At 63.9% G+C, this 40,631-nt stretch carries 37 protein-coding genes, 3 tRNA genes and 1 pseudogene; 22 read left to right on the top strand and 19 right to left on the bottom strand.

Features of this window, described 5'->3' with window-relative positions:
- Positions 1-46: 46 nt before the first annotated feature.
- Positions 47-520, bottom strand: a complete 474-nt coding sequence (locus VN047_RS11270) for an Lrp/AsnC family transcriptional regulator (protein ID WP_325542696.1) — start codon at positions 518-520, stop codon at positions 47-49.
- Positions 521-872: 352 nt separating this feature from the next.
- Between VN047_RS11270 and VN047_RS11265 the strand changes: the two genes are divergently transcribed.
- From VN047_RS11265 to VN047_RS11245, 5 genes are all read left to right on the top strand, one after another.
- The gene (locus tag VN047_RS11265) at positions 873-2,351 is read left to right on the top strand and encodes a sensor histidine kinase (protein WP_325542686.1); all 1,479 of its coding nucleotides are present in this window, start codon (positions 873-875) and stop codon (positions 2,349-2,351) included.
- A 21-nt stretch (positions 2,352-2,372) separates the two neighbouring features.
- On the top strand, positions 2,373-3,398 hold the full coding sequence (locus VN047_RS11260; RefSeq protein WP_325542684.1) for a polysaccharide deacetylase family protein: 1,026 nt from the start codon (positions 2,373-2,375) through the stop codon (positions 3,396-3,398).
- A 68-nt stretch (positions 3,399-3,466) separates the two neighbouring features.
- A tRNA-Ile gene (locus VN047_RS11255) sits at positions 3,467-3,542 on the top strand.
- 83 nt (positions 3,543-3,625) lie between these two features.
- Positions 3,626-5,101: a M20 family peptidase gene (locus VN047_RS11250; RefSeq protein WP_325542682.1), complete on the top strand. Its 1,476-nt coding sequence runs from the start codon at positions 3,626-3,628 to the stop codon at positions 5,099-5,101.
- Positions 5,102-5,137: 36 nt separating this feature from the next.
- Positions 5,138-5,214 (top strand) — tRNA-Pro (locus tag VN047_RS11245).
- A gap of 12 nt (positions 5,215-5,226) precedes the next feature.
- Here VN047_RS11245 and VN047_RS11240 read toward each other — a convergent pair.
- From VN047_RS11240 to VN047_RS11230, 3 genes are all read right to left on the bottom strand, one after another.
- Positions 5,227-6,453, bottom strand: a complete 1,227-nt coding sequence (locus tag VN047_RS11240) for a DUF2235 domain-containing protein (protein ID WP_325542681.1) — start codon at positions 6,451-6,453, stop codon at positions 5,227-5,229.
- A gap of 22 nt (positions 6,454-6,475) precedes the next feature.
- A complete protein-coding gene (locus VN047_RS11235) occupies positions 6,476-6,844 on the bottom strand; it encodes a hypothetical protein (RefSeq protein ID WP_325542679.1) in 369 nt (122 codons plus the stop codon).
- A 205-nt stretch (positions 6,845-7,049) separates the two neighbouring features.
- A complete protein-coding gene (locus tag VN047_RS11230; protein WP_325542677.1) occupies positions 7,050-8,441 on the bottom strand; it encodes a M20/M25/M40 family metallo-hydrolase in 1,392 nt (463 codons plus the stop codon).
- Between the two features lie 131 nt (positions 8,442-8,572).
- Between VN047_RS11230 and ettA the strand changes: the two genes are divergently transcribed.
- Genes ettA through VN047_RS11215 form a run of 3 tightly spaced genes read left to right on the top strand, consistent with a single transcriptional unit; the run spans position 8,573 to position 11,405 of the window.
- Positions 8,573-10,252: an energy-dependent translational throttle protein EttA gene (gene ettA, locus VN047_RS11225; protein WP_325542675.1), complete on the top strand. Its 1,680-nt coding sequence runs from the start codon at positions 8,573-8,575 to the stop codon at positions 10,250-10,252.
- A 50-nt stretch (positions 10,253-10,302) separates the two neighbouring features.
- A complete protein-coding gene (locus VN047_RS11220) occupies positions 10,303-10,707 on the top strand; it encodes a PaaI family thioesterase (RefSeq protein ID WP_325542673.1) in 405 nt (134 codons plus the stop codon).
- Between the two features lie 35 nt (positions 10,708-10,742).
- Entirely contained in the window at positions 10,743-11,405 is a 663-nt protein-coding gene (locus tag VN047_RS11215) for a hypothetical protein (RefSeq protein WP_325542671.1), read from the top strand.
- A gap of 33 nt (positions 11,406-11,438) precedes the next feature.
- Here VN047_RS11215 and VN047_RS11210 read toward each other — a convergent pair whose 3' ends face one another.
- From VN047_RS11210 to VN047_RS11200, 3 genes are all read right to left on the bottom strand, one after another.
- Entirely contained in the window at positions 11,439-12,140 is a 702-nt protein-coding gene (locus VN047_RS11210; RefSeq protein WP_325542669.1) for a DUF899 family protein, read from the bottom strand.
- 92 nt (positions 12,141-12,232) lie between these two features.
- Positions 12,233-12,811: a DUF2846 domain-containing protein gene (locus VN047_RS11205; protein WP_325542667.1), complete on the bottom strand. Its 579-nt coding sequence runs from the start codon at positions 12,809-12,811 to the stop codon at positions 12,233-12,235.
- A 12-nt stretch (positions 12,812-12,823) separates the two neighbouring features.
- A complete protein-coding gene (locus tag VN047_RS11200) occupies positions 12,824-13,462 on the bottom strand; it encodes a carbonic anhydrase (RefSeq protein ID WP_325542665.1) in 639 nt (212 codons plus the stop codon).
- 62 nt (positions 13,463-13,524) lie between these two features.
- Between VN047_RS11200 and lipA the strand changes: the two genes are divergently transcribed.
- Both lipA and VN047_RS11190 read left to right on the top strand, forming a co-directional pair.
- Positions 13,525-14,460 carry a lipoyl synthase gene (gene lipA, locus VN047_RS11195; RefSeq protein ID WP_325542663.1) on the top strand — a complete coding sequence of 312 codons (936 nt, stop codon included), beginning with the start codon at positions 13,525-13,527 and terminating at the stop codon, positions 14,458-14,460.
- Positions 14,461-14,467: 7 nt separating this feature from the next.
- Entirely contained in the window at positions 14,468-14,947 is a 480-nt protein-coding gene (locus tag VN047_RS11190) for a type II toxin-antitoxin system RatA family toxin (protein ID WP_325542661.1), read from the top strand.
- Here the strand turns inward: VN047_RS11190 and VN047_RS11185 are convergent.
- Together VN047_RS11185 and VN047_RS11180 are read right to left on the bottom strand one after the other, a co-directional pair.
- Positions 14,890-15,447, bottom strand: a complete 558-nt coding sequence (locus tag VN047_RS11185; protein ID WP_325542659.1) for a CinA family protein — start codon at positions 15,445-15,447, stop codon at positions 14,890-14,892. The two genes, VN047_RS11190 and VN047_RS11185, sit on opposite strands and share 58 nt — an antisense overlap.
- Before the next feature lie 3 nt (positions 15,448-15,450).
- On the bottom strand, positions 15,451-16,629 hold the full coding sequence (locus VN047_RS11180) for a bifunctional 2-C-methyl-D-erythritol 4-phosphate cytidylyltransferase/2-C-methyl-D-erythritol 2,4-cyclodiphosphate synthase (protein ID WP_325542657.1): 1,179 nt from the start codon (positions 16,627-16,629) through the stop codon (positions 15,451-15,453).
- Between the two features lie 96 nt (positions 16,630-16,725).
- Here VN047_RS11180 and dusB point away from each other — a divergent pair, with 96 nt between their 5' ends.
- The 7 genes from dusB to hflX all read left to right on the top strand — a co-directional run bounded on the left by dusB (position 16,726) and on the right by hflX (position 25,949).
- On the top strand, positions 16,726-17,724 hold the full coding sequence (gene dusB / locus VN047_RS11175; protein ID WP_325542655.1) for a tRNA dihydrouridine synthase DusB: 999 nt from the start codon (positions 16,726-16,728) through the stop codon (positions 17,722-17,724).
- Positions 17,721-18,812 carry a two-component system sensor histidine kinase NtrB gene (locus VN047_RS11170; protein ID WP_325542653.1) on the top strand — a complete coding sequence of 364 codons (1,092 nt, stop codon included), beginning with the start codon at positions 17,721-17,723 and terminating at the stop codon, positions 18,810-18,812. Before dusB ends, VN047_RS11170 begins: the two co-directional genes overlap by 4 nt.
- On the top strand, positions 18,809-20,227 hold the full coding sequence (gene ntrC, locus VN047_RS11165; RefSeq protein WP_325542651.1) for a nitrogen regulation protein NR(I): 1,419 nt from the start codon (positions 18,809-18,811) through the stop codon (positions 20,225-20,227). The genes VN047_RS11170 and ntrC overlap by 4 nt, the downstream gene beginning before the upstream one ends.
- A 93-nt stretch (positions 20,228-20,320) precedes the next feature.
- Positions 20,321-22,612 carry a sensor histidine kinase gene (locus VN047_RS11160; protein WP_325542649.1) on the top strand — a complete coding sequence of 764 codons (2,292 nt, stop codon included), beginning with the start codon at positions 20,321-20,323 and terminating at the stop codon, positions 22,610-22,612.
- Positions 22,602-23,981, top strand: coding sequence for a sigma-54 dependent transcriptional regulator (locus VN047_RS11155; protein WP_325542647.1), 1,380 nt, complete (start codon positions 22,602-22,604; stop codon positions 23,979-23,981). The genes VN047_RS11160 and VN047_RS11155 overlap by 11 nt, the downstream gene beginning before the upstream one ends.
- Positions 23,982-24,096: 115 nt before the next feature.
- Positions 24,097-24,600 (top strand): RNA chaperone Hfq, encoded by a 504-nt coding sequence (gene hfq / locus VN047_RS11150; protein ID WP_414712699.1) that lies wholly within the window; start codon positions 24,097-24,099, stop codon positions 24,598-24,600.
- Positions 24,597-25,949 (top strand): GTPase HflX, encoded by a 1,353-nt coding sequence (gene hflX, locus VN047_RS11145; RefSeq protein ID WP_325542692.1) that lies wholly within the window; start codon positions 24,597-24,599, stop codon positions 25,947-25,949. The genes hfq and hflX overlap by 4 nt, the downstream gene beginning before the upstream one ends.
- On the opposite strand, the gene mazG is transcribed toward hflX, so the two are convergent.
- The 10 genes from mazG to VN047_RS11095 form a co-directional block, all read right to left on the bottom strand.
- Positions 25,927-26,700 carry a nucleoside triphosphate pyrophosphohydrolase gene (gene mazG, locus VN047_RS11140; protein ID WP_325542645.1) on the bottom strand — a complete coding sequence of 258 codons (774 nt, stop codon included), beginning with the start codon at positions 26,698-26,700 and terminating at the stop codon, positions 25,927-25,929. The two genes, hflX and mazG, sit on opposite strands and share 23 nt — an antisense overlap.
- Positions 26,701-26,771: 71 nt before the next feature.
- A complete protein-coding gene (locus VN047_RS11135) occupies positions 26,772-26,948 on the bottom strand; it encodes a hypothetical protein (RefSeq protein WP_325542643.1) in 177 nt (58 codons plus the stop codon).
- The gene (locus tag VN047_RS11130) at positions 26,945-27,709 is read right to left on the bottom strand and encodes an MBL fold metallo-hydrolase (protein ID WP_325542641.1); all 765 of its coding nucleotides are present in this window, start codon (positions 27,707-27,709) and stop codon (positions 26,945-26,947) included. Before VN047_RS11130 ends, VN047_RS11135 begins: the two co-directional genes overlap by 4 nt.
- Complete coding sequence (locus tag VN047_RS11125; RefSeq protein ID WP_325542639.1) at positions 27,706-28,497, bottom strand: TatD family hydrolase; 792 nt, start codon at positions 28,495-28,497, stop codon at positions 27,706-27,708. Before VN047_RS11125 ends, VN047_RS11130 begins: the two co-directional genes overlap by 4 nt.
- Complete coding sequence (gene metG, locus VN047_RS11120) at positions 28,497-30,086, bottom strand: methionine--tRNA ligase (protein ID WP_325542637.1); 1,590 nt, start codon at positions 30,084-30,086, stop codon at positions 28,497-28,499. The genes VN047_RS11125 and metG overlap by 1 nt, the downstream gene beginning before the upstream one ends.
- 38 nt (positions 30,087-30,124) lie before the next feature.
- A complete protein-coding gene (locus VN047_RS11115) occupies positions 30,125-31,114 on the bottom strand; it encodes a DNA polymerase III subunit delta' (RefSeq protein WP_325542635.1) in 990 nt (329 codons plus the stop codon).
- Positions 31,105-31,725 (bottom strand): dTMP kinase, encoded by a 621-nt coding sequence (gene tmk, locus VN047_RS11110; RefSeq protein ID WP_325542690.1) that lies wholly within the window; start codon positions 31,723-31,725, stop codon positions 31,105-31,107. Before tmk ends, VN047_RS11115 begins: the two co-directional genes overlap by 10 nt.
- Positions 31,719-32,942 carry a D-alanyl-D-alanine carboxypeptidase family protein gene (locus VN047_RS11105; RefSeq protein ID WP_325542633.1) on the bottom strand — a complete coding sequence of 408 codons (1,224 nt, stop codon included), beginning with the start codon at positions 32,940-32,942 and terminating at the stop codon, positions 31,719-31,721. The genes tmk and VN047_RS11105 overlap by 7 nt, the downstream gene beginning before the upstream one ends.
- Before the next feature lie 11 nt (positions 32,943-32,953).
- On the bottom strand, positions 32,954-33,961 hold the full coding sequence (locus VN047_RS11100) for a septal ring lytic transglycosylase RlpA family protein (protein WP_325542631.1): 1,008 nt from the start codon (positions 33,959-33,961) through the stop codon (positions 32,954-32,956).
- Positions 33,945-35,006, bottom strand: coding sequence for a lytic murein transglycosylase (locus VN047_RS11095; RefSeq protein ID WP_414712698.1), 1,062 nt, complete (start codon positions 35,004-35,006; stop codon positions 33,945-33,947). The genes VN047_RS11100 and VN047_RS11095 overlap by 17 nt, the downstream gene beginning before the upstream one ends.
- Before the next feature lie 147 nt (positions 35,007-35,153).
- On the opposite strand from VN047_RS11095, the gene VN047_RS11090 reads away from it, so the two are divergent.
- The 5 genes and pseudogenes from VN047_RS11090 to VN047_RS11070 all read left to right on the top strand — a co-directional run.
- Positions 35,154-35,243: transfer RNA gene (locus VN047_RS11090), tRNA-Ser, on the top strand.
- A 181-nt stretch (positions 35,244-35,424) separates the two neighbouring features.
- On the top strand, positions 35,425-38,631 hold the full coding sequence (locus tag VN047_RS11085; RefSeq protein WP_325542629.1) for an autotransporter outer membrane beta-barrel domain-containing protein: 3,207 nt from the start codon (positions 35,425-35,427) through the stop codon (positions 38,629-38,631).
- Between the two features lie 88 nt (positions 38,632-38,719).
- Entirely contained in the window at positions 38,720-39,388 is a 669-nt protein-coding gene (locus VN047_RS11080) for an RNA polymerase sigma factor (protein WP_325542628.1), read from the top strand.
- Positions 39,378-40,310, top strand: a complete 933-nt coding sequence (locus VN047_RS11075) for a FecR family protein (protein WP_325542626.1) — start codon at positions 39,378-39,380, stop codon at positions 40,308-40,310. The genes VN047_RS11080 and VN047_RS11075 overlap by 11 nt, the downstream gene beginning before the upstream one ends.
- A gap of 2 nt (positions 40,311-40,312) precedes the next feature.
- A pseudogene (locus VN047_RS11070) lies at positions 40,313-40,631 on the top strand (STN domain-containing protein); the annotation flags it as partial.

Genomic DNA, 40,631 nt, shown 5'->3' with positions numbered 1-40,631 from the left:
GTTCCAGACCGGAACGGCGCCCTTTCTTTGGCGGATGCGGGGCGGTTCAGGGCTCGACCGGGATGCCAGCAAGCTGCTTGGCCGTGCGAATCGTCAGCGATGTCTTCACGCTGGTAACGTTGGGGGCCGAGGTGAGGTGTGCGGTCAGGAAGGACTGGAAGCTCTGCAGGTCGCGTGCGACAACCTTGAGCAGAAAGTCGATCTCGCCGTTGAGCATATAGCACTCGCGCACCTCGGCGAGTCCGCCGACATAGTCCTCGAACGCCTTCAGGTCGGATTCGGCCTGGCTGCGCAGGCTGACCATAGCAAAAACCGTGATCCCGTAACCGAGTTTCGCAGGGTCGAGGTCGGCATGATAGGACCGGATGACCCCCGTTTCCTCCAGCGCGCGAACGCGGCGGAGGCACGGCGGTGCCGTCAATCCCACCATCTGTGCCAGTTCGACATTCGTCATCCGCCCGTTTTTCTGCAGCTCGCCCAGTATCTGCAAATCAATCTGATCGAATTTCTGACTCGCCATCATTGAAACATCCGCTTTCCAAAACTGCGATGATCATAATATTATTTCAGGCGATTGCAATTGTCCCACAATGTGACGTGGAGAGTTAAGGCACTTTCATGACCGCATGATTCACGCTAGCCGGTAAGCATACGGTAACCAACGATACAGGGTGTGGGGCTGGCTTCGCGTGACTGCTGACTCGATGATCGCGACCATCTTGCGCCAAGCGCCTGCGGACCACCGCGCGAGTATTGCGGCGTGGCGGCAGCTCTCCGATATTCTGGCCCAGCGCGGTAATCAACTGGCCGAAGGCGATATTCGGCGCAGCTTGCATGCGCTTGCCGTATTGCGGCCACGGGTCCCCGAATCCGTGCGCCGCGACTGCGCCCGGGCGATCGCGCGGCACGGCCGATTTGCCCCGCTGGTGGCACTTTACGCCAATGATGTTCCGGCGGTTTCGGCGATCATGCTGCGCGATGCGCGACTGGCCGAGGCCGACTGGCTCGCGATGCTGCCGGCAACCAGTGCGATGGCGCGCTCGGTGCTAGCCGGGCGCACCGATCTGCCGCACGGCGTCTATCGCGCGCTGGCCAGTCTCGGCAGCGCGTCGGTCGCGCTTCCGCAGCCCCTGGTGGCTGTGACCGGGGAAACACCTGTGCCGGCGCCTGTCACCGACGTCGCGGCGCAGGCCGAGGCCGAGGCCGGGGCCGAGAACACGCCAAGCCAGATCAGCGAACTTGTCCGCCGCATCGACAAATATCAGTCGACACGCGGCCAACCGGCGGCGGCGCGCGCACCACGCGAGGCTTTCCAGTTCGAAACGGGCCCCGACGGGGTGATCCACTGGGTCGACGGCGTAACACGCGGTGCTGTGATCGGCCTGTCGATCGCCGAGGCAGCCTTTGGTGGTGAGCCGGGCACCGACGGCATCGCTGCCGGCGCCTTTCGTCAGCGCGCTGAAATCATCAATGCCCGAATGATCCTTGAAGGAGCGCCTGCAGAAGCTGGCGAATGGCGATTTTCCGCTCTGCCCTGGTTCGACCCGGCGACCGGCCAGTTCCGCGGTTACCGCGCGAACGCCCGCCGCCCGCTTCGCAACGAGACACCCTATGGCGGGCCCGCAGCCCAGGATTCGGGCGATTCGATCCGTCAGCTGATTCACGAACTGCGCAGTCCGCTCAACGCGATTTCGGGTTTCGCCCAGATCATCTCCGGGCAAATGTTCGGCCCGGTCAGCCATGGCTATCGTGCGATGGCCGAAAAGATCGTAGCCGATGCCGCGTCGGTGCAGGCGATCATCGACGACCTCGAAACGGCGGCACGAAGCGGCTCGACACCCATGGTGCAGCCGTCGGGTGAAGTCGCCGACATCGGTGCGGTGGTGACGCAGGTCGAAAGCGATCTGGCCGGACTTCTGGCCGATCAGCGCGTCGACCTCAGCATTTCGCGAGTCGGCGGGCCGTTCCTGGGGCTGGCGAGCGACGTCAATGCGCGGCGCATGGTCGGCCGCCTGCTCACCGCACTGATCGATGTATCCGAACCGGGGGCGATCCTGGTGGGACAACTGGTGACCGAATCGCAGCATGACGACATGTTGCAGTTGCGCATCGTCCGGCCCGCAACGATCCGCTTCGCCACCGCCGCGGACCTCCTCGATCCGGGGTTCAGCCCCGAGGGCGAGGCGCCCGGCGCGGCGGTGCTCAGTCTCGGTTTCTCGCTGAGGCTCGTCGACAGCCTTGCCCGCAGCGCCGGGGGACGGCTCGATATCGGTCATAACGCCTTGACCTTGCACCTGCCCTCCGCCACCTCGAAAGCCGAAGTCGAGCTGGAAGCCCAGCAGGGCGAGTAGCTCCGTCGGGGCAAGGGGGGCATGGTGCAGCCTGCGGGCAATTTCTTTGCATATCCGTCTGCATCGAACCTGATCACGCTGAAAGCGGGCGAGCGTCCGCATTTCTGGGTGACGATCGATACCGAGGAAGATTTCGACTGGACGGCGCCCTTCGCCCGCACCGGCTATCGTCTCGCATCGGTTCCCGCGCTTGCCGAATGCCAAGGCTATTTCGAACGCGCCGGAGTGTGCCCCGCTTATCTGGTAGACTGGCCGATCGTTGCCGATGATCGTGCGGTCGAAATTCTTGGCGCTGCCCAGGCGGCCGGGCGCTGCGAGGTCGGCGCGCAGCTGCATCCCTGGGTCACGCCGCCGCATGACGAGGAGGTCGGTGACCGGAACAGCTATACCGGAAACCTGCCCGCCGCCCTGCAGCTAGCCAAGATGACGGCGCTCCGCGATGCCATTCGCGACCGGTTCGGTATAGCGCCGACCGTATATCGCGCCGGACGCTATGGTCTGGGTGGTGAAACCGCCGCGATGCTCGCGGAACTGGGTTTTCGCTGCGACACGTCGGTTCGTGCGGGCTTCGATTATCGCGGAGGCCATGGCCCCGATTATCGCGACGCGCCGCTCAATCCCTGGTGGGTCGAGACGCCGCAGGGCGCGGTGGTGGAAATGCCGCTCACGACCGTTTTCGGTGGCTTGCTGGGCGGCGCGGGACGATCCGTCTATCACCGTATCGCGAGGACCGGCACGCACGCGGGGGCGGCGCTGGCCCGCTTTGGCCTTGTCGAGCGGATAGCATTGACGCCCGAGGGTATTCCGGCCGAGCGGGCATGCAAGGCGATCGATATCGCAATCGATTTGCGCCTTCCTGTGCTGAATTTCTCCTTTCATTCGCCCTCACTGCAGCCCGGCAACACACCCTATGTGCGCAGCACGGCTGACCTCGAGCGCTTTTATCGCTGGTGGGACGTGGTGCTCGATCATCTCGCGCGGCGCGGTATCGAGGCGACCACGGAGGCCGGAATATTGGCCATAGCCGAAGGGAAATCCGCCGCCTGAGCGTTGGCGCTTGCCAACGCGGCGCGCGCTCCGCTATCGCCCGCACACCCCCGCCGGGTTTCGAAGGGGGGCCTGTAGCTCAATGGTTAGAGCTGGCCGCTCATAACGGCTAGGTTGCGGGTTCGAGTCCTGCCGGGCCCACCATTTTTCCGATAATCTTCGCGAAGCATTTCCCTTGCAAATTGCAACCGATCACGGTCCAGTGCGCGCCGCAGAAGGAGAGGGAAATGGGGAAGCGGCGGACGATCTTGCTTGGCGGTCTTGCGATCGTCGCGGTAGTAGCAGGGGCGGTGGCGGTCCGCACCGCTACCTTTGCGCCGAAGGATATTGCCGATGGCAGCAACGTCCGGCTGGCGGCGGCGCCGGCTTATGATCTGGACGCCGCGGTCGGTCATCTGAGCGCAGCAGCGCAGATCAAAACGATATCGCATCAGGATCCGGCGGAGAACGAGATAGCCGAATGGGACCGGCTGCACGCCTGGCTTGCCGCGACCTATCCCGAAACGCATCGTGCCATGACGCGCACAATCCTGCCGAACCGGACGCTCATCTATCATTGGCCCGGCAGCGACGCCGCGCTCGCGCCGATCATCGTCATGGCGCACCAGGATGTCGTACCGGTAACCGAAGGTACCGAAGGCGACTGGAAATATCCGCCCTTTGCCGGAACGATCGCCGAAAAGGCGGTGTGGGGTCGCGGTACGGTTGACGACAAGGGCTCGCTCATCGGGCTGTTCGAGGCGATCGAGGCGCTGGCGAAGAATGGCTTCCGGCCGAAACGCGGCATCTATCTGGTGTCGGGGCACGACGAGGAAGCCGGTGGTTCGGGCGCGGTCGCGGCGGCGGCGAAACTGAAAGCCGAGGGTGTCCGCGCGCTGTTCACGCTCGACGAGGGCAGCGTCGTGCTGCGCGATACGCCGGTGATCAACGGTCCCGCAATTTTGATCGGTGTCGCCGAAAAGGGGTATGCGACGCTCAAGGTCACCGCAAACGCGCCTGGAGGCCACAGCTCGATGCCGCCTGCCGAGACCGGCGTGACGACGCTGGCACGCGCGGTACTCGCGATCACCGAAAATCCGTTCCCGATCGAGATGCGCGGCCCCGGCGCAGCGATGGTCGAAGCGCTGGCGGCGCATAAGGGCGGCGCAACCAAGATGGCGGTCGCGAACCAGTGGCTGCTCGGGCGTGTCCTCAAGGACCAGCTTTCGTCTTCGCCATCGTCGGCCGCGGCTTTTCACACGACCATCGCGCCGACGATGCTCCAGGGGAGCCCGAAAGAGAATGTGTTGCCGCAATCGGCCAGCGCCCTGATCAACTACCGCATCGCGCCGTGGAACCGTTCGGCTGACATCATGGCGCGCGCGAAAGCGGCGGTCGGCGACGCGCCCGTCGAACTCAGCTGGGTCAAACCACCGAACGAGCCCTCGCGCATATCCTCTTCGAATTCACGGGGGTGGAACTATGTCGTCGCCGCCGCGCGCGCCGACGCTCCCGACGCCGTCGTCGCGCCCTATCTGGTGGTTGCGGCGACCGACAGCCGAAGCATGGAACTCATTTCCGAGGATGTGTACCGTTTCATGCCGATGCATTTCACGCTGAAGGAAACGGCGATGATCCACGGGACCAACGAACATATGGCGATCGACAGCTTCAAACGCATGATCGATTTCTATGCGCGGCTGATCGCGACATCTGCGGGATAGACTTGGGCGCGCCGCCTGTCTAAGGCGCAGCAGCGTCGGGGAGTGGCGCAGCCCGGTAGCGCGCTTGCTTTGGGAGCAAGATGTCGCAGGTTCGAATCCTGTCTCCCCGACCATTTCCCGCTTGATCAGCCTTGCTTCTTCTCCGTTGCACGCCGCGGCATGTGGGGTGCGGGCGGCGCGATCACCGCGCCGCTCCTTGCGTCGACCGTCCCGCGCAGTTTGGCAGGGTCGACGCGAATCTCCGCCGCCCAACGCTCGAGATCGGGCGGACGGTAGCCGGGCAATTTGCGCCACCGGTCGAAAACGCTGGCGTCGATCGTTTCATTAGCGCTGAGCCATGTTCCCTTGCCACCCGGAGTGGCAGGTGCGGCAATGCGGCGATGAAAGCGCCGGCCCAGCTTGAAAACGCGATAGAAGCCCCTGAGGAAACTTCTGAAACTGTCGTGGAGTGGCGCTGCGATCTCATAACCGGTTGGTATCACCTTGCCGCGGAAGGCGACGCCAAGGTCTCCCGCCTTCGCCATCAGCCATGCGAGCGGCAACTGGGGCATGTCATCGCCCGCGATGCCGCCCCCGACATTGCCGTGGGCGCCCGCGAACCAGCGCTGCTCGACGATCGTCGGCCGGACGCGGCGCTTCCCCGGCGGGTCGGGGGTGTCGGGCGTGAAGTGCGTCCACAGCGACGGCGCGAATGCCGCGCGATGCTCGTCGAGCGCAAGCGCGTGATAGGCGTGTTCGTAAATTGCCGAGAGCCGGCTGTTATGGAACCCGAAACGCCGCCGGCTGACCCCCGGGATATTGCCGAACGGGACGCCGAGCGCGCCCACGGTGTCCCAAACGCCGATCATCTTGATCGGAACGCGCCGTGAATGGCGTAGCAGCCGCTTTTCTTGCGGTGGCAGGTCTTTCGTCTGGTGGAGTTCGACGAACGATGGTGCTTTGGCATCGAGGCGATAGCGTTCGTAGAGTTCCTCGACCGAAAGCGGCGATCCCGGGCGCAGCAGGCCGCAGCGCGCGATCATTCCGGCGGTGCTGCGCGCGGTAAAGGCGCCGCGGCTGAACCCGAAGAGGAATATCTGGTCGCCTTGGTCATAATGACCCATCAGCCAGCGATAGGCGCCGATGATGTCGCGATCGAGCCCGAACCCGAGCGCGCCGCCACGGATGCGCTCGCCGCGCGGCGTGCCGACGCCGGCGGTATAGTAGCAAAGCTGCGGGATGCCGGCTGCGTCCTGCGGTGCGACGAGCTGGCTGAGCCGCCAGACGCTCGTATTGTCTTCCGAGCTGTTCCACGTGCCATCGAGCAGGAGGATGAGCCGCTTGCCCGGGCTGGTGACAGTCGGTTTCCCCATCGCGCCGCGTTCTCCACTCTCGCTACCGACGGTCTCTCATATCTCCATGATCCCAGCAAGGCGGGCAGAAGGAATTGCGAGCGGCGCGCATAAAAAAAGACGGCCTTCCCGAAGGAAGACCGCCCTTTTTCGTTTCGGTCATTGCCCCGAAGGGCTGCGACTTACTTCTTTTCTTCAGCCGGAGCGGCCGGAGCAGCAGCGGCGTCGGCCGGAGCAGCAGCGGTCGGAGCAGCAGCAGCGTCGGCCGGAGCAGCAGCTTCGGCGCCGGCAGCAGCGGCGTCAGCACCAGCGGCAGCGGCTTCGGCGCCAGCAGCAGCGGCGTCAGCGCCTTCTTCAGCAACAGCTTCAGCGGCCGGAGCTTCGGTGGTAGCTTCTTCAGCAGCCTTTTCACCGCAAGCGGCGAGGGCGAACATGCTGGCAGCAACGGCGATAGCAGCAAACTTCTTCATGATGTGTGGGCTCCCTAAAATGCCTTAACGCGTCCGGGAAAACTTCCCGTACCGCGAGCGGCGGGATTTAGCCGTTCCGCATGAATCGTCAACAAAAATAATTGAGATGGTCGGCGTGCGCGGAAATCTGTCATTTCTCCGTAACAGTCAGGGTAACTCGGCGTCTTCACTGTTGGCAAGAATCGCCAAGGTGGCCGTCCAAACCACCACATTCTGCCGCAATTGCGCGGGATCGACCTTGTCGAGCGTGTCGTCGGGCGTGTGATGGATGTCGAAATATCGTGTCCCATCCTGTGCCAGGTCGACCGCCGGAACGCCGGCCTGAACAAGCGCGCCGATGTCGGCGCCGCCGTTCGCCGGCTGCTTCCCGCGCGTCACCCCGAACGGCATCACCGCAGCCGCAATCCGGTCGGCAAGCGCCTTGGCGCTGTCGGGCAGCTTGAAATCGATCCGCCAGACGCGGTCGGCGCCGAAATCGGATTCGAGCGCGACGGCATGCTTCTCTTTCCCGTGCGCATCGAAATAGGCCTTGCCGCCGAACACCCCGACTTCCTCGGCACCCGCCCACAATATGCGGATCGTGCGGCGTGGCTGGCCCGCGCTCATGACATGCTTCGCCGCCGCGGTGATGATCCCGCATCCCGCCGCATCGTCGATCGCGCCGGTACCGAGATCCCAGCTGTCGAGATGACAGGCGACGATGACCGGGCTCGCGGCGGGATCGCTGCCCGGCACTTCGGCGATGACATTGCCCGAACGCTGTTGCCCGAGGTTCTGCGGGGTCAGGAGCAACTTCATCCGCAGCGGTCCCGATGCGGTGCCCGCTGCCACGCGCTTCCACTGGCGGACGAGCTGGTCGGCGTCGGGGTTGGAGAGCGCGCCCGCGGGGATCGGCTTCACCCCGGCCTCGAAATTCGTGCCGCCGGTGTGCGGCGTACGATGGCCGTCGGTCCCGATCGAGCGGATCACTGTTGCAATCGCGCCCTTCCGGGCCGCGACATTGGGTCCGGTGAAGCGCGCGCGGCCATATTGGCCATAACCGCTACCGTCCTGCGCGGCCTTCATCTGATGATCGATGAACACAATCTTGCCCTTTACGAGCTGGTCGGGGGCTGCGACGAGCGCGTCATAGCTCGCGAAATAGACGATTTCGCCCTCCAGCCCCTTGGGGCCGGTCGAGGCACTGGTGCCGAGCGCCGTGATGTGCAGCTTTTGCGGCTCGAACGGACCGATCAGCGAGGCTTCTTCGGCTCCGCGTACCCAAGTCGGCATCATGAACGGCTCTTCGCGGACATTCCGGAAGCCCATGGCGGTCAGCCGTGCGACGGCCCAGCGGCGCGCTGCAGCTTCGGCTTCGGTGGCTGCCTGTCGCGGGCCGATTTCGGTCGTCAGCGCTTCGGTGATCGCCCAAGCGGGATCGTCGCCCTGTTGCGCGAGGTCGACCGCGCCCGGCGACGACGGGGTCGAGGCGGATGCGCTGGTGGCGAGGAGGAGGGCGGCGATGCCGGCAAGGCGGGTGGTAGGGCGGATGTTCTGCATGCGCGCTTTCCTAGCGGCGCGCTTTGCTTTCGGGCAAGCGTCGATTGCCAAGCGGGCGCCCATTCGCTAACCGGCGCGCAACATCTTTCCCGGCCGCATCGCGCGGCCCAGCCAGCATTCGGAGCATTTCCATGGCCGCCCAGTATAGTTTCGTGATGAAGGGTCTGACCAAGACCTACCCCGGCGCACAAAAGCCCACGCTCAAGGATCTGAGCCTGCAATTCTATCCCGACGCCAAGATCGGCATCGTCGGTCCGAACGGCACGGGTAAATCGACGCTGATGAAGATCATGGCGGGCATCGACACCGAATTCACCGGCGAAGCCTGGCCGGGCGAGGGGATCACCGTCGGCTATCTCGCGCAGGAGCCCGAGCTCGACCCGACCAAGACGGTCAAGGAAAATGTCATGGACGGCGTCCGGGGCGTCGCCGACATGATGGAGCGGTTCAACGAGATCAGCACGCTGATGGCCGACCCGCCCGAAGACGCCGATTTCGAAGCGCTCATGGAGGAAATGGGCACGCTGCAGGAAAAGATCGACGCGGTCGACGGCTGGACGCTCGACAACCAGCTCGAAATCGCGATGGAAGCGCTCCGCTGTCCGCCGGGCGACTGGAGCGTCGAAAACCTGTCGGGCGGCGAGCGCCGCCGCATCGCGCTCACCCGCTTGCTGCTCGAAAAGCCCTCCATCCTGCTCCTCGACGAACCGACCAACCATCTCGACGCAGAAAGCGTCGCCTGGCTCGAAAAACATCTCGTAGACTATCCGGGCAACGTCATCCTCGTCACCCACGATCGCTACTTCCTCGACAATGTCGTGAACTGGATCCTCGAACTCGATCGCGGACGCTACTTCGTCTACGAAGGCAATTATTCGACCTATCTCGAAAAGAAGGGCAAGCGCCTCGAACAGGAAGCGCGCGAGGACGCCGGTCGCCAGAAGGCGATCAAGGACGAGCTTGAATGGATCCGGCAGTCGCCCAAGGCACGTCAGGCCAAGTCGAAGGCGCGTATCAAGAGCTTCGACCAGCTTGTCGAGGCGCAGGAAAAGCGCATCCCGGGCAAGGCGCAGATCGTCATTCAGGTTCCCGAACGCCTCGGCGGCAAGGTGATCGAGGTCGAAGGCATCTCGAAGGCTTATGGCGACAAGCTGCTCTTCGAAGACCTGACCTTTTCGCTTCCCCCCGGCGGTATCGTCGGCGTGATCGGCCCCAACGGCGCCGGCAAATCGACGCTTTTCAAGCTGATCACAGGGCAGGAAACGCCCGATGCGGGCAAGATCACAATTGGCGACACGGTGCGGCTCGGCTTCGTCGACCAGAGCCGCGACGATCTGAAACCCGACAACAATGTCTGGCAGGAAATCTCGGGCGGGCACGAGCTGATGAACATCGGCAAGCACGAGATGCAGACGCGCGCCTATGTCGGCGCCTTCAACTTCAAGGGCGTCGATCAGCAGAAAAAGGTCGGCCAGCTGTCGGGCGGCGAACGCAACCGCGTCCATATGGCGAAGATGCTGAAGCAGGGCGGGAACGTGCTGCTGCTCGACGAACCGACCAACGATCTCGACACCGAAACGCTCGCGGCGCTTGAAGAGGCGCTCGAGAATTTCGCCGGCTGCGCGGTGGTGATCAGCCATGACCGCTTCTTCCTCGATCGCCTCGCGACGCATATCCTCGCGTTCGAGGGTGACAGCCATGTCGAATGGTTCGAAGGCAATTTCGAATCCTATGAAGAGGACAAGATCCGCCGCCTCGGCGACGATGCGACGCGCCCGCATGCGACGTCGTACAAGAAGCTGACGCGCTGATCCCGATGACGGGGGACGGGCAGCCGCCGATTTCGTCAAGCGCAATCCGCATGGATGCGGACGCGCTCAATGAATTTTTGGCGGCGGCTTTCCCGCAATCCGAACCGGGATCGCGCGGCCATGTTGTGTCTGTCGCACCGGGTCTTATCCAGGCGCGGATGGACCCGACCGACAAGGCGCTGCGTCCGGGCGGATTGATTTCCGGTCCGACACAGATGGGTTTCGCCGACATGGCGGCCTATGCGCTCGTTCTCGCGCATATCGGGCCCGTGGCAATGGCGGTAACGAGCGCGCTCCATTACCAGTTCCTGCGCCCCTGCCGCCCTGGGCCGCTGTTCGCCGACGCGCATATGCTGCGCCTTGGGAAACGGCTTGCGGTAATGGATATTCGAATCTGGACCGACGATGCCGACAAGCCGGTCGGACAGGCGAATGTGACCTACGCAATTCCCTGACGGAACGGGCCTGCCGATCTGGTATGGCACCGGGCATGAGCATGAAAATACATCGCGGCGCCACCGGCCCGCGCCAGTTTCTGGACCTCGACCGGCAGCAGGACTGGATTGAGGGCAGGATCGATTTACCCGACGCCGCTGCGCGTTCGGAATCGCTCGAACAGCGATGCAGATATGCCGCTCGCGTCGAAAAGCTGCTTCGTCGCCCACAAGCTCGGGATGTTGCGGAAATCCTCCGTCTCTACGGCCAAAGCTGCATTCCCGTGCCCCGTACGACCGAGCGGGAATATTGGTCGGTGTCGTGCCTGCCATCGACGTCCGACAAGCCGCTGGTTCGTGTCAACGCGAGCTGGATGGAACTGTTTACGCTCTATGCGGACGGTGACGATATCCGCTCGAGATTTCTGGTGCATCTTTCGGATTTCACGACTGACGGTTCACCGGAGCCGGAGCATGTGGATGAAATATTCCTGCAGGGCTGCGTTGTGACCCACGAAGATGCGGGGCATTTCTTCCCGCGGGGCGCGGATATGTTTGGCATCACTGTGCGGGGATCCGCATCGACCCGCAAATTCCTTGGGAACAGCCGGGTACTGCGCGCCATCCGAAGATTCAATCTGACGCATATGAACCGGGGCCGGAACGCCTATCAGGCGTCCCATTGTTATGGCGTAGCGGACTATTTGTTAGCCGAGTGAACGGTTTCGCTCGAATTGGCATTCCCGCGCTGCTCAATATTCCAGCGAAGGATACCAGTCGGTCCCGCGCCCGGAAGGCGTGAGGTCGAGGATATTCCAGAGTGCCGCGATGTCGGGCGCGTCGCGCGGATCCTGACCCGGGTCGGCCATCTCGGCGGTCATCTCGCTTTTCCAGAACAGGCGTACACCGTCCTTGCCGCGCTTGTAGACGACGATCGCGGCAAGCTCGCTTCCGTCAGGCATGAGCAGGCCGAAATCCTTTACATAGTCGTCGCCGATAACCTGCAGGAAATCGAGTGCCTGCCATCCGCGTTCCAGCGCGAACGCCTTTTGCCGTTCAACCGGGCTGCGTCCGAAGACCTTGAACGCGACGCGTTGCCTGATGTCGTTGGCGTTGCCATCGACCGATCCCAGCCAGTTGGTACACATCGGGCAAGGGCGCTCGCGCTCGGGGCCGTACATCCAGAAATAGCTGACCAGCGTATCGTGCCCGCCGAACAGATCGGCCAGCCCCAATTCGCTCCCGTTCGCGTCCTTGAACCGGTAATCCTTCATCAGGGGTCCGGGCGGCAGCTGGCGCCGCTGCTCTGCGATCCGCGTCATCTTGCGCCGCAGATCGATTTCTTCGGCCAGCAGCGATTTCCGGGCCTTGGTGTATGACTCGTCTTCGCCGGGAAAAGCACGTCTACGCGAAGCAAGCGCCGGCGCGGCCGACAGGGTTTGGCGAAGGGCCATCGATTTCTCCTTTTGGGGAGAACGTGCGGTTAACGCCGTTGTTGCAGCAGGGTTTCACCTTTGCCCGCAGATATGCTTCGCTTCGTCGCCGATCAGGCCGGGGCGACTTCCCACAGGATCAGCTTGGTCGCGTGGACATCGTCGCGCGCCTTGGCTGCGTCGGACCGTGTCAGCTTCACGCCGCCTTTCAGTGCCCCCATCTCGATCATCGCGTCGATGACGACCACGCCGCCGGCGCCGACTTCGATTTCCAGTTCGGCTGGCCTCGCGAGCTTTGCCTTGGCGGTCGACACATGGATATGGTGCACGCCCGGCGCCACGTCGGCCATCAGCATCTGGCCCGACTTGATCTGCCCCTTGGCTGAGCCGTCGAGCGTTACGTCCATGCCCTGCAAGGCGGCGACAAAGCCCCGGCGGGTGACATAGATGCGCGCCTTGCCCTCGGGCGCCCGCATTACACGCGCGTCGGCGATCGCGGCCGTATCGGCCTTTGCGCCGCCCTTGTTGCTCGACAGCGCCCACATGCAAAAGGCGATAATCCCGCCGAACAGGATTACGGTCAGAATGAGCAAGGTCCCGGGAGACATCGTCCGGGCCAGCGTCGGCCCCATCATGGCGCCAAAGATGGCCGCCACGAAAATAAGCGTCAGCCACATCGCATTCTTGCTCATATCGCCTCCTGTTCAAGCGGGAGAAAACTCTCCCGTCGCTTCGTCCATCAGATGCAGCACGCCGTCGGCGATCGCGAAAAACGCGCCGCGCAATTTCAACGTTCCACGCCGTTCCTTTTCCTGAATGCAGGGAAAAGTTCTGAGATTGTCAAGGCTTACACGCACAGCCGCCTGCTCCATCGCGCGTCCGGCATCGCGATTGTCGATGCTTTGATGCTCGCGGCGGACCTGTTCGCTGGCGTCGTCGAGCATCGCGATCCAGTCGGCGATGAAGCCGCCGCGCCCCGGTTCGGCGCCTTCCATCGATCGGTGGAGTGCGGCGTGGCAGCCGCCGCACAGGCCGTGGCCCATCACGACGATTTCCTCGACCTTCAGGAACTGGACGGCGAATTCGAGCGCCGCGGAGACGCCGTGACGTCCGGGCGTCGTCTCGAACGGTGGCACCAGCGCCGCAACATTGCGGACCACGAAAATTTCGCCCGGATTGGTGTCGAAAATCTGGGATGGTTCGGAGCGGCTGTCCGAGCAGGCGATCACCATCACCTTGGGCGATTGGCCCTCGGCAAGCTGTCCCCAGCGTTCGCGTTGCTGCGCCCAACCGCCGTTACGGAAACGCCGGTAACCCTCGATCATGTCTGCAAAGTGAGTCATGGACGCGCCTTAGCATAGGTAGAGAGGTTGAGAAGAGGCGCGTGCACGACTATGTGAGCCCCATGAACGCTCCAGCATCACCCGCATCGACTCCCAGCCAGCGCGCCCGCAAGCCCGACTGGATCCGCGTCAAGGCGCCGACCAGCCCCGGTTATGCCGAAACGCGCAAGCTGATGCGCGAGCTCAACCTGCATACGGTGTGCGAGGAAGCGGCGTGTCCGAACATCGGCGAATGCTGGACGAAGAAGCATGCGACGGTGATGATCCTTGGAGACACGTGCACACGCGCCTGCGCCTTCTGCAACGTCAAGACCGGCATGCCGCGGCCGGTTGACCTGCTCGAGCCCGAGCATACGGCGATCGCGGCGGCGAAGATGGGGCTCAGCCATATCGTTATAACCTCGGTCGACCGCGACGACCTGCCCGACGGCGGTGCGAGCCAGTTCGTGAAGGTCATTCAGGCGCTGCGCCGCGAAACGCCGCAGACGACGATCGAAATCCTGACGCCGGACTTCCGCAACAAACCCGAAAGCGCGGTTGCGGCGATCGTCGATGCGCGTCCCGACGTTTACAACCACAACCTTGAAACCGTCCCGCGGCTCTATCCGACGATCCGTCCGGGCGCGCGCTATTATGCGTCGCTGCGCCTGCTCGAAAGCGTCAAGCGCCGCGATCCGTCGATCTTCACCAAATCGGGCGTTATGCTCGGCCTTGGCGAGGAGCGGATGGAGGTCCATCAGGTAATGGACGATATGCGCAGCGCCGACATCGATTTCATGACGATGGGCCAATATCTGCAGCCAACGCCGAAACATGCCAAGGTCATCGACTTCGTGACCCCGCAGGCGTTCGACGCTTATGCGCAGATCGCGCGTGCCAAGGGCTTCCTGCAGGTTGCGGCCTCGCCGCTGACGCGCTCGAGTTATCACGCCGGCGACGATTTTGAACGGATGCGGGCCGCACGCGAGGCGCATTTGGCGCGCGTCAAGGCGGACTGACAGGCCGTTGCCACGGCATCACGAAACCCGGGTACTGCCGTATAGCGACGAGCAGATGTTCGCTCTCGTCACCGATATCGAGCGCTATCCCGAGTTCCTGCCCTGGGTGATCGCGTTACGGCTCCGGAGCGATAGCGAGCATGAGGCGGTTGCCGATATGATCGTGGGCTTCAAGGGGCTGCGCGAAAGCTTCTCGTGCCGCGTCCACAAGCAACGACCGCACGAAGTGATTGTCAGCTATATCGACGGACCGATGAAGCATCTCGGCAATGAATGGCATTTCAAGCCAGCCGAGGGCGGCGGATGCCGCGTCGACTTCATGGTCGACTTCTCGTTCCGCAGCCGTGTCTTCGAAGCGCTCGCCGGGCAGATGTTCGACAAAGCGCTGAGAAAGATGATCGCGGCGTTCGAAACTCGCGCCGACGAACTTTACGGCGCGGGAAGGGTGATGTCCTCCGAAGGTCGCAGTTCGTCCTTCCCGGGCTGAAGCAGATCGAGCGCGAACAGCGTTGCGGCCTGACGGATGGCGCCGCGATCGGTCGATTCAAACTGCACCCGCTGGGTGAAATAATCGTCCGGATTTTGACCGCGCAGCGCGCGTGCGAAGACGACCTGGCCCACCGGCTTTTTCTCCGATCCGCCGCCCGGACCCGCGATTCCGGTGATTGCGACCGCGACATCGGCATCGCTGTTGGCGAGCGCGCCCGCCGCCATCGCCCAGGCGGTCGCAAGCGACACTTCGCCGAAGGTTTCGATGATTTCGCTGCTGACGTCGAGCTGGCTCTGCTTCGCGTGTCCCGAATAGGTGATGAAACCCGCCGAGAAGACATCCGAACTGCCGGCGATATCGGTCAGCGCGGCGCTGACCATCCCGCCGGTGCAGCTTTCGGCAACGGCGATCTTGCGGCTCGCGGCGCGGTTATTGGCGAGGACACTCGTAGCGAGTTCGTCGCGTGCGGCGAGGCGCGCTTTTTCGACAGACTGCAAGGTTCAATTCTCCGGAAGTTTCAAGGTCGCGACGGCCTGAGTCGCTATCCCCTCGCGGCGGCCGGCAAAGCCCAACCGTTCTGTCGTTGTGGCCTTCACACTAATCCGTCCGAGCGGAATCGCAAGGATTTCGGCAATGCGCGCGCGGATGGCGTCCCGATGCGGGCCAATTTTCGGTGCTTCGGCGATGATCGTCAGGTCGACATGATCGATCCGCCCGCCGCGCGCCATGACGCGCTCGCCCGCGAAGCGGAGGAAGCGGTGCGATGCAGCGCCGCGCCACTGGGGATCGCTCGGCGGGAAGTGATCGCCGATATCGCCATCCGCGAGAGCCCCGAGGATAGCGTCGGTCAGCGCATGAAGCGCGACGTCGGCGTCGCTATGACCTTTAAGCCCATGACTATGCGCGATTTCTATCCCGCCGATCCACAGCGGTTTGCCGGCAACGAGGCGATGGACGTCATAACCCATGCCGACCGCGGTTCGCATCATGACGCCCGCTCCCAAAAGCGCCGAAAGGATTGCCATATCCTCGGCATAAGTCAGTTTATGCAGTCGTGCGTCACCGGGAACTGCCGCTACGGCAATGCCAAGGCGGCGAACGAGCTGGGCGTCGTCAGTCGCAGCGGCTTCGACCGCTTCGGCATGCGCGCGTCGCAAAATGCCCAAGCGAAAGGCCTGAGGTGTCTGGACGCGCGCCAGAACGCTCCGATCGACCACATCGCCAGCTTCGTCGTGCGCCTGTTCGACAAGCGTATCGGGCACGGGCAATGTCGGGATCGCGGCGTCAGAGGTTTGCAGGGCATCGAGCAAGCGGTCGATGACTTCGGGACTGACGCCCGGGCGCGCGGCATCGTGGACAAGCACGAATGCCTCATCATCCCATTCGGCGAGCGCAGCGAGTGCATTGCCGACCGATTGTTGCCGTTCAGCGCCGGGATCGGCCGAAATCCAGCGTTCCGGCAGCAGGCCGATTGCCGTCATGACGTCATTATTCGCCACGAGTACGCCGCCTGAAATGGCAGGATGCGCCGCGAAGCTGTCGAGGCTCCACCGCAGCACCGGTTTGCCGCCGAGCAATTCCAGCTGCTTTGGCTGATCGAAACCCGCACGTATTCCCTGACCGCCGGCGAGCAGCACGACCGCAACGCGTGGCAAAAGGGAAGGGGCGGACTCGGTCATCAGCCGCGCCGGTTAGCGCAGCCGCGCCTTGCGGGAAAGCGGCTTAGCGTGTAGGGGCTGCTCAAAATTTAGGCAATTTGACGAAAGCTCCCCGCCATGGCGCCGCTCAGGCCCATCCAGATCGGCAAAATCACCATCGCGGATCCCGTGATTCTCGCGCCGATGACCGGCGTCACCGACCTGCCGTTCCGCAAGCTTGTGCGCTATTACGGCTCGGGACTCAACGTCACCGAGATGATCGCGAGCCAGGCAGCGATCCGCGAAACACGCCAGTCGATCCAGAAAGCAGCATGGGACCCGGTTGAAGAGCCGGTCTCGATGCAGCTTGTCGGCTGTACGCCGTATGAAATGGGCGAAGCCGCCAAGCTCAACGAAGATCGCGGCGCGTCAATCATCGACATCAACATGGGTTGCCCGGTGCGCAAGGTCACCAACGGCGATGCCGGATCGGCGCTGATGCGTGACCTGAAACTGGCTGCAGCGCTGATCGAATCCTGCGTCAAGGCGGTGTCGGTGCCGGTGACCGTCAAGATGCGTATGGGCTGGTGCCACGACAGCCTTAACGCCCCCGAACTCGCGCATATCGCCGAGGATCTGGGTTCAAAGCTCGTCACCGTCCACGGTCGCACCCGCAATCAGATGTATCGCGGCGAGGCCGACTGGGGTTTCGTACGCAGCGTCAAGGACGCGGTTTCGATCCCGGTCATCGTCAACGGCGATATCTGTTCTGCCGCCGACGCGCGGACCGCGCTCGACCAGAGCGGCGCCGACGGGGTGATGATCGGTCGTGGCGCTTATGGCCGCCCGTGGCTGCTCGGCCAGGTCATGGCGGCGCTGCGCGGCGAGGCTGAACGGCCCGATCCGGGCATCGACGAACAATATGACGTCATTACATCGCATTACCGCGCCATGATTGACCATTATGGTGAGATCACAGGGGTCAACATGGCGCGCAAGCACCTCGGCTGGTACGTCAAGAGCCTGCATGGATCGGCCGAGTTCCGGAACAAGGTCAACCAGATCCCGAACAGCCGCGATGTCCTCGACGCGCTTGAACGCTTCTATACGCCGTTCCTGAGCAAGGCCGCCGCGTGACCGCACGCACGTCGAGCATCCCGAGCTTCGACCATGACGAGCTGATCCAGTCGCACCCCGTACCCACGCTATTGATCGACGGCAGCGGGGTTGTGCTCTTCGTCAACGCGGCCGCCGAGCAGCTTTGCAATGTCAGCCGTTCGGCGATGGTCGGGCGGGTCGTCTATGACGTCGTCGAGATGGACCGCAGCTACCGTCAGCGCATGAGTGACGCCACGACGTCGGCGCTCTTCGCGCATCGGACCGAGATTTCTGTGGGTGGCAGGCGATCATTCTTCGTCGACATGCAGATGGTCCCCTACGGGCACAGTGGCCACCGCATCCTCGCGCTGGTGCCGTCGCAAAGCGACGCCGAGCTGCTGGGCGGCGCAATCGGGCGTTCAGGCCGTGCCGCCGGGGCCGCGGCGTCGATGCTGGCGCACGAGATCAAGAACCCGCTCGCGGGCATCAAGGGCGCGGCGCAGCTGCTGGCGCGCAAGACCGATGGCGGCGGCGAACGTTTCACGACGCTGATCTGCGCCGAAGTTGACCGGATCGCGACGCTGATCGACCAGATGGAACATTTCTCGCGCGGCCAACCGATCGCGTGTGGCCCGATCAACCTCTATCAACCGATCCATCAGGCGACGGAAACGGTGCGCGCGCGGCAGTTTCCCGGAGTCCGGTTCGCGGAAGATTTCGACCCTTCGCTGCCGCTGGTACATGGTAACCATGACGCCATGGTTCAGATATTACTCAACCTTTTGACCAATGGGTGCGAGGCACTCGGAGGGCGCGATGACGGCGTGGTGCGGCTGACGACCGCTTACCGGCACGGGCTTTCGGTCGATAACGGCGACGGGCGCGGCCGCATCGCATTGCCGATCGAGGTCAGCGTCAGCGACAATGGCCCCGGGGTTCCGGTCGATATCCGTGGCGATTTGTTCGACCCGTTCGTGACGACGAAGCGTGAGGGGCGTGGGCTCGGCCTGGCGCTGGTCGCGAAGCTTGCGCGCGACATGGGCGGCACCGTCCAGCATGTCCGCGACGGCGAATGGACGCGTTTTCGCGTCCACCTTCCCGTCGCGCAAAAGGGGCGGTCCGCATGAGCAAGGACAAGACGATCCTGCTGGTCGAGGATGATCCGGCGATTGCGATGATCATCCGCGAGGCGCTGACGGGTGAATGCGGGCAGTTCGCCTCGGTGACCAGCCTGTCCGAACGCAACGCGTGGCTCGCCGAAAACCGCCCCGATCTCATTATCACCGATGTCGTCCTGCCTGATGGCGACGGGATCGATTCGCTGTCGCGGACGACGGTCGAGGCCTCGACGCCGGTGATCGTGCTGTCGGCGCAGAACACCCTCGACACCGCGGTTCGCGCGACGGGCATCGGCAGCTATGACTATCTGCCCAAGCCTTTCGATCTCGACGAGTTGATCGCGAGCGTTCGCGCCGCACTGGAACGACGCGCCGAGCCGGCGGCGAGGGATATGCCCGACGACGCCGACAGTCACGGCCTCGTCGGCCGGGCACCGGCGATGCAGGCGGTTTATCGAACCATCGCCCGCCTTGCTTCGAACGACCTTGCCGTCCTGATCCTCGGCGAATCGGGCACCGGCAAGGAAGTCGTCGCGCGCGCGATTCACGCGACAGGGCTGCGCCGGAACGGGCCGTTCGTCGCGATCAACATGGCGGCCATTCCGCGCGAGCTGATCGAGGCCGAACTGTTCGGCCACGAAAAGGGCGCATTCACCGGCGCGCACAGCCGCAACGCCGGCCGGTTCGAGCAGGCGGCGGGCGGCACGCTGTTCCTCGACGAGATTGGCGACATGCCGCTCGAGGCGCAGACGCGGCTGCTGCGTGTCCTTCAGAGCAACGAATATTCGACCGTCGGCGGGAATCAGGCGCTGCGCGCCGACGTTCGTGTCATCGCGGCGACGCACCGCGATATGCGCACGCTGGTGGCCGACGGCCGCTTCCGCGAAGATCTTTTCTATCGCCTCAACGTCATTCCCGTGACCCTGCCGCCGCTGCGCGACCGGCGCAGCGATGTTGCTGCGCTCGTCCGTCATTTTGTCGAGGCCGGCCGCAGCTTCGGATTGCCCGACCGCCAGTTCGCGCCTGCAGCGATGCAATGGCTCGAACGTCATGACTGGCCCGGCAATGTTCGCGAACTGGGCAATGTCGTCCAGCGCCTCGCCGTCCTCTCGCGAGACACGGTCGTCACCGCGCGCGACGTGGAAAAGATACTGCATGAAAATGGCGAGGGCGGAGGCGCTGCGGAGCCCGCCGACCTCATCGCTCGCGCGGTCGACGATTGGGCGCGCGAGCAGATGGCGAACGAAAAATGCGAAGGCGATATTCACGGTCAGCTCGAGGCGATCGTCGAGGCGGCACTTTTCCGCCGGGTCCTTCGCGATGTGCGCGGCAACCAGCTGGAGGCGGCGCGACGACTTGGGATCAATCGCAACACATTACGCAAACGGCTGGGGCAACTCGATATCGATCCGGCGCATCCCTGATCGACGGAAACCGTCGCGAAATCGCGTCGATTGGGCGGCGCTGGCGCAATTTGTGTGTTTTCTATGCAACAGGATTGTCGTAACGCAGCAACAATGACGCAGTCGTCCTCTCTGACTTTCGATATGGATTCGGACAGTCAGGACGTGCGCTCGGGCTTCTGGCGTTTTGGTGCTCCCGAATATTACACGCTTGCCGTTATCGTCAGCGTTGCGATCGCGACATATATTTTTGTCACCGGTGACGCGCAGAGCGAGCGACTGCTCACGCCTGCGCTGGTGGCCGCAATCATGGTCGTCAATCTGGTGCCCGCAATGGCACTGATCGTGCTCATCGGCAGCCGCGTTGCGCGTGGCCGGGCGGGAAGCTCGATAGCGGGTAGCAGCGGGCGGTTACATGTTCGTCTCGTGGCGCTGTTTTCGTTGATTGCAGCCGCGCCAACGCTGCTTGTCGTCATCTTCGCGTCACTCCTCTTCCAGTTCGGCGTCAATTTCTGGTACTCCGACCGGTCGCGCGGCATGTTCGAAAACGCCGCGAGCATGGCGCAGGCGTTCTACGAAGACAGCCAGAAATCGGTGAGCGCGAACACCACGACCATGGCGAAGGACCTCAGCGATTATCTGACGCGCTATCCGATTGACAGCGAGACGTTCCAGAACGCTTACGGGCAGCAGGTCGTGCTTCGCGAACTGAACGAGTCGGCGATTATCGAAATCGGCGCTGACGGCATCGCGCGCACGCCCGTGATGGTCGACCCGGATAATCGGGCGGCGGAGGCAAGAATTTCACCGGAGACGGTCGCAAGACTCAATCGGGGCGAAGAGGTCGTTGTCTTGCAGAAATCAGACCGGATCGAGGCGGCGACGCGCCTTCCGGGAAGGTCGAACGCCTATGTTTATGCCTCGCGCGATGCGAACATACTTGGCCTCGAACAGTTCGATCGCGCGCGCAGCGTGCTGGCCGACTATAATGCGTTGTTCGGAAGGTCCCAGCAATTGCAGCTCCAGTTCAACGGCGCGCTCTATCTGGGCTCGCTGCTGCTGCTCGCGCTCGCGGTCTTCGCCGCGATAGTTGTCGCCGACCGGATTGTTCGTCCGCTTGGAACACTGATCGGCGCGACGCGGACAGCCGCCGACGGCGATCTTTCGGTTCGCGTGACGCCACCGGTCCGCGATGACGAGATTGCCGTGCTGACCCGCGCTTTCAACCGAATGACCGAACAGCTCGAAAGGCAAACCGGCGCACTCGTCAGCGTTAACGAACAGCTCGAGGCGCGGCGCAGTTTTATCGAGGCGGTGCTCAGCGGGGTGTCTTCGGCGGTGGTGTCGGTCGACGCCGATCATCGCATCCTGCTGGCTAACGCCGCAGCGGAGCGCCTGATTTGCCAATCGGCCGAATGCCTGACCGGGCGGCCGCTCGCCGATGTCGCCCCCGAACTCGCGCGCCTGCTGACCAGCGGCGAACGCGAAGGCGTGGTCCAGCTCGCGCGTAGCGACGCCGAACCCGCGACACTGGCCGCCAAGACGGTTGCGCAGGGCGACGGTTTCGTCCTGAGTTTCGAGGATATCACGCAGCAGCTGCTCGACCAGCGGCGTGCCGCCTGGTCCGATGTCGCACGGCGCATCGCGCACGAGATCAAGAATCCGCTCACGCCGATCCAGCTTGCCGCCGAGCGGCTCCAGCGGCGTTTCGGCGACAAGGTCGAGGGCGATGCCGTAACCTTCCGCAAGCTCACCGACACCGTGATTCGGCAAGTCCATGACATGCGGCGCATGGTCGACGAGTTTTCGAGTTTCGCTCGCATGCCGAAGCCGACGTTCGGGGTCGAGGATATTCGCGATATCCTGCGTCAGGCGGTCTTTCTGTTCGAGGTCGCGAAGCCCGATATCGTTTTTACCGTCAAAACGCCGAGCGAGATCGAACCGCTTGTTTGCGATCGTCGCCTGTTGTCTCAAGCGATGACAAATATTGTCAAAAATGCTGTTGAAGCGATTGAGGAAAAATATAAAAATTCCGATACTGTGGCGACGGGCCATATCGGCGCAGAGATTGAGGTCGGCGCCGATGACCGGATCGCCATTCATGTCACCGACGATGGTATCGGTCTGCCTGAAGCGCGCGACGCTATCGCCGAACCCTATATGACGACGCGCCAGGGCGGGACGGGGCTCGGCCTCGCGATCGTGAAAAAGATCGTCGAGCAGCATTATGGCGAGCTGGAGTTTTCAGACAATCCGGCAGGGCAGGGGACGTGCGTTACCCTCACGCTCCACCCTGACCGGCTGCGGGCCTTGGCCGGCAAGGGCGGGGAAACGAGCATGGGGCATGGTGAATCGGTTCCCGGACGCATCCGGAACCGGCAGGACAGAGAAGATCATGGCGCTTGATATTTTGATCGTCGACGACGAGCGCGACATCTGCGACCTCGTGGCCGGCGTCATGGAAGACGAAGGATATGAAGCGCGAACTGCGTTCGATAGCGATTCCGCGCTCGAGGCGATCCGCCAGCGACGGCCGTCGCTTGCCCTGATCGACGTCTGGCTACAGGGGTCGCGGCTTGACGGGCTTGGTCTGGTCGAAGCGATCAAGGCATTCGACCCGACGCTGCCGATCATCGTCATCTCGGGCCATGGCGGGCTCGATACTGCGGTGGCTGCGATCCGCCGCGGCGCGTTCGACTTCATCGAGAAGCCTTTTGAAGCTTCGCGTCTGCTGCACCTTGTCGCGCGCGCGACCGAAAGCGAGCGGCTGAAATTCGAATATGAACAATTGCGTGAAAAGGCCGGTCCCTCCGACGAGATCACCGGCACCAGCGCAGCCATCAATAATGTCCGCGCGACGCTGAAACGCGTTGCCGGAACGGGAAGCCGCGTTCTCATCACGGGCGCGCCTGGGGTCGGCAAGGAGGTCGCCGCGCGCGTTCTGCACGGATGGAGCGGCCGACAAAACGCGCCGTTCCGGGTTATCTCGTCGGCGCGCATGGACCCCGAAACGGTCGAACTCGAACTGTTCGGCGCCGAGGCCGATGACGGCTCGATCCGCGTCGGCCTGCTCGAGCAGGCGCATGGCGGGACATTGTTCCTCGACGAGGTTGCCGACATGCCCCTGACCACCCAGGGCAAGATTCTGCGCGTCCTTACCGACCAGAGCTTTACCCGTGTCGGCGGCAGAACGATGATCCGCGTCGACGTGCGGATCATTTCGGGCTCGGCGCGTGACCTGATGACCGAGATCGCCGAAAACCGGTTTCGCGAGGATCTCTACTACCGACTGAACGTCGTGCCGGTGCATATTCCGCCGCTGCGCGAGCGCCGTGACGATATTGCCAGCCTTTGCGACCATTTCGTCCGCCGTTATGCCGCAGACCGGCGCGTCCAGCCGCCCGAGATCAGTTCGGAAGCGATGGCCGCGCTCCAGGCGCATGAATGGCCGGGTAACGTCCGTGAACTGCGCAATGTGATCGAACGTGTGATGATCCTCGCGCCCAGCGACCGCTTGGCGCGGATCGATGCCGACATGCTGCCCGCTGAACTCGTGCGCGGCGGGGCGGACATTCTGCCCAATTCGGAATCGATCACCGCGATCCCGCTCAAGGAAGCGCGTGAGAATTTCGAGCGCGAGTATCTGCGCATCCAGATCAATCGGTTTTCAGGCAATATTTCGCGGACTGCGACCTTTATCGGGATGGAAAGGTCGGCGCTGCACCGCAAACTGAAACTTTTGGGTCTTACCGAGAGTTCGGACGGCGAGGGATAGTGGCTTTGCGCTAGACCTCGGCTGCTCTTTGTCGCATATTGAATGAAGAAGAAGGTCAAGGTGCCGGGCGAACGGCATCGCGCCGCGGCTTTGCCGCCAAGAACAGGAGGCCAATGTGTCCGATAAGAATCAGAATCTCCAAGATATTTTCCTCAACGCCCTTCGCCGCAGTAAAACCCCGGTGACCATGTTCCTGGTCAAGGGCGTCAAGTTGCAGGGTATCATCACCTGGTTTGACAATTTCTCGCTGCTTCTGCGCCGCGACGGTCAGTCGCAGCTTGTCTACAAGCATGCGATCTCCACGGTGATGCCGTCGCATGATTTCGATTTGGCGCTGCTCGGCGACAATCTGCGCGATGCGCCGGCGAGCAAGGGCAAGGCGTTACAGGACGTTTTCCTCAACGCTGTTCGCCGTTCGGACGAATCGGTGACGATGTTCCTCGTCAACGGCGTCATGCTTCAGGGCGATATCGTCGCATTCGACCTGTTCTGCATGCTGCTCGAGCGCGAGCGCCAGGTGCAACTCGTCTACAAGCACGCCATTTCGACCGTTCAGCCGAACGGACCGATCAACCTGACCGACAATGGCGAGACAGACGGCGAAGCGGACGACGCCTGATCGACCCGGTAATTGACAATGAAGACGAGGTAACGCGCGGCGCCGCCGCGCTTATCGTCGTACCCGAATGGCATAGCCAGCGCCTCGCGCGTGATCTGGACGCGCGCGCCGAGGAGGCGAGGGGGCTTGCCGTGGCGATCGGACTCGACGTCGTCGCGGTGCACACGCTGCGTCTCCGCCAGACGCGCGCGGCGACGCTGCTCGGGGTCGGTCAGATCGAAGCGATCACGCCCGATATCGCGGCAAGGGGCGTGCAACTCGTCGTGGTTGATGCCGCGCTCAGTCCGATCCAGCAACGTAATCTCGAAACGGCGTTCGGCACCAAGGTAATAGACCGGACGGGCCTGATCCTCGAAATCTTCGGCGAACGCGCCGCGACCGCCGAGGGGCGGCTGCAGGTCGAACTTGCGCATCTCGACTATCAGGCCGGACGGCTCGTGCGGAGTTGGACCCACCTCGAACGCCAGCGCGGCGGTTTCGGCTTTCTGGGCGGCCCCGGCGAAACGCAGATCGAGGCCGATCGCCGGATGATCCGCAACCGTATGGCGCGCATCCGCCGCAGTCTGGAGGACGCGCGCCGTACGCGCCAGCTCCAGCGCTCGAAACGGCAGCGCGCGCCGTGGCCCGTGATTGCGCTCGTTGGCTATACGAATGCCGGGAAATCCACCTTTTTCAATCGCTTGACGGGAAGTGACGTCATGGCGGAAGATATGCTCTTCGCAACACTCGATCCGACGATGCGCGAGATCCGCTTGCCCGGCATCGACAAGGCGATCCTGTCGGATACGGTAGGTTTTGTGTCCGATCTGCCGACTGAACTCGTCGCGGCTTTCCGCGCGACGCTGGAAGAGGTCACGACCGCCGACCTGATCGTCCATGTACGCGATATCGTTCATCCCGACAGCGACGCGCAATATGACGACGTCCGCGCGATCCTTGAATCGCTTGGGGTTAACGGCCCTCAGGATGGCGGGGAGGGCGATGCAACCGACGCGATCCCGCAGATCGAAATCTGGAACAAGATCGACACCGCCGATGCCGATCTTCGCGCGAGCATCGAAGAGATGGCGGCGCGGCGGAGTGACGCGGCGGTGATATCGGCGGTGATGGGCGACGGCGTTGAAGCGGCGCGCACCTTCATGGCGTCGCAGTTGACTGCTCGCCACAAGCTTGAGCGCATCTACCTTGGTTACGAACAGGGCGAGGCGATGGCATGGCTCCACGCTCGCGGCGAAGTTCTTGCGGACGAGCCCGAGGGCGAGGGGCATGTGCTAACCGTCCGGCTGGACCCCGCCGACCGCGCCCGCTTCGATCGGCTGTGGCCGGCTACGGACGCTCCGACGCCTTGACCGCCTGCCAATGGGCTTCCTGCGCGTCCAGCGACAGGCCCGAAAGGCTGCCGCCTGCACGATCTTCCATCCCGGCGAAGCGGCGGGCGAACTTGCCGTTCGCATCGCGCAACGCGCTTTCCGCATCGACGCCGAGCTTGCGCGCATAGTTGACGACGGCGAACAGCAGGTCGCCAACCTCTTCGTGCCGGTCGGCATCGCTCGACGCCGCCGCGACCTCGGCCAGTTCCTCGGCGATCTTGTCGAGCGGTCCGTCGGTGTCGGGCCAGTCGAATCCGACGCGCGCGGCGCGCGCCTGCAGCTTCTGCGCGCGCAGCAGCGACGGCAGCGACAGCGCGACGCCGGACAGCGCGCTCGTTGGACCGTCGGCGGCGCGTTCGGTGGCCTTGATCGCTTCCCATTGCTGGCGAACGTCGTCCGTCTTGCCGTCGCCAAAGATATGCGGGTGACGGCGCTCCATCTTGTCGCTGATCGCATTGGCGACGTCATCGAAACCGAACAGGCCGTCGTCGGTCGCGATCTGACTGTGAAATACGACCTGAAGTAACAGGTCGCCAAGCTCGTCGCAGATCGCGGCGGGATCGCCACCGGCGATCGCGTCCGCGACCTCATAGGCTTCCTCGATCGTGTAAGGCGCGATCGTCGAGAAATCCTGCGCGAGATCCCATTCGCAGCCGCCGTCGGGATTGCGCAGCTGGCGCATGATGGCGAGCAGGCGATCGATGGGGGATTGGAGCACGGGTTCGGCCATATTATTATCCGATAATATATATTATGTTAAGTCTTGATGGGCGTACGGAGGGAAGATTCTCCATGCATCGATCAGGTCACCGCTTGCCATGTCCGAATGACGAGGAATACCAGACCGAAGATCGCCGCCCATGCGAGCGCCATCTTCAGCCAGTCGGCCATCGGAAGCCGCCGTGCGAGCAGCGAGCTCAGCACCAGTGCGAATGCGCCTGCGAACCAGAGTATCTCGACGGTCGTGTCACCATTCATAGCTGCACCTCCAATCCGTCGTATCCGGGTTCGACGCCCGGCGGCAATTCGGCCGCAAGGTCGTCATAATCCATCGTATTGTCCATATGCGTGATGATCGCGCGCGGATTCCCCACCTTGGCGAGCCCTTCAAGCGTCATTTGAAGATGCGGATGGGTCGGATGCGGATAGCGGCGCAGCGCATCGATCACGAACAGGTCGACACCCTGAAAGAAATCGACCATCTCATCAGTAAATTTCGAAAAATCAGTAGCATAGGCAATTTTGTGCGCACCGTCGCTAAAGATCAGGCCGGTGGCTTTAATCGGGCCGTGGGGCATTTCGATCGCCGACACTTCGATTGGTCCGATCGACTGATGGTCTTGAAGGTCAATCGGATCGACCGACGCCGGGTAGCCTGCGTTGCCCGCAAAGGCATAGGTGAAGCGCCATTTCAGAATATCGAGCACGTGAGCTCGCGCGTAGACGGGAACTGGAGACCGACGCAAATGCATGACTTGGCGCAGATCGTCGAGGCCATGCGTATGGTCGGCATGCTCGTGCGTCCAGATGACGGCGTCGAGTTCACCCACGCCTGCATCGAGCAATTGCAGCCGCATATCGGGGCTGGTGTCGACCAGGATACGAAAGCCGCCGAGCGATATCATGATCGACGCCCGACTGCGTAGATTGCGCGGATTGTCGGGGTCACACTGCCCCCAGTCATTGCCGATCCGCGGCACGCCTGACGACGTCCCGCAACCAAGGATCCTGAGCTTCATGGCGCGGATGACGTCACGGCCGCCTTGTTGAAAAGCGCATAGAAATTGGCGCTTGTCGTGGCAGCGAGCGCGTCCTCTTCCTCGCCGCGCAACGCGGCGAGGAAAGCGAGCGTGTCGGCGACGAACGCGGGCTCGCCCGTCTTGCCGCGGTGTGGGACGGGGGCAAGGAAGGGGGAATCGGTTTCGATCAACAGCCGGTCGCCGCGCAGCCATTTGGCGGTTGCCTGAAGGTCGGCGGCGTTCTTGAAGGTCACGATCCCCGAGATCGAGATATAGAGACCCAGATCAAGCGCCTTGCGGGCGAAGTCATCGCTCGCTGTGAAGCAGTGGATGACGCCCGGAAAAGCTGTCCTGCCCATCTCTTCGCCAAGCAGCGCCAACGTATCTTGCTCGGCATCGCGCGTGTGGACGATGATCGGCAGACCGGTTTGCTGCGACGCATGAATATGGCGGCGAAAGCTATCTTGCTGGCGCCCGCGGTCGCTCTTGTCGTAATAATAATCGAGTCCGGTCTCGCCGATGCCGATTACGCGCGGATGTGCGGCGCGCTCGACGAGCTTGGCGGTGTCGACGTCGGGATGATGGTCGGCGTCGTGCGGGTGAATGCCGACGCTCGCCCAGACGTCTTCATTCGCTTCGGCCGCCGCGAGCACATCGTCCCACTCGCTTTCGCGCGTCGCGATGTTGAGCATTGCGGTGACGCCGCGCGCCCGCGCCCGCTCGAGCACCTCGCCCTGCTGCTCGGCAAGGCCCTTGTAATTGAGGTGGCAATGCGAATCGACGAGCATCAGGCCTCCCCTTCCCCCCCGATTTCGTCGGCGGGCAGTTCGAGCCGCGGGAAGATAGGGACCGGCTGGCCGACCTTGAAGCCGCTTGCGACCAGCTTTGCGAACCAGTCCTTGTCGGTGAGCGCCGCGAAATCGCGGGCGTCATCGGCGATGCCCATCTGGTCGAGCAGCTTGTCGGCGGCCGCCGGCACGACCGGGCGGATCGCGATCGCCAGCGTGCGCACTGCCCGGAACAAGGTCATCAGCACCGCACGCATCCGTTCGGGGTCGGTCTTGCGCAGCGTCCATGGCGCCTGCGTGTCGACATACTGGTTGCAGGCGAATACCGCGCGGATCCAGTCTTCGATGCCGACGGAGAAGGCAAGTTGCCCGAATTCGTGCGGCAGGCGGACCGCCGCCATGTCGGCGAGGTCGGCGAGCAGGTCGATATCGTCTTGCGCGGGCGCATAATCCGCAGAAAGCTCGCCATCCAGATTCTTGAAAATCATCGACAAACTACGCTGCGCGAGATTGCCGAAGCTGTTCGCAAGGTCGGCGTTGGCGGTGCGAACGATCGCCTCGGCCGAATAGCTGCCGTCCTGGCCAAAGCTGACTTCGCGAAGCAGATAATAGCGCAGCGCATCGACCCCGAACCGGTCGGCGAGCGCCATCGGATCGACGACGTTGCCGAGCGATTTCGACATCTTCTCGCCGCGGTTCAGGAGGAAGCCGTGGCCGAACACCTGTTTGGGCAGCGGCAAATTGGCGCTCATCAGGAAGGCCGGCCAGTAAACGGTATGAAAACGAACGATATCCTTGCCGATCATATGGATATTCGCCGGCCAGAATGTCCCGAAATCGCTGGCAGGGTCAGGATAGCCGAGCCCCGACAAATAGGTCGTGAGCGCATCAACCCACACATACATGACATGCCCCGGCGATCCCGGCACCGGCACACCCCAGTCGAAGCTGGTGCGCGAAACGCTGAGATCCTTGAGCCCGCCCTCGACGAAACGCAGCACCTCGTTGCGGCGGCTTTCGGGCCGGATGAAGTCGGGGTGCTCGTTATAAAGCGCGAGCAGCCGGTCCTGATATTTCGACAGGCGGAAGAACCAGCTTTCCTCGACAGTCCATTCGACCGGCGTGCCCTGCGGCGAGAGGCGGATGCCCCCTTCCCCGTCGGTCAGTTCGCTTTCGTCGTAGAAAGCTTCGTCGCGGACCGAATACCAGCCCTCGTAACGATCGAGGTAAAGGTCGCCATTGGCTTCCATCGCCTTCCAGATCGCTTGCGACGCCGCATGATGCGCCGCGTCCGACGTGCGCATGAAATTATCATAGCTGATATTCAGCTTGGCATACATCTCCCGGAAATATCCCGACATTTCGTCAGCAAGGTCGATCGTCGCGCGGCCTTGGTCGCGCGCGGTCTGGAACATCTTCAGCCCATGTTCGTCGGTGCCGGTGATCAGGCGCACCTCGCGGCCGCGCGCGCGCTGGAACCGCGCCATGACATCGGTCGCGATCGCTTCATAGGCGTGGCCGATATGCGGACGGCCGTTGGGGTAGCTGATCGCGGTGGTGATGTAGAAAGGTTCGTTATTTTCGGACATGCGCGCGCCTTAGCCGCTGGCGCGCGCGAGGGAAAGCGTCAGCGTGCCGTCTGTCCCTGCCGCGGGGCCAATTGGGCAAGGCAATTGCCGATTTCGAAGCCGACCATCGATCCATCATAGGAACCGCGGATCGCGTCGCGGACGGTGCGCTGGATGCGGTCCCACTGCGCGAGTACCGGCGCGATTTCGGCGACGGGACGTTCGCGGGCGAGGCGGGTGAGCAGGCCCGGGACGATATCGATCACCAGTTCGAGCCGGGCACGGTTGCTGGAACCGCCGACTTCGCGTGCAAGCGCCTCGCGCAGGCGGTTTTCGGGGTCGCCCGTGCCGGCAATCGCGAGCAGCTTTTTCTCCATGGCCGCGACGTCGCTGTCGATCAGCGCGAGCGCCTTTCCGGGCACGCCTCCCGACGCCGCGACGATTGCACGCACCTCGGTCATTTCGAGAATCGGGCGCAGTTCGTGAAGCCACGCTGTCATGACGTCACGATCAACTGGTTGAAAACGAAGGGTTCTGCATCGCGACCGGATAGTGGGGAGCAGCCGTCCCGGCGAGTGGCTGATCAACAGGAACAGCGTTTTCGCAGGTGGCTCCTCAAGCGTCTTGAGCAGCGCATTCGCCCCGTCGGTCTCGAGGTCGTCGACCGCGTCGACGATGATCACGCGCCACTCGCCGAGCGACAGCGAAAGATGCAGGCGGCGGATCATCTGACGCACCTGCTCGATCGTGATGTTGCGCGCGAGTTCCTTGGCCTTGTCCTTTGGCTGGCGGGCGAGACGAAGGATTTCGGGATGGTTGCCGGCATCAACCAGCCGACCCGCCGACTCATCGCCCCGATCGTCGAGCGCGATGGCCTGCGCTTCGCCGCCGCGCCCGTGCGTTACGAGAAAGCGCGCGATACGTTCGGCAAAGGCGCCCTTCCCCATCCCCTGAGGCCCGGCGAGCAGCCAGGCGTGATGAAGCCGCCCGCCCTGCCACGCTTCGAGAAAGGCCTTTTCGGCGCCCTGATGGCCGATCATCACAGCCATTCCCCAAGCCCGGCAAGAATATCCGCGGTAACTTCATCGGCAGGCGCGTCGGCATCGACGATCCGCCAGCGTGACGGCTCGGCCTGCGCCATTTCGACGAAACGCGCGGCAAGGCGCGCCTGATAGTCCGCTGGCTTGCTGCCCATGCGGTCGCTGCCGCCGCGTCCGGCCAGCCGACGCGCCGCTTCGTCGGCACTGACTGTGAGCAGGAAGGTGCGGTCGGGCAGCAAGCCCTCCGAACCGAAGCCGTGCAGCGCGATAAGGTCGGCGTCGGTGATTCCGCCCCCTCCCCCCTGATAGGCGCGGCTGGAATCGACGAAGCGGTCGCAGAGGACCCAGGCGCCGCGCGCCAGCGCCGGACGGATCGTCCGGACGACGTGATCGGCGCGAGCGGCGGCAAAGAGCAAGGCCTCGCTTCGCGCATCCCAGCGATCGTCGCTGCCTTCCATGAGCAGCGTACGGATCACTTCGGCGCCCGCGCTGCCGCCGGGTTCGCGGGTCGTGACGACATCGACGCCGCGCGCTCCCAGCGCTGCGGCGAGCGCGCGGATCTGCGTCGATTTTCCGACTCCCTCCCCGCCTTCCAGCGTGATGAAGCGGCCGCTCACAATCCGGTCAGTCGATAAAAGCCCGTTCGCGCGCGTGCCCACCAGCCGCCTTGGCTCACGTCGGCAGCGGCGATCAGCGGTGTGGTTTGGGACGGCAATCCATCCGGAGTGACGACCAGTTCGGCAACGGGCGTACCCCGGGTGAGGGGTGCGGAGACGGGAGTTGCGGTACGCATCACCGCGCGATAGCCACCACTGTAGCCCTTGGGAACCGTCATCCGCACTGCAATACCGGCTTCGGTTGCCACCGCGGGAACCGCGCCCCTGCGGACGTCGACCCGGCCCAGGCTGGCGCCGGCGGGAATGAGCTCGCGCCCTTCCCACTCGTCGAAGCCCCATTTCATCAGCCGCTCGGCCTCATCGCGGCGCGCCTTTTCACTGGCCATGCCGGCAACGACCATGATCAGGCGGCGGCCGCCCCGCTTGGCCGAACCGAGGAAGCAATAGCCGGCTTCGGCGGTGTGCCCCGTCTTGAGGCCGTCGGCGCCCTCGAAACGTCCGAGGATGGGGTTGCGATTGGGCTGGATGATCGGCTCGCCCTTGGGCGACTTCCCGTGCCGGAGTTTCGGGATCGCGAAATAGCGTTCATATCCGCCTGGATGGTCGCGGATCAGCCGGTCGGCGAGTGTAACAAGATCGGCGGCGCTGACCTTGGTCACACCGCCATCGGGCCATCCGTTGGGCGTTCCGAACCTGCTCGATTTCATCCCGATTCCGGAAGCTACATCGTTCATTCGCTTGACGAAGTTCGCCTCGCTACCGTCTATTCCTACCGCAAGGACGGCCGCCGCGTCATTCCCTGAAACCGTGATCAGTCCCTTGAGCAACTCGTCGACCGACACTTTTTCGTTCGGACGCAGGAACATTGTCGAACCGCCCGTGCTGCCGTTCCACTTCTTCCACGTCGCTTCACTGACGGTGAATTGTTTGTCGCGTGCCAGTTCGCCCTTCTTGATGAGGTCGAGCACGACATAGGCGGTCATCACCTTGGCCATCGAAGCCGGTGCGAAGCGCTTTTCGGCGCCGCGCGAAAAGAGGATCGCGCCCGAATCCATGTCCTTCAGCAGCACGATCGGCGCTTGCGTGACATAGAGCGGACGGCTGACCGGCGCGTGCTTGGGTCGGGTGTCACCGGCCGACGCCGCCGGGAAGGCAAGCACCAGTGTCAGGGCGGCGCCGGCCGCCGCAGTGGTTTTCGCGAGGATGACCGCCCGGTTCATATGCCGGCCAGTCACCGGTCGCGCACGACCACCGCGTCGCGGAAGCCCTTGGCCTTCGCCTTGCCGAGTGCGCCCTGTGCCTCGGCATCGCTGGCGAATGCGCCGATGCGGACACGCCAGAGATTGCCGGCCTTCGTGACCGTCCCGCCCACCGATCTGGCGGCGGCGTTGGCGCGGCCCTCGCTGCTGAACGCTGCAACCTGGACGGCATATTTGCCCGCTGGCGAAGTTTGCGCGGGCTTGGCCGCCGCCGCAGGTTTCGCCGGTGCGGGCTTGGCAACCGGAGCGGGGCCGGGTGCGGGTCTTGCCGCGCCGGGGTCTTCGACGATGAAACGATCGTCGCCGGGTTTGGCGGCGCCCGATGCGATCGGCGCTGCGGGCGGGGCAGCGACCAGAGTCGAAGCCGCCACGCCTTTCGGAGCCGGGAGGCTCTTCGCCTTGTTGCGGAGGATCGACAGCAGCGAATCCGGTGTGGCGATGCGTTCGGGGACCGGCTTTCCGGCGCGAAGCTGCGCGCGTTCGGCCGCCGGCGGATTCGTCCGGCGGACGCGCACCGCGGCGACCCCGTCGGTGATCCCCAGCTGTGCAGCGGCGCCGCGCGACAGGTCAATCAGCCGGTCACCGACCATTGGCCCGCGGTCGTTGACGCGTACGAGGGTCGTCCGACCGGTGTCGAGCGCGGTGACCTCGACATAGCTTGGCAATGGCAGCGTCTTGTGTGCCGCGCTGATCGCAGAGGGATCGAAAGTCTCGCCATTGGCGGTGGGCTTTCCGGCAAGTTCCTCGCCGTACCAGCTCGCATAGCCGACATCGTCATAGTCGGGGATATCGGCGGGTGTGTAGGTCACGCCGCCGATTGTGTAAGGATCACCAAGCTTTACCGGGACATCGGCCGCGCCGGTCGCCGGCGCCGGACTTGAGGTCGGCCCGACTTCGCGCTTGCCATCTACACTGCCACAGCCGGCGAGCATGAGCATCGCACCGGCCATCAGGCCCCCGCCCCTAACGATCGATTTCATCCGCCAGCAACCCCACAGACAGTGCGTAAAAGTTGGAACAATTATAGTCCAATATCGCACGATAGTTACCGGTCAGCAAATAGGCCGTGCGACCGGGGCCATCGGGTTCGAGAAGCGTGGCCTGGATATTGCCGTCGGGCCAGCGTCCGCCGACCGGCTGGATTCCGGCGGCGCGCCATTCGGCCATCGACCGCCAGCGGCTGTGACGATCGAAGACGCGCGGGCAGCGCGTCGGCGTCAGGCGATTGGCGACCGCGCTCCGGTTGAAGCTCGCCGGCACCGTGACTGCGACGCCCCACGGCTGCCCGGCACGCCAGCCGGCGCGGCGCAGATAGGATCCGATCGATTCGATTGCGTCAGCCTCGCTCGACCAGATGCGCGCGACCCCGTCGCCGTCGCCGTCTTCGGCGACCTGCAGATAGACCGATGGCAGGAATTGCGGATATCCGAAGGCGCCCGCCCAGCTGCCCTTCAGTGCGCTGCGCGGTACGCCGCGTTCGACCATCACCAGCGTCGCGATCAGTTCGGGTTCGAACAGGCTGCGTCGGCGGCCTTCATAGGCGAGCGTCGCCAGCGCCTCGGGCAGATCGAAATTGCCGGTGACCTGGCCATAGGCGGTTTCGTGACCGTAGATGGCGATCATGATGCTCGTGGGAACGCCGGTGCGCGCCTCGATCCGCGAAAGGAGCGGAAGCAACCGGTCGTGGACGCGGCGTCCGCCGCCGATGCGCGCAGCATCGACATGTTTTACCTTGTAGGGGGCGAAAGCCGGGATCGGCGTATTCGGGCTTGGCGGGCTGCCAAGATTATCGCGATCGAGCGCAATGACGCGGGGGTTGTAGCGCAGCCCCGTGGTGACCCGGTCAAAGGTCGCGCGCGATACGCCGCGCGCCTGCGCCTTCGGCCATAGCGACCGGACATAGGTGTCGAAGCCCGCGTCCCCTCCCTGCGCGTGGAGCGGGGCCGAGGCGGTGAGCATCCAGGCCGACACCACGGCGATGACGAGAGTGAAAAGGCGTCCGGTTCTGAAACTGATAGCGTGCATGATGTCCCCACCCATAGGGCGTGTCTCGCACAGATGCGAGCGGATTGGCTAGGCGGTCGCGAGACAGGACGAGTCATTCGCGCGGCAGGCCGTTCGCACAAGGTTTCGCTTGCCGGGCCGCCACCACGCGCTATGGCGGCGGCACGCGGACAGGTGGCCGAGTGGTTTAAGGCAGCGGTCTTGAAAACCGCCGTGGGTGCAAGCTCACCGTGGGTTCGAATCCCACCCTGTCCGCCATCGCACGTCGGGAATATGATTTGGGAACCGGATGCGGAGGACCGCGGACGGGCGGTGCAGGACATGCGCGCTACCGGTTTCGTCGCACCGCGGTCATTTTTTTCCAAGGCCCTGCCCGCAGGGCTCCGTCTTGTGATTGTCGCCGGGAAGATGTCCCGGCCCCGATCACAAGAGGAACCCGATGCGCAAGACCTTGCTGGCCTCCACCTGCCTGGCCACCCTTCTGTCGACGACCGCCCAGGCGGAAACGACGATCACGACCGCCATTACGACACCGGTGCGAACCTCGACCGTCAAATCGGGTGCCGCCGACGATGTGAAGATCACCTCGACAGGGTCGGTCAAACCGGCGTCGGGAACCGCAGTCACCATCGACAGCAATCACAAGGTGGTCAACGAGGGCACGATCGAATTCAGCAATGTCGACGGCGCGACGGGCATTTTTGCGAACGGCGGCGTGTCGGGCGGCATCACCAATGCGGCGACTGGCAAGATCATCATCGGCGAAACCTATGCGCCGACGGATATCGACAATGACGGCGATCTTGACGGACCCTTTGCGGTCGGCAGCAATCGCGTGGGCATCGCGACGGGGGGCGCCTTTACCGGCAATATCGTCAATAGCGGCACCATCGCCATCGAAGGCAATGATTCGGCGGGCATTCGCCTCGGCGGTCCGCTGACCGGCAACTTTACCAACGACGGGACGATCACGGTCCTCGGCGATCGCGCGCTGGGCGTCGGATTGCAGGACGTCACCGGTAACGTCCGCCTTGCGGGGACGATCACCGCGACCGGCGTCGATGCCACCGCCGCGCGGCTTGCGGGCAACATCAACGGCGCGCTTGTCGTGCAGGGCGCGCTGACCGCCACCGGCTATCGTTACACGACGCCGCCCGCCGATCCGTCGAAGCTCGACGCCGACGACCTGCTGATCGGCGGCCCGGCGCTTTCGATCGAAGGCAATGTGACGGGCGGTATCGTCCTTGCCGTTCCGCCCAAGGATGCGAATCCGAACGACAAGGACGAGGACAAGGACGGCATCGACGATGACAAGGAAGGCTCGGCGGCGATCCGTTCCTTCGGTTCGGCTGCGGCGGTTCGCATCGGCGCGGCCGACCATGCCGTCGCGATCGGCCCCGTCGCGGGGACCGGGACCGGCCTTGGACTGATCATCGACGGTTCGGTAGTCGGCAACGGGCTTTATGCCGGCAAGGACGGCAACGGCATGCAGATCGGCGGCCTTGGCGGTACGGTGACGATTGCCGGCGGCATCGGCATCAGCGGCAGCGTGGCGGCGCTTTCGAAGGATGTCGCCGCTACGGCCATTCGCATCGGTAGCGGAGCGACGACCCCCGAGATCCGGGTCGCGGGCAAGGTCGAGGCGACGACGGCGGGCAATACCGCCGCTTCGGTTGCGACGGCAGTGCTGGTCGAGGCGGGCAGTGACGTCCCGTTGATCCGCAACAGCGGCACGATCGCGGCGAAGACCGGCGGTGACAATGGCACCGCGCGTGCCATCGTCGACCTTTCCGGCAATGTCGATACCGTCGAGAACAGCGGCACGATCAGCGCCACCGGCGCCCTTGCAAGTTCCAACCGCAATGTCGCGATCGACCTGTCGGCGAACGCGGCGGGGGCAACGGTCAAGCAGACCGCGGTCGCCTCGGGCATCGCAGCCCCCAGCATCGTCGGCGACGTCCGCTTTGGCGGCGGCAATGACGTGTTCGACATCGCCGACGGCTCGGTGAAGGGCAACAGCTTCTTCGGCACCGGCAACAACAAGCTCGCACTGTCGGGCGACGCCACCTATGCGGGCAATGCCAGCTTTGGTGGCGGCAATGACAACATGACCCTCGCCGGCACCGCGAAATTCACCGGTGCGGTCGATTTCGGCGGCGGTACCGATACGCTCAGCATCGGCGGCACGTCGATCTTCTCGGGCACGCTCGCCAATTCGCAGGGGCTGGCGGTTTCGGTTGCCGGCGGCACCTTCGACGTCGGCGGCGCCGCGACGATTGCGTCGCTTGCCGTTACCGACAAGGGCGTGCTCGGCGTCATGCTCGATGACGGCAGCACCGGAACCGCGCTTCAGGTCACGGGCAATGCCAGCTTCGGTGCCGAATCGAAGCTCGCGCTCAAGCTGTCGAGCATCGAGCGCGCCGAAGGGCAGCATGTGGTGCTGACCGCCGGCAGCCTGACGGGCGCAAGCAACCTGACGGCGTCGCAAACGCTGCTGCCCTTCCTCTACAAGGGCACGCTGACGTCGAACGCCACCCAGCTCATCGTCGACGTGTCGCGCAAGAGCACCACCGAGCTGGGCCTCAACCGGTCCGAATCCGGTGCGTTCGACGCCGTGCTCGACGCGGTCATTGCCGACCAGAAGATCGAGGACGTCTTCCTCGGCATCACCGACGGCGACCAGTTCCGGGGCCAGCTCCAGCAGATGCTGCCCGAGCATGAAGGCGGCGTGTTCGAAACCGTCACCTCGGGTTCGCGCGCCCTGTCGCGCTATCTTCAGGATCCCAACGCGCCGTACCAGGATGAGGGCAAATGGGGCTATTGGGTCAACCAGGCGGTCTGGGGTACTTCGAAGGGTGTCGGGAACACCGCAAGCTACGACGTCAGCGGCTGGGGCATCTCGCTCGGCGCCGAAATCGAGAGCGATGTCGGCAATTTCGGTGGCTCGGTCGCGTATCTCAGCGGCAAGGACGGCAATGGCAGCAACGCCAATGAAGTAAGCTCGAGCCAGTTCGAAGGTGCCCTGCACTGGCGTCTGCGCTCGGATGGCTTCATGGCCAATGCCCGCGTTTCCGGCGCGCCGGTCAGCTTCAAGGGCACGCGTATCTTCCGCGCCGAAAATGGCGCCGAGGACATCGAAAAGACGATGAAGGGCAAGTGGGACGGTACCCTGTGGTCGGCGTCGGGCTCGCTCGCCTATGATGCACGCGCCGGCGGCCTGTCGATCCGGCCGATGGTCGCTGTCGATTATTTCAAGCTCAAAGAAGACGGCTATCAGGAAACCGGCGGCGGCGACGCGCTCGACCTCAAGGTGCTGAGCCGCGACAGCGATGAACTCGCGGTGTCGGGAACCGTGGCCATCGGTCTCGATTTCGGCGGTGCCGACGAATATGACGGCTGGACGCGCTTCGAAATCGAAGGCGGACGCCGCCAGATCGTAAGCGGCACGCTCGGCGCGACGACCGCGTCGTTCAAGGACGGCACGCCGTTCACCCTTGTCCCCGATGATCGCACGAGCGGCTGGGTCGGCCGCATCCGTGGCATCGCCGGTAATTCGGCCTTCCAGGTCGGTGGCGAATTGTCCGCGGAAGAACAGCAAAGCCATGTCGGCTGGGCATTCCGTGCGAGCCTGCGGGTCGGTCTCTAGCCCCCCGGGCCGACCCCGCCTGCAAGGGGGAAGCGGATCCCCTACCCCCGCTTCCCCCTTGCCTTGGCAGAAACGAACGAAGAAGCTGATGTTAGCACTGGCCACCCCCTCCTCCTTCCCGCCGCAGTTGCGCCGCAGGGCATTGGCGCTATATGACGGCGGCATCGGGGAGGCGTATGGCGCATATCGGGGTGGCGCCCACCGGCAAAAGATGGCGTTCCAAAGCAAGCAATCCATGACCCAGTCGCGTGACCGAACCGACGCCGCACAGGGCATCGAAGGCGTATTGCTCGCCAACCGGGATCGCATCGTGCGTTTTCTGGAAGTGCGCGGTGCGGGCGATATCGCCGAGGATCTGTTCCAGGACCTGTGGATGCGCCTGACCGATCGCGCAACCGGACCGATCGCCGAGCCGCTGTCCTATGTCATGCGCGCCGCGAACAACCTGATGCTCGATCGCTACCGCTCTGCAAGGCAAAGCGAATTGCGCGACAAGGCGTGGGGGGAAGCCTCTGCAACCCAAAGCCCGTCGACCGAGTCCGCGCTGATCTCGCGCGAACAACTGGCGCTTGTAGACGCGGCGATCGTCGCGACGGGCGAGCGTTCTGCCCGCATCTTCCGCAGGTTTCGGGTCGATGGCGTCAATCAACGCGACATAGCGAGCGAAATGGGGATCAGCCTGAGTACCGTCGAATCCGATTTGCGGAAGGTTTATGCCGCGCTTGCCGTGACCCGGAGGCAGCTCGATGCATCCTGACGCCACCCCCGCCGAAGCGCGCGCGATCGACTGGCTCGTTCGCCAGCGCGATCCCGATTTCGCCGACTGGGACGGGTTCGCCGACTGGCTTGCCGAAGATCCCGGCCATGCCGCGGTGTACGATATGGTCGCGGACCTCGATCGCGATCTCGATGCCCTGCCCCCGGTTTTCGCCCCGTCGGTCGTGACGATCCCCGATGTCCGTCACCGGCCGTCGCGGCGCGCCTGGTTCGGTGGCGCGATGGCAGCCGTCATCATCGGCGCCGTCGGCCTGTCGAGCCCCGGCCTGTTCGCCGACAGCAACCGGATCGAGACGTTGGCCGGCGAGCACCGCACCGTCGAACTCGCCGATGGATCAAGGATCGAGATCAACGGCGGCTCGATCGTCGAAATCGACAAGGATCGCCCGCGCTTCGCCCGGCTGGAATCGGGTGAGGCGATGTTCCATGTCGTGCACCGCGAGGACGATCCGTTCGTGGTCGAGGCGGGCGGCGCGAAGATCGTCGACCTTGGCACCGCCTTCAACGTCGTGCGGCGCGAGCGGCAGACCTCGGTCGCGGTTTCGGAAGGGGTGATTCTCTACAACCCCGACGGCGACAACGTCCGCGTCGTTGCGGGCAAAGGCATCGACGCGCGCGACGGCGACCCGAAGGCGCCCGCAGTACAGGATGTCGATGTCGCCAGCGTCGGCGGCTGGCGCACGGGACTCCTGGTTTATAGCGGAACGCCGCTGGCGGTCGTCGCGGAAGATCTGAAGCGTACGGCCGGAATGAACGTCAGCATTGCGCCCGAGGCGACCGGGCTGTCGTTCCGTGGCGCGCTGATCATCGACAAGGATCGCGGCCGCACCGTCGCCGATCTTGCTGCCCTGTCGGGTACAAAAGCCGAGCGGCAGGGCGACGGCTGGATATTGACCCGCTGAGCATGACCCGCCGCCTCTCTCTTGTCGCTGCAGCGATAGTGATGAGCCTGCCGGTGCAGGCGATGGCGGCCGAGGACCGGGCGTTCGACGTGCCCAAGGGCAGCTTGTCGAGCGTGTTGCCCCTCCTCAGCCGGCAGGCCGGGGTCAGCATCAGCGTCGGCGACGCGAAGCTATGGCAGGCGCGCGTGAAATCGGTGCGCGGGCGCATGAGCGTCGAAGAGGCGATCACGCGCCTTCTGAACGGTTCGGATGCACGCGCCGTACGCGTCAGCGCGACGAGCTGGCGCATCGAGCGGCGGCCGGCGGCCCGCGTCGCGCATC

The sequence above is a fragment of the Sphingopyxis sp. genome (genome assembly GCF_035565275.1).
Lineage (GTDB): Bacteria > Pseudomonadota > Alphaproteobacteria > Sphingomonadales > Sphingomonadaceae > Sphingopyxis.
This window is presented reverse-complemented; position numbering and strand designations above follow the sequence as displayed.

Bases quoted from the DNA above. Each gene is read 5' to 3' on its own strand.
- VN047_RS11230 (WP_325542677.1), bottom strand. From the start codon at position 8,441: ATGCAGAACATCCGCCCTACCACCCGCCTTGCCGGCATCGCCGCCCTC.
- VN047_RS11085 (WP_325542629.1), top strand. From the start codon at position 35,425: ATGCGCAAGACCTTGCTGGCCTCCACCTGCCTGGCCACCCTTCTGTCG.
- VN047_RS11125 (WP_325542639.1), bottom strand. From the start codon at position 28,497: ATGCTCGTCGATTCGCATTGCCACCTCAATTACAAGGGCCTTGCCGAG.
- VN047_RS11130 (WP_325542641.1), bottom strand. From the start codon at position 27,709: ATGAAGCTCAGGATCCTTGGTTGCGGGACGTCGTCAGGCGTGCCGCGG.
- VN047_RS11160 (WP_325542649.1), top strand. From the start codon at position 20,321: ATGACGCAGTCGTCCTCTCTGACTTTCGATATGGATTCGGACAGTCAG.
- VN047_RS11095 (WP_414712698.1), bottom strand. From the start codon at position 35,006: ATGCACGCTATCAGTTTCAGAACCGGACGCCTTTTCACTCTCGTCATC.
- VN047_RS11080 (WP_325542628.1), top strand. From the start codon at position 38,720: ATGTTAGCACTGGCCACCCCCTCCTCCTTCCCGCCGCAGTTGCGCCGC.
- VN047_RS11135 (WP_325542643.1), bottom strand. From the start codon at position 26,948: ATGAATGGTGACACGACCGTCGAGATACTCTGGTTCGCAGGCGCATTC.
- metG (WP_325542637.1), bottom strand. From the start codon at position 30,086: ATGTCCGAAAATAACGAACCTTTCTACATCACCACCGCGATCAGCTAC.
- VN047_RS11260 (WP_325542684.1), top strand. From the start codon at position 2,373: ATGGTGCAGCCTGCGGGCAATTTCTTTGCATATCCGTCTGCATCGAAC.
- VN047_RS11180 (WP_325542657.1), bottom strand. From the start codon at position 16,629: ATGACCGAGTCCGCCCCTTCCCTTTTGCCACGCGTTGCGGTCGTGCTG.
- lipA (WP_325542663.1), top strand. From the start codon at position 13,525: ATGAACGCTCCAGCATCACCCGCATCGACTCCCAGCCAGCGCGCCCGC.
- VN047_RS11115 (WP_325542635.1), bottom strand. From the start codon at position 31,114: ATGGCTGTGATGATCGGCCATCAGGGCGCCGAAAAGGCCTTTCTCGAA.
- ntrC (WP_325542651.1), top strand. From the start codon at position 18,809: ATGAGCAAGGACAAGACGATCCTGCTGGTCGAGGATGATCCGGCGATT.
- dusB (WP_325542655.1), top strand. From the start codon at position 16,726: ATGGCGCCGCTCAGGCCCATCCAGATCGGCAAAATCACCATCGCGGAT.
- VN047_RS11210 (WP_325542669.1), bottom strand. From the start codon at position 12,140: ATGGCCCTTCGCCAAACCCTGTCGGCCGCGCCGGCGCTTGCTTCGCGT.
- mazG (WP_325542645.1), bottom strand. From the start codon at position 26,700: ATGGCCGAACCCGTGCTCCAATCCCCCATCGATCGCCTGCTCGCCATC.
- VN047_RS11220 (WP_325542673.1), top strand. From the start codon at position 10,303: ATGGATGCGGACGCGCTCAATGAATTTTTGGCGGCGGCTTTCCCGCAA.
- VN047_RS11240 (WP_325542681.1), bottom strand. From the start codon at position 6,453: ATGGGGAAACCGACTGTCACCAGCCCGGGCAAGCGGCTCATCCTCCTG.
- VN047_RS11100 (WP_325542631.1), bottom strand. From the start codon at position 33,961: ATGAAATCGATCGTTAGGGGCGGGGGCCTGATGGCCGGTGCGATGCTC.
- VN047_RS11270 (WP_325542696.1), bottom strand. From the start codon at position 520: ATGGCGAGTCAGAAATTCGATCAGATTGATTTGCAGATACTGGGCGAG.
- VN047_RS11155 (WP_325542647.1), top strand. From the start codon at position 22,602: ATGGCGCTTGATATTTTGATCGTCGACGACGAGCGCGACATCTGCGAC.
- ettA (WP_325542675.1), top strand. From the start codon at position 8,573: ATGGCCGCCCAGTATAGTTTCGTGATGAAGGGTCTGACCAAGACCTAC.
- VN047_RS11205 (WP_325542667.1), bottom strand. From the start codon at position 12,811: ATGAGCAAGAATGCGATGTGGCTGACGCTTATTTTCGTGGCGGCCATC.
- VN047_RS11075 (WP_325542626.1), top strand. From the start codon at position 39,378: ATGCATCCTGACGCCACCCCCGCCGAAGCGCGCGCGATCGACTGGCTC.
- VN047_RS11215 (WP_325542671.1), top strand. From the start codon at position 10,743: ATGAGCATGAAAATACATCGCGGCGCCACCGGCCCGCGCCAGTTTCTG.
- VN047_RS11105 (WP_325542633.1), bottom strand. From the start codon at position 32,942: ATGAACCGGGCGGTCATCCTCGCGAAAACCACTGCGGCGGCCGGCGCC.
- VN047_RS11250 (WP_325542682.1), top strand. From the start codon at position 3,626: ATGGGGAAGCGGCGGACGATCTTGCTTGGCGGTCTTGCGATCGTCGCG.
- VN047_RS11200 (WP_325542665.1), bottom strand. From the start codon at position 13,462: ATGACTCACTTTGCAGACATGATCGAGGGTTACCGGCGTTTCCGTAAC.